52 protein-coding genes and 1 pseudogene are annotated in these 56,904 nt (G+C 56.5%); 30 read left to right on the forward strand and 23 right to left on the reverse strand.

All coding sequences use genetic code 11. The annotated features are described in order from the left end of the window. Positions 1-274 precede the first annotated feature (274 nt). The 7 genes from H6A25_RS03520 to eno all read left to right on the forward strand — a co-directional run bounded on the left by H6A25_RS03520 (position 275) and on the right by eno (position 7,213). Positions 275-634 (forward strand): CidA/LrgA family protein, encoded by a 360-nt coding sequence (locus H6A25_RS03520; RefSeq protein ID WP_204750630.1) that lies wholly within the window; start codon positions 275-277, stop codon positions 632-634. A 1-nt stretch (position 635) separates the two neighbouring features. Next, positions 636-1,313: an LrgB family protein gene (locus tag H6A25_RS03525; protein ID WP_204750631.1), complete on the forward strand. Its 678-nt coding sequence runs from the start codon at positions 636-638 to the stop codon at positions 1,311-1,313. A gap of 12 nt (positions 1,314-1,325) precedes the next feature. Continuing rightward, a complete protein-coding gene (yfbR, locus tag H6A25_RS03530) occupies positions 1,326-1,931 on the forward strand; it encodes a 5'-deoxynucleotidase (RefSeq protein ID WP_345941574.1) in 606 nt (201 codons plus the stop codon). A gap of 262 nt (positions 1,932-2,193) precedes the next feature. Next, on the forward strand, positions 2,194-3,390 hold the full coding sequence (locus H6A25_RS03535) for a phosphoglycerate kinase (protein ID WP_204750735.1): 1,197 nt from the start codon (positions 2,194-2,196) through the stop codon (positions 3,388-3,390). Between the two features lie 47 nt (positions 3,391-3,437). Beyond that, positions 3,438-4,208, forward strand: a complete 771-nt coding sequence (gene tpiA, locus H6A25_RS03540) for a triose-phosphate isomerase (RefSeq protein ID WP_204750632.1) — start codon at positions 3,438-3,440, stop codon at positions 4,206-4,208. A 25-nt stretch (positions 4,209-4,233) separates the two neighbouring features. After that, complete coding sequence (gpmI, locus tag H6A25_RS03545) at positions 4,234-5,754, forward strand: 2,3-bisphosphoglycerate-independent phosphoglycerate mutase (protein WP_204750736.1); 1,521 nt, start codon at positions 4,234-4,236, stop codon at positions 5,752-5,754. Positions 5,755-5,893: 139 nt separating this feature from the next. Then, positions 5,894-7,213, forward strand: a complete 1,320-nt coding sequence (gene eno / locus H6A25_RS03550; protein ID WP_204750633.1) for a phosphopyruvate hydratase — start codon at positions 5,894-5,896, stop codon at positions 7,211-7,213. A 57-nt stretch (positions 7,214-7,270) separates the two neighbouring features. On the opposite strand, the gene H6A25_RS03555 is transcribed toward eno, so the two are convergent. Beyond that, entirely contained in the window at positions 7,271-8,254 is a 984-nt protein-coding gene (locus tag H6A25_RS03555) for a pyridoxal-phosphate dependent enzyme (protein WP_204750634.1), read from the reverse strand. A gap of 187 nt (positions 8,255-8,441) precedes the next feature. Between H6A25_RS03555 and H6A25_RS03565 the strand changes: the two genes are divergently transcribed. Next, positions 8,442-10,547 carry a catalase gene (locus tag H6A25_RS03565; RefSeq protein ID WP_243423220.1) on the forward strand — a complete coding sequence of 702 codons (2,106 nt, stop codon included), beginning with the start codon at positions 8,442-8,444 and terminating at the stop codon, positions 10,545-10,547. Between the two features lie 40 nt (positions 10,548-10,587). Here the strand turns inward: H6A25_RS03565 and H6A25_RS03570 are convergent, their stop codons facing one another. Together H6A25_RS03570 and speB are read right to left on the reverse strand one after the other, a co-directional pair. Continuing rightward, positions 10,588-12,036, reverse strand: coding sequence for a YjiH family protein (locus tag H6A25_RS03570; protein ID WP_204750637.1), 1,449 nt, complete (start codon positions 12,034-12,036; stop codon positions 10,588-10,590). Between the two features lie 41 nt (positions 12,037-12,077). After that, positions 12,078-13,022, reverse strand: a complete 945-nt coding sequence (gene speB / locus H6A25_RS03575; RefSeq protein ID WP_204750638.1) for an agmatinase — start codon at positions 13,020-13,022, stop codon at positions 12,078-12,080. A gap of 214 nt (positions 13,023-13,236) precedes the next feature. On the opposite strand from speB, the gene H6A25_RS03580 reads away from it, so the two are divergent. Both H6A25_RS03580 and H6A25_RS03585 read left to right on the forward strand, forming a co-directional pair. Then, complete coding sequence (locus H6A25_RS03580) at positions 13,237-13,545, forward strand: LysR family transcriptional regulator (RefSeq protein WP_204750639.1); 309 nt, start codon at positions 13,237-13,239, stop codon at positions 13,543-13,545. Next, positions 13,482-14,150, forward strand: coding sequence for a hypothetical protein (locus tag H6A25_RS03585; RefSeq protein ID WP_204750640.1), 669 nt, complete (start codon positions 13,482-13,484; stop codon positions 14,148-14,150). The genes H6A25_RS03580 and H6A25_RS03585 overlap by 64 nt, the downstream gene beginning before the upstream one ends. Positions 14,151-14,219: 69 nt before the next feature. Here the strand turns inward: H6A25_RS03585 and H6A25_RS03590 are convergent, their stop codons facing one another. The 6 genes from H6A25_RS03590 to H6A25_RS03615 form a co-directional block, all read right to left on the reverse strand. Next, positions 14,220-15,470, reverse strand: coding sequence for a methylaspartate ammonia-lyase (locus H6A25_RS03590; protein WP_204750641.1), 1,251 nt, complete (start codon positions 15,468-15,470; stop codon positions 14,220-14,222). Positions 15,471-15,534: 64 nt separating this feature from the next. Further along, a complete protein-coding gene (locus H6A25_RS03595) occupies positions 15,535-16,992 on the reverse strand; it encodes a methylaspartate mutase subunit E (RefSeq protein ID WP_204750642.1) in 1,458 nt (485 codons plus the stop codon). 15 nt (positions 16,993-17,007) lie between these two features. Beyond that, positions 17,008-18,393: a methylaspartate mutase accessory protein GlmL gene (gene glmL, locus H6A25_RS03600; RefSeq protein ID WP_204750643.1), complete on the reverse strand. Its 1,386-nt coding sequence runs from the start codon at positions 18,391-18,393 to the stop codon at positions 17,008-17,010. A 16-nt stretch (positions 18,394-18,409) separates the two neighbouring features. Further along, the gene (gene glmS, locus H6A25_RS03605) at positions 18,410-18,814 is read right to left on the reverse strand and encodes a methylaspartate mutase subunit S (RefSeq protein WP_118426885.1); all 405 of its coding nucleotides are present in this window, start codon (positions 18,812-18,814) and stop codon (positions 18,410-18,412) included. A gap of 17 nt (positions 18,815-18,831) precedes the next feature. Beyond that, positions 18,832-19,752 (reverse strand): alanine-tRNA synthetase second additional domain-containing protein, encoded by a 921-nt coding sequence (locus tag H6A25_RS03610; protein ID WP_345941576.1) that lies wholly within the window; start codon positions 19,750-19,752, stop codon positions 18,832-18,834. A 338-nt stretch (positions 19,753-20,090) separates the two neighbouring features. Then, positions 20,091-21,080 carry an asparaginase gene (locus H6A25_RS03615; RefSeq protein ID WP_204750644.1) on the reverse strand — a complete coding sequence of 330 codons (990 nt, stop codon included), beginning with the start codon at positions 21,078-21,080 and terminating at the stop codon, positions 20,091-20,093. 397 nt (positions 21,081-21,477) lie between these two features. On the opposite strand from H6A25_RS03615, the gene H6A25_RS03620 reads away from it, so the two are divergent. The 4 genes from H6A25_RS03620 to H6A25_RS03635 all read left to right on the forward strand — a co-directional run bounded on the left by H6A25_RS03620 (position 21,478) and on the right by H6A25_RS03635 (position 25,806). After that, complete coding sequence (locus H6A25_RS03620; protein WP_204750645.1) at positions 21,478-23,088, forward strand: N-acyl-D-amino-acid deacylase family protein; 1,611 nt, start codon at positions 21,478-21,480, stop codon at positions 23,086-23,088. A 14-nt stretch (positions 23,089-23,102) separates the two neighbouring features. Next, positions 23,103-23,876 (forward strand): creatininase family protein, encoded by a 774-nt coding sequence (locus tag H6A25_RS03625; RefSeq protein WP_204750646.1) that lies wholly within the window; start codon positions 23,103-23,105, stop codon positions 23,874-23,876. Between the two features lie 75 nt (positions 23,877-23,951). After that, positions 23,952-25,223, forward strand: coding sequence for an MFS transporter (locus H6A25_RS03630; protein WP_204750647.1), 1,272 nt, complete (start codon positions 23,952-23,954; stop codon positions 25,221-25,223). Position 25,224: 1 nt separating this feature from the next. Beyond that, positions 25,225-25,806, forward strand: coding sequence for a nitroreductase family protein (locus tag H6A25_RS03635; protein ID WP_204750648.1), 582 nt, complete (start codon positions 25,225-25,227; stop codon positions 25,804-25,806). 38 nt (positions 25,807-25,844) lie between these two features. On the opposite strand, the gene H6A25_RS03640 is transcribed toward H6A25_RS03635, so the two are convergent. Beyond that, positions 25,845-26,261, reverse strand: coding sequence for a DUF3842 family protein (locus tag H6A25_RS03640; protein WP_118426852.1), 417 nt, complete (start codon positions 26,259-26,261; stop codon positions 25,845-25,847). Positions 26,262-26,413: 152 nt separating this feature from the next. Between H6A25_RS03640 and H6A25_RS12950 the strand changes: the two are divergent. The 9 genes and pseudogenes from H6A25_RS12950 to H6A25_RS03680 all read left to right on the forward strand — a co-directional run. Then, positions 26,414-26,518 (forward strand): annotated as a pseudogene (locus H6A25_RS12950) (DNA-binding response regulator); the annotation flags it as partial. A 26-nt stretch (positions 26,519-26,544) separates the two neighbouring features. Further along, a complete protein-coding gene (locus H6A25_RS03645; RefSeq protein WP_204750649.1) occupies positions 26,545-26,832 on the forward strand; it encodes a hypothetical protein in 288 nt (95 codons plus the stop codon). 44 nt (positions 26,833-26,876) lie between these two features. Further along, the gene (gene pstC, locus H6A25_RS03650; protein WP_204750738.1) at positions 26,877-27,788 is read left to right on the forward strand and encodes a phosphate ABC transporter permease subunit PstC; all 912 of its coding nucleotides are present in this window, start codon (positions 26,877-26,879) and stop codon (positions 27,786-27,788) included. Then, positions 27,785-28,636 carry a phosphate ABC transporter permease PstA gene (gene pstA / locus H6A25_RS03655; RefSeq protein ID WP_204750650.1) on the forward strand — a complete coding sequence of 284 codons (852 nt, stop codon included), beginning with the start codon at positions 27,785-27,787 and terminating at the stop codon, positions 28,634-28,636. Before pstC ends, pstA begins: the two co-directional genes overlap by 4 nt. A gap of 1 nt (position 28,637) precedes the next feature. After that, a complete protein-coding gene (gene pstB, locus H6A25_RS03660) occupies positions 28,638-29,387 on the forward strand; it encodes a phosphate ABC transporter ATP-binding protein PstB (RefSeq protein WP_118426842.1) in 750 nt (249 codons plus the stop codon). Positions 29,388-29,403: 16 nt separating this feature from the next. Then, positions 29,404-30,060: a phosphate signaling complex protein PhoU gene (gene phoU, locus H6A25_RS03665; protein ID WP_204750651.1), complete on the forward strand. Its 657-nt coding sequence runs from the start codon at positions 29,404-29,406 to the stop codon at positions 30,058-30,060. Between the two features lie 20 nt (positions 30,061-30,080). Beyond that, positions 30,081-30,767, forward strand: coding sequence for a response regulator transcription factor (locus H6A25_RS03670; RefSeq protein WP_243423221.1), 687 nt, complete (start codon positions 30,081-30,083; stop codon positions 30,765-30,767). 20 nt (positions 30,768-30,787) lie between these two features. After that, the gene (locus H6A25_RS03675; protein ID WP_204750652.1) at positions 30,788-32,500 is read left to right on the forward strand and encodes a sensor histidine kinase; all 1,713 of its coding nucleotides are present in this window, start codon (positions 30,788-30,790) and stop codon (positions 32,498-32,500) included. A gap of 134 nt (positions 32,501-32,634) precedes the next feature. Further along, positions 32,635-33,156 (forward strand): YcxB family protein, encoded by a 522-nt coding sequence (locus tag H6A25_RS03680; RefSeq protein ID WP_204750653.1) that lies wholly within the window; start codon positions 32,635-32,637, stop codon positions 33,154-33,156. A gap of 42 nt (positions 33,157-33,198) precedes the next feature. On the opposite strand, the gene H6A25_RS03685 is transcribed toward H6A25_RS03680, so the two are convergent. Genes H6A25_RS03685 through H6A25_RS03695 form a run of 3 tightly spaced genes read right to left on the reverse strand, consistent with a single transcriptional unit; the run spans position 33,199 to position 36,692 of the window. Further along, positions 33,199-34,509 (reverse strand): S1C family serine protease, encoded by a 1,311-nt coding sequence (locus H6A25_RS03685; protein WP_204750654.1) that lies wholly within the window; start codon positions 34,507-34,509, stop codon positions 33,199-33,201. A gap of 14 nt (positions 34,510-34,523) precedes the next feature. Further along, positions 34,524-35,981 (reverse strand): ATP-binding protein, encoded by a 1,458-nt coding sequence (locus tag H6A25_RS03690; RefSeq protein WP_204750655.1) that lies wholly within the window; start codon positions 35,979-35,981, stop codon positions 34,524-34,526. A gap of 30 nt (positions 35,982-36,011) precedes the next feature. Then, positions 36,012-36,692: a response regulator transcription factor gene (locus H6A25_RS03695; RefSeq protein WP_204750656.1), complete on the reverse strand. Its 681-nt coding sequence runs from the start codon at positions 36,690-36,692 to the stop codon at positions 36,012-36,014. Between the two features lie 264 nt (positions 36,693-36,956). Between H6A25_RS03695 and yfcE the strand changes: the two genes are divergently transcribed. Beyond that, positions 36,957-37,499: a phosphodiesterase gene (yfcE, locus tag H6A25_RS03700; RefSeq protein WP_204750657.1), complete on the forward strand. Its 543-nt coding sequence runs from the start codon at positions 36,957-36,959 to the stop codon at positions 37,497-37,499. Between the two features lie 53 nt (positions 37,500-37,552). Here the strand turns inward: yfcE and H6A25_RS03705 are convergent, their stop codons facing one another. After that, entirely contained in the window at positions 37,553-38,941 is a 1,389-nt protein-coding gene (locus tag H6A25_RS03705) for an MATE family efflux transporter (RefSeq protein WP_204750658.1), read from the reverse strand. Between the two features lie 250 nt (positions 38,942-39,191). Here H6A25_RS03705 and ychF point away from each other — a divergent pair, with 250 nt between their 5' ends. Genes ychF through H6A25_RS03720 form a run of 3 tightly spaced genes read left to right on the forward strand, consistent with a single transcriptional unit; the run spans position 39,192 to position 41,237 of the window. Further along, positions 39,192-40,286 (forward strand): redox-regulated ATPase YchF, encoded by a 1,095-nt coding sequence (gene ychF / locus H6A25_RS03710; protein WP_204750659.1) that lies wholly within the window; start codon positions 39,192-39,194, stop codon positions 40,284-40,286. Then, a complete protein-coding gene (locus tag H6A25_RS03715) occupies positions 40,279-40,995 on the forward strand; it encodes a heparan-alpha-glucosaminide N-acetyltransferase (protein ID WP_204750660.1) in 717 nt (238 codons plus the stop codon). The genes ychF and H6A25_RS03715 overlap by 8 nt, the downstream gene beginning before the upstream one ends. A gap of 41 nt (positions 40,996-41,036) precedes the next feature. Continuing rightward, complete coding sequence (locus H6A25_RS03720) at positions 41,037-41,237, forward strand: hypothetical protein (protein ID WP_204750661.1); 201 nt, start codon at positions 41,037-41,039, stop codon at positions 41,235-41,237. 55 nt (positions 41,238-41,292) lie between these two features. On the opposite strand, the gene H6A25_RS03725 is transcribed toward H6A25_RS03720, so the two are convergent. Together H6A25_RS03725 and spoIID are read right to left on the reverse strand one after the other, a co-directional pair. Continuing rightward, positions 41,293-42,054: a M23 family metallopeptidase gene (locus H6A25_RS03725; protein ID WP_204750662.1), complete on the reverse strand. Its 762-nt coding sequence runs from the start codon at positions 42,052-42,054 to the stop codon at positions 41,293-41,295. Between the two features lie 72 nt (positions 42,055-42,126). After that, positions 42,127-43,161 (reverse strand): stage II sporulation protein D, encoded by a 1,035-nt coding sequence (spoIID, locus tag H6A25_RS03730; protein WP_204750663.1) that lies wholly within the window; start codon positions 43,159-43,161, stop codon positions 42,127-42,129. A gap of 139 nt (positions 43,162-43,300) precedes the next feature. Here spoIID and H6A25_RS03735 point away from each other — a divergent pair, with 139 nt between their 5' ends. Further along, a complete protein-coding gene (locus H6A25_RS03735) occupies positions 43,301-44,089 on the forward strand; it encodes a hypothetical protein (RefSeq protein WP_204750664.1) in 789 nt (262 codons plus the stop codon). A 263-nt stretch (positions 44,090-44,352) separates the two neighbouring features. Here the strand turns inward: H6A25_RS03735 and H6A25_RS03740 are convergent, their stop codons facing one another. Continuing rightward, on the reverse strand, positions 44,353-45,804 hold the full coding sequence (locus H6A25_RS03740; RefSeq protein ID WP_204750665.1) for a M20 family metallopeptidase: 1,452 nt from the start codon (positions 45,802-45,804) through the stop codon (positions 44,353-44,355). Between the two features lie 286 nt (positions 45,805-46,090). Between H6A25_RS03740 and H6A25_RS03745 the strand changes: the two genes are divergently transcribed. Then, positions 46,091-47,275: a M20 metallopeptidase family protein gene (locus H6A25_RS03745; protein ID WP_204750666.1), complete on the forward strand. Its 1,185-nt coding sequence runs from the start codon at positions 46,091-46,093 to the stop codon at positions 47,273-47,275. Between the two features lie 52 nt (positions 47,276-47,327). On the opposite strand, the gene H6A25_RS03750 is transcribed toward H6A25_RS03745, so the two are convergent. Further along, positions 47,328-48,140 (reverse strand): mechanosensitive ion channel family protein, encoded by an 813-nt coding sequence (locus H6A25_RS03750; protein ID WP_204750667.1) that lies wholly within the window; start codon positions 48,138-48,140, stop codon positions 47,328-47,330. A gap of 221 nt (positions 48,141-48,361) precedes the next feature. On the opposite strand from H6A25_RS03750, the gene H6A25_RS12710 reads away from it, so the two are divergent. After that, positions 48,362-50,383: a S9 family peptidase gene (locus tag H6A25_RS12710; RefSeq protein ID WP_243423222.1), complete on the forward strand. Its 2,022-nt coding sequence runs from the start codon at positions 48,362-48,364 to the stop codon at positions 50,381-50,383. A 344-nt stretch (positions 50,384-50,727) separates the two neighbouring features. Here the strand turns inward: H6A25_RS12710 and H6A25_RS03760 are convergent, their stop codons facing one another. The 5 genes from H6A25_RS03760 to H6A25_RS03780 form a co-directional block, all read right to left on the reverse strand. Then, the gene (locus H6A25_RS03760) at positions 50,728-52,155 is read right to left on the reverse strand and encodes a 4Fe-4S dicluster domain-containing protein (RefSeq protein WP_204750668.1); all 1,428 of its coding nucleotides are present in this window, start codon (positions 52,153-52,155) and stop codon (positions 50,728-50,730) included. A gap of 37 nt (positions 52,156-52,192) precedes the next feature. Further along, positions 52,193-53,362 (reverse strand): SpoIIE family protein phosphatase, encoded by a 1,170-nt coding sequence (locus tag H6A25_RS03765; protein ID WP_204750669.1) that lies wholly within the window; start codon positions 53,360-53,362, stop codon positions 52,193-52,195. Next, positions 53,359-55,053 (reverse strand): [Fe-Fe] hydrogenase large subunit C-terminal domain-containing protein, encoded by a 1,695-nt coding sequence (locus H6A25_RS03770; RefSeq protein WP_204750670.1) that lies wholly within the window; start codon positions 55,051-55,053, stop codon positions 53,359-53,361. The genes H6A25_RS03765 and H6A25_RS03770 overlap by 4 nt, the downstream gene beginning before the upstream one ends. A 4-nt stretch (positions 55,054-55,057) precedes the next feature. Continuing rightward, positions 55,058-55,297, reverse strand: a complete 240-nt coding sequence (locus H6A25_RS03775) for an NAD(P)H-dependent oxidoreductase subunit E (protein WP_118426798.1) — start codon at positions 55,295-55,297, stop codon at positions 55,058-55,060. Between the two features lie 173 nt (positions 55,298-55,470). Next, the gene (locus H6A25_RS03780) at positions 55,471-56,664 is read right to left on the reverse strand and encodes an FprA family A-type flavoprotein (protein ID WP_204750671.1); all 1,194 of its coding nucleotides are present in this window, start codon (positions 56,662-56,664) and stop codon (positions 55,471-55,473) included. Positions 56,665-56,904 lie beyond the last annotated feature (240 nt).

Raw genomic sequence — 56,904 nt, forward strand, 5'->3', positions numbered from 1 at the left:
ACGCCAATGCGGCATGGTATATTGGCCATGTTTTCGGTTGTCCCGGAAGCGGGACGAGAAAACGGCCGCAAAAATCCGGTATAATAACCGCTTTGCGGTTATTATACCACGAAAAAAGAAGAAGGGGCAACTTTTCTGGAGGCCCCACGGGAAAGAAGAAGGAATTTGCCGGGAAAAGGCCGCTGTGGTCTTTTTTCTCGGCGTGGTTTGTGATATAGTACCCCCTGGCGGGAAAATTTCTTTTCTCACAAATTTATGTTTCGCGAGGTGTCCTATGGCAATTCTCACTCAGATCGGCGTGGTGCTGGGGGTGTGTCTTGCGGGAGAGCTGGTGGCCCAGATCCTGCCCTTTCCCTTTCCTTCCAGCGTCATTGCCATGGTTCTTTTGTTCGTCCTGTTGTGCACAAAAGTGATAAAACCCCATCACATCCGCCAGAAGGGGGATTTTCTGCTGAAAAATATGGCTTTCTTTTTCATTCCTGCCGGGGTGGGAATTTTGGAGCATTTTGATCAGCTGAAAGAGAATCTGCTGCCCTTTCTGGCCGTGTGTGTACTCACCACCTTCATCACTTTTTTTGTCTCGGTCATGACGGTGCGTCTGATGATGGCCTTGCAGAAGAAAGGAGGGAAATAGCATGAAAGAAGTGCTTGCCTCCCCGTTGTTCGGCATTGTTTTGTCGGTGTTTGCCTTTCAGATCGGACTGTTTGTCAACAAAAAAACCGGCTCGCCGCTGTGCAATCCATTGCTTATTGCAGTGGCGCTGATCATTGCTGTGATCAAAATTTTCCACATCCCCCTGGAATGGTATCAGGAGGGCAGTGATGTGATCGCCAGTTTCCTGGCTCCGGCCACGGCCTGCCTGGCCCTTTCGGTTTATGGACAGATCAGGCAGCTGAAGCGGCATTTGCTTCCGGTAGTGGCCGGCTGCTTCATGGGATCCTGCGCCTCGGTGATCAGTGTCATTTTGCTCTGCCGCCTGTTCGGCCTGGACGAGACCATGACTGCATCCCTCATTCCCAAATCGGTGACCACCCCCATCGCCATGGAGCTTTCGGCCCAGGGAGGGGGCGTGTCCGCCTTTACCGTGGCGGCGGTGATCTTTACCGGTATTTTAGGGGCCATTACAGCACCCTTGCTGGTAAAGCTGCTGCGGGTGCGGGAGCCGGTGGAAAAAGGAGTGGCTATCGGCACTTGCAGCCATGCCATCGGTACCACCAAGGCCCTGGAAATGGGCGAGCTGGAAGGCGCCATGAGCGGCATCAGCATCGGTGTGGCCGGCATTGCCACCGTGATCATCTGCCTGTTTGTGTAAGGGGGGAGTAAGGTGAAAGAATATAGCTTCTATGCCCTTTTGCTGCGGATGAAATACATCCGGCGCTGGGGCCTGATGCGCAGCAGCATCCCGGAAAACCTCAGTGAGCACGCTTTGGAGACGGCGGTGATCGCCCATGCCCTGGCGGTGATTCAGAACACCTACTTAGGGGGCGGCGCCCAGCCGGAACGGATAGCGGCCATGGCCTTGTTCCACGATGCTTCGGAGATCCTCACCGGGGATCTTCCCACACCGGTGAAGCACAACGACCCGGCGCTGCGCCAGGCCTACCGGGCCATTGAGGACCGGGCCAGAGAGAGTCTTCTGGGCTTTCTGCCCGACGCCCTGCGCCAGGCTTACCGACCCATTTTGTTCTGTGAGGAGCAGGATCCGGAGCTTTACCGCTATGTGAAGGCGGCCGATAAGATCTCGGCCTATCTCAAATGTGTCCAGGAGAAAAAGAGCGGCAACGATGAGTTTGAAAGTGCCGCCCGTCAGCTGCACCGGTCCATTCAGGCGCTGTCTCTTCCGGCTGCGGATTATTTCATGTCCCATTTCGCCCCGGCCTTTTCCCTCACATTGGACGAGCAGCAAAGTGCTTCCGGGAATCTGTACTAGAGTCAATGGGCTGAAAAGTTGCGGAATCCGGGGAAAATGGGGAGGGATACCGGGTTTTGTCCGGGAAAATGGTGCAAAACGCTTGCACTTCCGGAGAAAATACCGTACAATGGATAGGAAAACAGAACAGGGAAGAGCACACCGGCATTTTTTCACTCCGGGGGTTCTTCTCTTTTTGGCTGGGGCCTTCGCCGCATCCGGCAGCTGCGGCAGAAGAGAGACAAAATATGGTGAGAGTTGCCGGAGAAGAGGGATTATCGTGATGAACTTCAACAAAAAGACCGTGCGCGACATCGATGTGCGCGGCAAAAAAGTGTTGATCCGCTGCGATTTCAACACCCCCATTGACGAAAATGGGCATCTGACCGATGAAAGACGCATCCAGGGAGCTCTGCCTACCCTGCGCTATCTGATCACCAGCGGCGCCGCTGTCATCGTCGTATCCCATTTGGGGCGCCCCAAGGGACAGTATAACCCCAAGTACACCCTGAAGCCGGTGGCCAACCGCCTGTCCGAGCTGCTGAAAATGCCGGTGACTCTGGCCACCGATGTGATCGGGGAGGATGCCGACCGTTTGTGTGCCGCTATCCAGCCCGGTGAGATCGTCATGCTGGAAAATGTCCGCTTCCATAAGGAAGAGGAAAAGAACGATCCGGCATTCTCTCAGAAGCTGGCTTCCTATGCCGATGTGTATGTGAATGACGCCTTCGGCACTTCCCACAGAGCCCACAGCTCCACTGCCGGCGTGGCGGCCTACCTCCCCGCCGTCTGCGGCTTTTTGATCGAAAAGGAAATTTCGGTGATCGGCAAAGCCCTCACCAATCCGGCCCGTCCCTTTGTGGCCATCACCGGCGGCGCCAAGGTCTCCGACAAGATCGGCGTCATCAACGCCCTCATCGATCAGTGTGACACCGTTATCATCGGCGGTGCTATGAGCTACACCTTCCTGCGGGCCCTCAGCGGTCAGGTGGGCAACTCCCCCTGCGAACTGGACAAGCTGGATGTGGCTGCCGATATCATCACACGGGCGTTGGAAGGGGATGTGCGCCTGGTGCTGCCCGATGATGTGGTAGTGACCAAGGAATTTGCTCCCGATGCCGATGCCTATGTGGTGGATGCCCGTCATATGCCCGACGGCATGGGCGGCATGGACATGGGCCCCCGCACCATTGAAAAATTCAAGCGCTATCTGAAGGATGCAGGCACCGTGGTGTGGAATGGGCCTTTGGGCGTGTTCGAATTTGATAAATTTGCCGGCAGCACCCGGGAGATCGCCCGGGCCGTGGCCGAATCCGGGGCTGTGTCCATCATCGGCGGCGGCGACAGCGCTGCGGCCATCGAGCAGCTGGGCTTTTCTGACCGGGTCACCCATATTTCCACCGGCGGCGGCGCTTCTCTGGAGCTCATTGAGGGCAAGGTGCTGCCGGGCATTGCCTGCCTGATGGATTCCGACGAATAAAGCGCCCTGGGACAGAAACGGGAAGAGAAACAAAAAAGAGGAAGTCTATGAACAGAAGATACCGCAAAACCATTATTGCCGGAAACTGGAAGATGAACAAGACTCCGGCGGAAACCAAAGAATTTATCGCTCAGCTCAAGCCCCATGCGGCCCGGGCCAAATGGTGCGAAACGGTGCTGTGTGTGCCTTACATCGATTTGCCGGCGGCAGTGAAGGCTGCCAAAAATACCCGGGTCTTTATTGCGGCCCAGAATATGCACCATGCCGAAAGCGGCGCCTATACCGGCGAAGTGTCCGCCCCCATGCTGTGCTCTCTGGGGGTCAAGTATGTGGTTGTCGGCCACTCGGAACGCCGTCAGTACTTCGGCGAGACCGATGAGATCGTAGCCCAGAAGGTACAGGCTGCTCTCAAGTGCGGCCTGCGGCCCATTGTGTGCGTGGGCGAGTCTCTGGCCCAGCGGGAAAAGAACCTGACCCTGGATCATGTGAGGATGCAGATCAAAACCATTTTCTTCGGAGTGGATTCCAAGGATGTGAAGAAGATCGTGGTGGCCTATGAGCCCATCTGGGCCATCGGCACCGGCAAGACTGCCACGGCGGAACAGGCCGACGAAGTAGGCCGGGCCATCCGGGAATGCATCCGGGAAATCTATGGAGCCCGTCATGCCCGGTCGGTGACCATCCTTTATGGGGGCAGCATGAACCCCCAGAACGCCGGAGAATTGCTGGCCATGCCCGATGTGGACGGCGGTTTGATCGGCGGTGCATCCCTGGATTGGGAGAAATTTGTGGATGTGATGGAAAGCGCCAACCAGTAACGGCCTTTGGGAAGGAATCAGAATGATGAAAAAACCGATTGCATTGATTATTTTGGACGGCTATGGACTGGCCGCAAAGGGAAATTGCAATGCCGTCTGCCAGGCCAGCACCCCGGTGATGGACCGGCTGATGGCGGAATGTCCCTGGCAGCCCATTCGCTGCTCCGGTCTGGATGTGGGTCTGCCCGATGGCCAGATGGGCAACAGCGAAGTGGGACACACCAACATCGGCGCCGGGCGGGTGGTCTATCAGGAACTGACCCGGATCACAAAGGAGATTGAGGACGGCACCTTTTTTGAGAATCCGGAACTGGTGAGCGCTTGCCGGAAAGCCAAGGAACAGGGCGGCAGCGTGCACCTGATGGGACTTTTGTCCGACGGCGGTGTTCATAGCCACATCACCCACCTGTATGCCTTGCTGGAGCTGTGCAAGCGTCAGCAGGTGGAAAAGGTTTATGTCCACTGCTTCCTGGACGGGCGGGATGTGCCCCCCTCTTCCGGCCTTTCCTATGTGAAGGCCCTTCAGGAGGAGATGAACAAAATCGGCGCAGGACAGATCGCTACCATCAGCGGCCGGTACTATGTGATGGACAGAGACCGGCACTGGGATCGGGTGCAGCCGGCCTATGAGGCCATGGTGCTGGGGAAAGGCCCCTTCTTTGCCGATCCTGTCCAGGCGGTGGAAAAGAGCTATGAGCAGGGAGAAACCGACGAGTTCATGAAGCCGGTGGTCTGCTGCAAGGATGCCGGGATCTGCCACCGTGACAGCGTGATTTTCTACAACTTCCGCCCCGATCGGGCCAGAGAAATCACCCGCACCCTCACCGATCCGGAGTTTGACGGCTTTGTGCGGGAAGGCGGACTGGTGGCGCCTTATTATGTGTGCTTTACCCAGTATGATGCCGCTATGCCTGGAGTACAGGTGGCCTTCAAGCCCCAGGTGCTGGAGCACATCCTGGGCCAGGTGGTCAGTGAGGCGGGTATGACCCAGCTTCGCATTGCCGAAACTGAGAAATATGCCCATGTCACCTTCTTCTTCAATGGTGGGGAGGAACGGGTATTTCCCGGAGAAGACCGGGTGCTCATCGAGTCCCCCAAGGTGGCTACTTTCGATATGAAGCCGGAAATGAGCGCCTATGAGGTCACCGATGCGGTGTGCAGCCGTATCGAAAGCGGAAAATATGATCTGATCGTTTTGAACTTTGCCAACTGCGATATGGTGGGCCACACCGGCGTGCTTCCGGCGGCCATTCGTGCGGTGGAAGCGGTGGATACCTGCCTGGGGCGGGTGCTGGCCTCTTTGGAAAAGATGGGCGGTGAGGCCCTGGTCACAGCTGACCACGGCAACGCCGAGCAGATGGCCTGTCCCGATGGCACTCCTTTCACGGCCCACACCACAAACGAAGTGCCTTTGATTCTGGTGGGCAAGAAGGCCGGGCTGAAAGAAGGCGGCCGTCTGTGCGATATCGCCCCCACGCTGCTCTCCATGTTGGGGCTGGAAAAGCCCGAGGAAATGACCGGCCAGAGCCTGCTGACCGCAGAATAAAAAGCTGGCAAAGGTTTTTCCCGAATTTTACTCTGGGAAGCCCTCCTTTCTCCCCTCCGGCGATTGACGGGGAGGGAAAAAGAGGATACAATATCTTGGTGAACACAGAACGAATATCAAAGAAAAGAGGAAAACACCGATGAAAAAGTACATTGAGATCACCGATGTGGTGGGCCGCGAAGTGCTGGACAGCCGCGGCAACCCCACCGTGGAAGTAGAAGTATATGCCATGGACGCCGAGCAGAACAAGCTGTTCATGGGCCGGGCTGCTGTGCCTTCCGGCGCCTCCACCGGCATTTTTGAAGCCTGCGAGCTGCGGGATGAGGACAAGAGCCGCTATATGGGCAAAGGCGTCACCAAGGCTGTGGCCGCTGTCAACACTGAGATCGCTGAGTGCCTGATGGGCCAGAATGTGCTGGATCAGCCCCTCATCGACAAGATGCTCATCCAGCTGGATGGCACAGCCAACAAGTCCCGCCTGGGCGCCAACGCCATTCTGGGCGCTTCTCTGGCCTGCGCCAAGTGCGCCAGCGAAGCTCTGGGCATGGCTCTGTATAACTATGTGGGCGGCTGCAACGCCAAGACCCTGCCTGTGCCCATGATGAACATCCTCAACGGCGGCGCTCATGCCACCAACAATGTGGATATTCAGGAGTTTATGGTCATGCCTGTGGGCGCCGGTACCTTTGCTGAGGGCCTGCGTTGGTGCGCCGAAGTGTTCCACACCCTGAAGAAGGTGCTCCAGGGCATGGGCCTGGCCACCGCTGTGGGCGACGAAGGCGGCTTTGCTCCCAACCTGAAGAAGGACGAGGACGCGCTGAAGGTCATCGTGGAGGCCATCGAGAAGGCCGGTTTCGAGCCGGGCAAGGACTTCATGATCGCTATGGACCCCGCTGTGTCCGAGTGGTATAAGGAAGAGGACGGCGGTTATTACCTGCTGCCCAAAGCTGGCAAGAAGATGACCCGCCAGCAGATGGTGCGTATGTGGAAGAACTTCGTGGAGAAGTATCCCATCATCTCCATCGAGGACGGCATGGGCGAAGAGGACTGGGAAGGCTGGAAGATGCTGACCCAGGCTCTGGGCGACAAGATCCAGCTGGTGGGCGACGATCTGTTCGTCACCAATACCCAGCGCCTGGCCAAGGGCATCAAGATGGGTGTGGCCAATGCCATCCTCATCAAGGTCAACCAGATCGGCACCCTCACCGAGACCCTGGAAGCCATCCAGATGGCAAACCGGGCCGGTTACACTGCCGTCATCTCCCATCGCAGCGGCGAGACCGAGGACACCACCATTGCCGACCTGGCTGTGGCTCTCAACGCCGGCCAGATCAAGACCGGCGCTCCCAGCCGTACCGACCGGGTGGCCAAGTACAACCAGCTGCTGCGCATCGAAGAGGAGCTGGAGGATATCGCTTATTATCCCGGCCTGAATGCCTGGTTCAACCTGAACAAGTAAATCTACCCTATAACACAAAAGCGGACAGGATTTCCTGTCCGCTTTTTGTATTGTTCTTCATTCTTCCCCCATCAGCAAAGTGGGGACACCGCCGGTGTGGAAAATCACAGCAGCTTCATCGGTGGGCAGATGCCCTTTTTGACACAGATCGGTGAGCCCGGCGAACACTTTGGCATTATAGGTGGTGTCCAGGAAAATCCCCTCGGTGCGGGCCAGAAGCCGCAGAGCCAGCCAGGTTTCCGGGGAGTGTTTGGCATAGCCCGGCCCCAGATATTCCTCATAAAAATGGGTGTTGTACTGCAAAGACAGGGGAGGAGTCACATGGAGCTTTTCGCAAAGGCCCTGCCAGATCTCCTGGGCGATGGGCCAGAAAGTGTGGGCGGGATATTCCACCGAAACCAGATGGACATGAAGATCTGGCCCACCCATGAGACGAAGACCGAAGAGCAGTCCGATTTCCGTAGGCCCGGCGGAAGCACTGATGAACACATGACGCAAGTCGATGTGTTTCTGTTCGGCCTGGAAAAGCAGCTCCTGGGCGGCTGCAACATAGCCCAGCGCTCCCACTACCGGATCTCCCAGGATATAGGGATTGCGGCCTTGGTTCTTCAGTTCCTGGGCCCGTTCTTCTACAAAGGCCTTACGGGCCTGCTCGTCCACCGGACCGCAATAGATCTGGCGTACTCCCATCAGATCATAGAGAAAACGGCTGTCGCCCCGGCGGGGTTTGGTGTTGGATGGAGCGGCATTGTGGATGATTTCACAGTCCAGGTTCAGACGGCAGCAGGCGGCTGCGGTGAGACGGCACAGGTTGGAAGGGGGAAGCCCAGCGGCCAGAACGATATCACAGCCCTTTTCCAGGGCCTCGCCCAGCCAGAATTCCAGAGAGCGGACTTTGTTGCCCCCCATTCCCAGGCCCATTACATCCTCCCGTTTGATCCAAAGAGAGGAATGGCCGATGGTATCACCAAAATGGGCGGCTTTTTCCAAAAGTGTGGGCTCTGTTAAAAGAGAAATCCGGGGAATCTGAGAAAACAGCATAGAAAACCTCCAAAGAACAGGCGGCGGGAAAATCACAAGAAAACAGGATCTCCCATGGATGATGTGCTTGTTTTGTATTGTATCTTATCTTTTCCTGGGGCGCAAGTGGAAAGGCGGCGGCATAGACTGGAATGACCCCTGCCGGCAGAGTATCGGTGGGGAATCATCAAAAAAGCGAGGTATGATCATGCGACAGAAAATGCCCTATGACCGGATGTTTCCCAATCGCGGCCCTGCCCGGGGACAGTGCCCCCAGGGTACATGGCGGGGAACTGAGCCGGTCTGCCCACGGCCGGGGCATAGCTATTATCCGCCGGTCAGAGTGGGAAGACCTTTCCAGGACAATCAGGGGCGGCAGCAGCAGGCCTGGCATACCGGGGCCTGGCAGCAGCCCATGCTCCGGAGAGAAGAGTGGCAGGAAGAAACCGGTCCCTCCGATCCCATGGCTCCTCAGGAACCCACCGTTCCGGAAGCGCCGGAATATCCTGTGCTTCCAGAAGAGCCGGAGGCGCCCCAGGAGCCGGTAGTGCCGGAGGAGCCAGAGGTACCGGAAGTTCCTCAGGAACCGGAAGAGCCAGAAATGCCGGAATGCCCGGAATGCCCGGAATGCCCGGAGTGTCCTTCGGAGCCGGAAGAGCCAGAAATGCCGGAGCATCCGGAGTGCCCGGAGTGTCCTTCGGAACCGGAAGAGCCAGAAATACCAGAGTGCCCGGAGCATCCATGTCCGCCCTGCCGTCCCAATCCCTGCCCGCCTTGCGGCCATCCAATGACCCCGGAAGAGTGCCAGAAGATGCAGCATTATACCCCATTGCCCCAGCGGCCCATTCCCCAGGCCTGCCGTCAGAATGGCTGCATTACCGACAACCAGGGAGCTATGGCCCAGAATGACAACCATTCCCTCACCGTGGGATGCAATGGCCCCATGCTGATGAAGGATGCCTATTATCTGGAAAAGATGGCCCACTTTGACCGGGAACGCATTCCCGAGCGGGTGGTCCATGCCAATGGCACCGGAGCTTTTGGCTATTTTCAGACCACTTGCTCCATGGCCCGATACACCAAAGCCGGACTCTTTTCCCAGGCCGGTAAGGTGACGCCGGTATTTGTCCGGTTTTCCACTGTGGCAGGCCACAAAGGCAGTGCAGATACCTTGCGGGATCCTCGGGGATTTGCAGTGAAATTTTACACAGAGGAAGGCAATCTGGATATTGTGGGTCTGAATTTCCCCGTATTCTTTATCCGCGATGCCATGAAATTCCCTGATTTGCTCCATTCTCTCAAGCCTGCACCCGATACCGGTGTAAAAGACAACGCCCGTTTCTGGGATTTTTACAGCCAGATGCCGGAATGCACCAATATGATCACATATCTGTACTCCGATGAAGGAACCATTCCTTCCTATCGGAAGATGGATGGATTCGGCGTCAATACTTATGTGTGGGTCAATAGCCAGGGTGAACGGTTTTATGTGAAATACCACTTCCGCTCCCACCAGGGGAAAGAGACGGTGGATCGCCATGAAGCGGCCCGCCTGGCCGGGGTGGAGCCGGATGTGGCAAAAACCGATCTGTACCGCACTTTGGAAAGCGGGCAAACGGCAGCCTGGGATCTGGCGGTACAGCTGATGCCCATCTGTCAGGCGTCCATGCAGAAATTTGATCCTCTGGACGATACCAAACTGTGGCCGGAAGAGCAATTCCCCCTGCATAAAGTGGGGCAGCTGGTGCTCAACCGGAATTTTGAAAACGAATTTGTCCAGGTGGAGCAGTCGGCCTTCTGCCCGGCCAATCTGGTGCCCGGCATCGAGTTTTCCGATGACAAGATGCTGGCCGGGCGGGTGTTTTCCTATGGGGATGCCCAGCGTTATCGGGTGGGGCCCAATTACACAGAACTTCCCATCAACCGCCCCCGTACACCGGCCAACAATTACCAGCAGGACGGCATGATGCGCACTTCCTTCCGGAAAGGAACGGTGAATTATTATCCCCACAGTGGTGCTTTGGGCTGCGGGCCCCAGCAGAAAACGGCCTGCCCTCCCTATACCGCTCCGTATTCCCGGGGAAATCAGATCCGCTCTCCTTTGTACCAGGCCGATGACTTTACCCAGGCCGGAGAGCGCTTCCGGGGAATGAGCCGGTTGGAGCAGGAGCATCTGGCGGATAACATTGCCGTAGAGCTGGCGCAGACGCCTGCTGTGATCTCGGGCCAGTGCCTGGAATATTTCAGAAAAGCCTGTCCCCAGTGGGCTGATATGGTGGAAAAAGCCATGAAAGGCTATGAAAACCGGCATTGAGTGCAAAAAAACGGACGGCATTGCCGTCCGTTTTTTGTTATCAGAAGAACAGATGCATGGCCAGTGCCGCCAGAGGAATGGCGATGATGGTCCGCTCGATAAAGCAGATGATCAGCTCATGGAGCTTCACTGGGAGCTTTGTGGCCAGCATCACAGTGCCGGTCTCCGAGAAGAAGATGATCTGCACCATGGAAACGATGCACAAAAAGAACCGGGCCGATTCCGAGAGGGCGGTCACATTTTCCGAGATCAGCAGCACCGGCAGGAACATTTCGGCGATACCCACTGGAATGGAGGGGGCAATGGCCGCAGCGTCGGGCACTTGCAGAAGCTGAAGCAGAGGCTGGAACACCAGACCGATCCACTGGAAAAGCGGGGTGTATTCCGCCAGAATCATGGCCGAAACACCGATGGCGGCCAGCATAGTCAGAACCTGGGGCATCACCTGCAGCCCTTCTTTCAGGCTGATGACGATGTCTTTGGGCACAGGGTTTGCAACGAAAGCCCGTTTGACAGCCCGGCTTCCGCCGCGGCGCAGGATGTCCTTGTCAAAATGGGCGTCGGCTTTCCGCTCTTCTTCGGTTTGGGGCGTCTCATCGTAATATACATCAGGCTTGCGGCTGATGGGAGGAATGCGCACCACAATGGCCGAGATGATAAAAGCGGTGATAAAGCTGATCAGGTAAATGGCGGTGAAATGCTGAGCCACGCCAGCTGTGCTGATGACCAGATAGGCAAAGCCGATGCTCACAGCGCTGAAGCAGGTAGCCACTGCCACAGCTTCCCGCTTGGTATAGACCTTTTGCCGGTAAAGACGGCTGGTGATGATGACCGCCAGGGAAGAAGAGCTGACAAAGGAGGCGGTGGCATCCAATGCGGCTTTGCCGGGGATCTTGAACAGCGGGCGCATCAGCGGCTCCAGCAAAGCGCCGACAAACTCAATGGCTCCATAGTTCAGCAGGAAGGGCATAAAGAAGGCGCCCACCAAAATGATGAACAGCACGCCCAGCACAATGGGCGGGAAGACGCTTTCGCCGGTAGCGGCGCCAACGATAATCTCCGGGCCCACAAAAGAAGTGGTGGTGTGCAGGGTATAGATCACAGTGTACACCGTGCCCAGACCAAAGAGGAAAGTTTGGGCAATGCCTTCTTTCCGGTAGTGCTCATAGAGCTTTTTCTGTCGTTTTCCCTTATCGATATAGCGGGAATACACATGAAGCAGGAAATTTCCGCCAATGATAATGGTCAGGACCCAGTAGCCTGCATTGCCCAGCAGATCCACAAAGAAATTGTAGATCCATCCGAAGACGATCTGGGATTCACCGCCAATGGTCAGGTTGGTGAAAAAGACAAAAATTGCAACGGCAGTACACAGGATAAAGCGGATCAATCCTTTGGTGAACTGGGATTTGCTTAAAGTGATCTGATCCAGCTCCTGGGACGAGAGGTCAGGACTCAGCTTGATGGTTTCGGGAGCTGTTTTGGCCATAGAAGAGACCTCCTTATGGGGTAGTTTCTGTGGACAGGCGGCTATTTTTTCTTTGCGGCCAGAATGGACAGGAACTCAAAGACAATGTTGGCCGCCATGTAGGAAGTGATCTCCCCGTGGTCATAAGCCGGGAGCACTTCCACCACATCAAAGCCGATGTAGTTCAGATCTTTCAGCTTGCGGAGCATATCCAGGGTTTCGAAAGAGGTAAAGCCGCCCACTTCGGGGGTACCGGTGCCGGGGGCATAGGCCGGATCCACAAAGTCGATGTCAAAGGTGAGGAAGCAAGGCTTGTCGCCCACCCGCTCCAGAGCGGTGCGGATCAGCTCATCGGTGCCCATCTCCCGCACCTTGTGAGCGGGGATCAGCAGCATTCCCAGTTCGGCAGCCATTTTGTGCTCATTGGGGTCATACAAGGAGCCGCGCATGCCGATCTGAATGGAATGGGAGGGGTCAATGAGCCCTTCCTCAATGGCCCGGCGGAAGGGAGTGCCGTGGTTGTATTTTTCGCCGAAGACTTCGTCGCACAGGTCGGAGTGGGAGTCAAAGTGCACCAGAGCCACCGGACCGTGCTTTTTGGCAACCGCCCGCAGCTCAGCCAGGGTGATGGAGTGGTCGCCGCCCAGAACGATGGGAATGGCGTTTTCCTGCAAAATGCCGGCGACGCCTTCCTCGATGGCCTTATAGGAAGGATGGATATAGCCAGGGGTGATATTGAAATCACCGATATCGCCGCCCTTGAGGGATTCCATGATGTTCACCTGCAAGATCACATTGTTGGGCTTCATCATGGCGGAAATGGCCCGGATGGCCTGGGGGCCGAAGCGGGAACCGGAGCGGAAAGAGCTGGCGGTGTCAAAAGGAGCACCGGCGATGACAAAATCCAATCCTTGGGCGGAATCCACTTTGCTCATGCGCATGAAGGTTCCGGTGTTGCAGAAGCGGGGAGAAGAAAGAGCGCTGGCGGGTTGTTTCACAGTAGACATATCCATACCTCCTGAAAGTGCAGTATCAATAAATCTTTTATGCAGCATCGACGCTTTCTATGGGTAAATTGTAGCACGGTGAAAACACCATGGTTATAGGAAAAGACGATAACATATCGGAAATATAGAAAAAACAACCAAAATAGATAAAAAAGCAACTGAAAAATTATGCTATATGTGATATAATATGATGCAAGCAGAGGAGGTGAAGAACATGAACATCAAGCATCTCAGCTATGTGGTGGAGATCTGCCGCTGCGGGTCCATCAACAAGGCGGCCCAGAATCTGTATATTTCCCAGTCCAGCCTCAGCGGCTCGGTAAAAAGTCTGGAAGAAGAACTGCATTATCAGCTATTCCGGCGAAAAAATTCCGGCATTGAACTGACAGAAGAGGGGAAACTGTTTTTGGAATCGGCCAAAAAAAAAAAATATTGGCGGAGGCGGAGAAGATCTATCGGGTGCCTGAGCAGTTTTCCAGTCAGCGGAATCTGTCGGTGTGCTGCACCTATTCCACTTTGCTGATGCAGAGCTTCATCCTCTTCAAAAAATCCCACCCGGCCCCGGGAGTCCAGGACGCTTTCAAGGAGACCGGTCTGATCCAGACCATCCGGGATGCCATTGCGCAGCAGTACCGGCTGTGCATGTTTTACTGTTTCCAAAGCAGGCGGGAGCATCACGCCCGCTATGCCGCCCGATACAATATGGTAGTGGAACCTTTGTGCGAAGGCATTCCAGCGGTGGCGCTGCTCTCCCGGCAGAATCCTCTCTCCTCCCGACGGGACATCCGGCTGGAAGATCTGCCTACCCGCAGGCTTGTTACTTATGAGAACTTCGAATACGAAGATTGGCTGGGGATGCTGGGCATCCCGCCCAGTGCCAATGTGCTTTATATCTTTGACCGGGGCGGCCTGTTGGATGCGGTGCGCAAGGACAACTATATGGCGGTGGTTATGCATGATCCCCAGCAGCAGCGGGAACTGGCCGACTGCGTCACTTTGCCCATCACCGGATTTTCCGATACCCTGGATGTGTGTCTCATGCGTTCCAAGTCCTATACCCTGAATGCCAGAGAGAAAAAATTCGTCCAGTTCTGCAAAAAGCGGCTTCAGGCCGCCCATGAGATCTGATTGTAAAAATATCAAAAGCCCCGCAGAACCATTGGGTTCTGCGGGGCTTTTTGAAAGGAAGGATCTTGCTTATTTCTTCATAGCCTCTTCATAGGCCAGAACGCGCTGCATCTCGTTGTAAACGATCATGTAGCCTTCGTCCACACCCATGCCGGGCTTTGCCAGGATCTGGTCAGGCTGAGTAGCCATAGCCACCTGGACGCACACCTGAGCGCTCCGGTCGGTCTCATTGCAGGTACCGCCCTGATAAGCGCCGATGCCCTTCTTCTTGCAGTAGAGCACAGCTTCGGCGATGTCGTTCATGCCGCCCAGGTCGGGGGTCTTGATCTGGATCATATGGCCGGCCTTGTTGTCGGCGAAGTAGATGATGTCCTCCAGAGTGTTGCACCACTCGTCGGCCACGATCTCCACGGGGATGTTCTTCTTGTCGCAGATGGCGGTGAGATCCCGCAGAGCTTCCATCTGCTTTGTGCGGTCGCCCACATCCACGGGGCCTTCGATGCGCAGGTGGAAGGGAGCGGCAGCGTCGCACAGGGTCTTCATGTAATCGGCGATCTTCTCCAGATCGTTGTCAAAAGCAATGCCCATGGTGCCGTACACATCGATGTGCAGCACAGGCTGATAGCTCTCGTCCTTGCGCAGGGCGATGATCCGGTCATGGAGCCACTTCACATACTCCAGCAGCTTCTCGCCGTTCTTGCCCAGCTTGGTCTCCACATGGTTGATCAGAGCATGGGGCAGAACCTGAGCGCCCTTCAGGATCATCTTGTCGGCGTTCTCATAGCGGTTGTCGCCGGACTGGGTGAAGATGGGCAGCTCCTTATCGGAAACCTTGCAGCCATATTCCTCAGCGATGACTTCGGCCATGATGGTGTGCTTGGATTTGGCCACAGCATCCAGGATGGCCTGGGTGACGCCATAGCGGATGGCGGTGTGGATGCGCTTGCCGGTTTTGGGATCGGTCATGCTGTTGATTTCGCCGGCCAGCTCCTTGAAGCTGGTGAGCTCGCGGCCGATCAGGTGGGGAGCCACCACTTCCTGGATATAGGGGATAAAGTCCTCGGCCAGGAACAGGGGATCCCGTCCGCCGGCGCCGGAATACTGCACCGCAGCGCAGTCGCCCAGGGCGATCTGGCCGTCGGAGAGAACCAGCTGCACGCTGATGGCTTCGCCAGCCATACGGATGGAGGTGAAGCCGGGGGTCATAGGCTCGCCAATGTAGGCAGCGCCGTCGTTCTTTGCGCCGGCTTTGATGGCCTTCTGGTCGTCAAAATAGAAGCCGGTGCGGCCTTTGGAACAGATTACTTTTTCGATTTTCATGGGAATCCCATCCTTTCGAAACGGTTGAGTGTTATATGTTCACAAAATAGAGCAGCAAACAGAGTTATTTATTCTTGGGGCGGCCAACCAGCTTGCCTTCGGAGATGGCGTACACATCATCGATGACCATCTGGAAGTTGGCAGGACGCTTTTCGAACTTGGCCCGCTCTTCCAGCTTGGCGATATGAGTGCCCTTGATGTCGTCGTCGAAGGGCAGGTTGCCGAAGCTGAGGAAGCGGACGGCGCCTTCGTTGTCACGGGCGGGCAGAGCGGCGCCCCGGTTGTACTTGCTGGGGGAGAAGGGCACATCGATGACACCGGCGGCGAAAGCGGCCACAGTGGACTTTTCAAAGTCGTTGCCGCCCAGCTCCAGGGTCTTGTTCAGGATGGCCCGGGTTTCGTTCATGATCATGTGCTTTTCAGCCATGGCCCGAGGACCGTTCTTCATGGTCTGGCAGGAGAGCATGTTAGCCAGCTGCTTTGTGGCCCGCAGACCAGCGGCGTTGGCTTCCTTGGTGGGGATGCCGAAAGCCTCATGAGGAGACTTGACGATCACCTTGGTAGCACCGGCCAGAACAGCGGTGGCAGCGCCCCAGGAGATAACAGCGAAGGCCTGGGCCTCGTCCTGGGGGAATCCGCCCATCCACTGGTGGAACACAGTGGAGATGCTCACATCGGTGAAGCCGAAGCGGTCCAGATATTCCCGGGTCACTTCTTCCAGAGCGTAGATGGCGCCGATATCCTGGTACAGGTTGCCGCACTGGCCGTAGCCCACGGAGATGTGCTTGACGCCCTGCTCAGCAGCCAGCAGCGCTTCCAGAACGGCTACGGCATGGGAGATGCAGGGGGGCACCAGGGTGCCGGTGAGGGGGCCATAGGGCTCACGGTCGATCTGCACGCCGGCTTCTTCATACAGGCCGGTGAGGCGGTCGGTGTACTTCCAGAAGCGGATGGTCTCCTCCAGGGTGCGGTCCTTGGCGTAAGGCACATTGTAGGAGATGCCGCCGCCTTCGTAGGAGGTAAAGCCGCCGGCATAGGCAATCTCGGTGAGCAGACGGGCGTCGGGAGTGCCGTGGCGGATCTGCATGGGCACGCCCACAGACTCGGTGACCTTGCGGCAGTTCATTACGCCGTGGTTGACAGCCGGGAAGCCGTTGAGCATGGCCTTGCCATGGGCGATGGATTCCTCGATGCCCTTCTGGCAGTCGTTATACAGGTTGTGACGGGTGTAGCTGTCGATGGTGGTGGGCAGCAGGTCGGCATGGCCTTCCTTCTCCAGGAATTGCATCAGCTCGATGTGCTTGTCGATCAGAGGCACGCCGGCACGGGGCTGGATCAGGGTTACCTTGTCCTTGCGGGCCTGCTCCAGCTTCTTGGAAAAGATTTTGGAATCAGGCAGAGACTTGTGGTAATCCACCGCTTCCTGGAAGTTTACATCCTTGCCGGTGGGCCAGGAAGCCAGAACTTCCTTCTGCTGGCGGCGGAACTCGTCCATTGACATCTTGTGCAATGTATCGCTCATCTTCTCATCCTCGCTTTATATTTCGGTCAATTCGTTTTTCATGATTTTCAGTGCTACATCGGGCAGCTTCTGGGACAAAAGCCCCATGGCCGACAGGATGTATTTGGCGTCCAGCAGGCAGCTTGCCCTCCGGGGACGCAGGGACAGAGGCTCCTGCTCGCTGAAGCTGGCCTCTGACAGAATGGCAGCCGGGTCCTTGGAGGTGATCACAGGTCCGCCGGTGCCGATCAGCCACTTCACATCGGTCAGGTCCTTGCCGGTCTGCATATACCGTTCGCCCAGAGGGGTAAACACCACTTCCAGGTGACCGGCATGACGCTCGCAGGCGTTTTTGGCAGCCGATTTGGCCAGGGCGATATCGATCTTTTCCATGGCTTCGTTCTGGGGCAGGATATCCGGGGTCTTGTCGAATACATCCAGGGTCTGCCGCACTTCTTCCACCGTTACACCGGCATCCTGGGCAAACAGTTCTTCGCCCTGAAGGGCCACGATGGTCCGCGCGTTCCAGCGCATACCCAGATCCCCTTCCACCGAACGCTTTGCGGCCGGATGGGGCAGACCCTTCAGCATGGCGCCGGGATAGACCGGACAGCCGTTGGTTACAGAATACACATCGGTGGTGGCGCCGCCGATGTCAAAGGCCATCAGACTGCCGATGCCCTCTTCGTCCCGGGTGCCCCGGGAGAGAAGGGTGATGGCGTCCAGAACGGCAGCCGGTGTGGGGATGATATCCCCATCCATCTTTTCAGCCAGCTCACGCAGACCTTTGGCGTCCACGATGCGCTCCAGGAAAACCTTGCGCACCGCTTCCCGGGCGGGCTCGATGTTCAGCTTGCCGAACTCAGGCATTACATTGGGGCAGATCACCGCTTCCTTGCCTGCTTCTTCAATGAGGCGGGCCGCTTCCCCGGCGGCGCTTTTGTTTCCGGCGATGATCACGGGGAAAGAAAGGGGACAATCGGCCAGTACCTTGGCATTGTGCAGCATCACTTCGCTGTTGCCGCCGTCGGTGCCGCCGGAGAGCATGACGATATCGGGCTGCAGCTCTGTGAGCTCCTGGGCTTCGGTATCGGTCATTTTGTAAGCATAGGCCTTGAGTACCTTGGCGCCGGCGCTGAGGGAAGCCAGACGGGCCGCTTCACTGGTCAGATCGGGCACCAGACCGCAGGCCACCATTTTCAGGCCGCCGGCGGCAGAGGAACAGGCCAGACGGAAATCAAATTCCATGGGGTGGCCCACCTGCTCTGTGAGAAGGGCCAGGGCTTTTTGGAAGCCGATGTTCACATCGTCAAAAATAGTTGTGGGGGACATGGCCCGCCCTACGATGCGGCACGCTTCCAGGTCGGCGGCAGTCACCTTGGTGAAGGTGCTGCCAATGTCAGTAAACAGAGCGTAACTCAAAGGAAAGACCCCTCTCTTATTCGCCCAGTTCCCGGCGCAGGTCAGCGATGGTCACATCGGGCATGGTGCCGGGGGCATAGACATAGTTGAAGCCCATGTCTTTGAAGATTTTTTCCGTTTCCTTGAAGTCCCGCTTGCCAACCACAAGGTTGCCGCCGCAGAAGAGGGGGATGTTGCCGATGCCGGCTTCCACGCACTTTTCCCGCATGCCCTGGCAGTCCAGCTCGCCCTGGCCATAGAGGGAGGAGACCATGATGGCGTCGGCATTGGTTTCGATGGCGGCCTTGATAAATTCATCCTGGGAAACCATCACGCCCAGGTTGACCACTTTGTAGCCGGCCTCGGTGAAGGCATGATCCAGGATCTTGTTGCCCACAGCGTGGACATCGGCGCCGATAACGCCCAGTACAAGAGTTTTCATATTACACCTCATATTATTTAAAATTTGTTGATGTCGGAAAGATCGTCCAGCCGTTCGGGCTTGGACACAACGCCCACCAGCAGATAGCTGCGGCGCACCGGATCATAGACGAAATCGGGCGCCATGGCAAAAAACTGAATGTCGCCGGTGTTGCGCAGATGGATGCGTGGACCGGTGCAGTGGATGCGGGCATCACCCATGCGGATATGGTGTTCATCCAGATAGCACACATCCAGCTTGGCATCGATAAATTCCTGTGCCCGCTGCTGCAGCTCTGCAACAGAGAAGGAGGGCTTTTCCTTAAATTCCAGCAGGAAGCCCCGCTTCACATCGCCGTGAACCAGGGTGCTGGTGGGAATACCGTAGTCGATGTCCAGAATGTGGCACACAATGTCTTCGGCGGTATGGATCATCCGCCGGTAGTGGATGGAGCGCAGCACCTTCTGGGCGATATCGGTGGGTTTGGGGCCGAAGATGTTGGGACGGGCCACAATGACCTCTTCCCCGATGCCCACCAGCAGCTCGGCATTGTGGCCCAGGGCGGGATACAGCAGGTCAAAGTGTTCGATGACCACCCGCCGGCCGGCATTCACTGCCGCCCGCACAGCCTCGGCCAGGCGGTAAGGCTGGGTGAAGGCCGATTCAAAGCGCACATCCATATGATAGGTGTGATCCCGGAAGCGACCCGATTCAAAGTGATCCATCAAAGGCAGAGGACGGGTGTATACATCCTCATCGTCGTTGGTCAGCTGCAATCCGGGAAACATTCCCCGCACGATGAGGGACTTGCCGCTGCCCGCCTCTCCCAGAATACCGATGCACCGGTCCTCCGGGGAAAGATACTGGCTGGTGATGGTGTTGCCCAGCTCCAGCAGGCGTTTGCGGCCCCGGGGGGCGTAGTATTCCGTATACATAAAGGGATCGCTGGCAAATTTCAATGGCGTCATCTCCTTTCGGGTTCCGCCAAAGGCCCACACCTAACATTGTATGCGAAAGCCCCGGGCGTTGCAATGTAAAAAGTTGCGGAAAACCATGCAAAGTTGATAAAAATAGCGGTTTTTACCCCTTAAAATACCGGGATACCTGTATACAAGTATCCTGGGGCACCGATATTCCAACCGGAAAAAACAAGGCAAAACCAGCTTAAAACAAAAAAATAGTTGAAATGATCGGAAAATATCGAAAAAATAATGGGTAAATTAGAAAAATAAAACAAAATTTATTGACAGAAAAATAACAAAATCTGCCGCAAGATTGTGCATCCCATCTGGGGAGATCAAAGGGCGATTTCTCCGGCCAGATTGGTGTGGAACATGGCCCGGATCTCTCCCAGATCACGGGTGTGGCCCAAGGCCCACATCAGCTTGGTGACGGCGGCCTCTCTCGTCATGTCAAAGCCCTGAATGGCGCCTTTGGCCAGGGCTTTCTGGCCCACCTGATACACAGAAAAGTCCGAGCGCTCATAGAGACACTGGCTGCACACCACCACCGGAATACCGGCGTCGATGGCCTTTTCGATCTTGGAGACGAAGTCACGGCGGACAAACTGAAGTCCACCGATGCCGAAGGCTTCGATGACGATGCCATGGCAGCCGGCTTCGATCATCAGATCCACCAGTTTGGGATTGGTGCCCGGCGTGAGTTTCAGCAGATACACATCGGAGTCCACGGTATCTTCCAGCACGCATTCTCCCCGCTGGGGCGGGATCACCGACCGGTCCAGATTCAGACCCGAGGAATCCACCACTCCGGCATAGGGATAATTGACGCTTTCAAAGGCGTCAAAGGCGGTGGTGCGCACCTTCACCGACCGGCAGCCCAGCATGATTTTCCGGTCAAAAGCCACAAAGATGCCGGGGGTGGCGCTGGCTGCCATGGCAAAGGCACAGGTCAGGTTCAGGGGCGCGTCGCTGAGGGGGCTGGCGATGGGCACCTGGGAGCCGGTGAACACCACCGGGATGGGGACATTCCGCAGCATGAAGCTCATCATGGAAGCGGTATAGGCCATGGTGTCGGTGCCGTGGGTGACCACGATACCGTCATACAGACGGACATTTTTATAAATGGCTCCGGCAATGATCTTCCATTCCTCCGGCTGGATGTTGGTGCTGTCCAGGGTGAGGATCTCCTGGGTGGTGATGTCGTAATTGGCGGCCGAGGGGCCCATATGGGACAGAATGGTGTTAGCGCCGGTGGGGGCCAGGCCCTCTTCCGAAGGAAGGGAGGCAATGGTGCCGCCGGTGGTGAGCATCAGAATCTTCTTCATGGGACTTTCTCCGCAAAAAAGCGGAGCCTCCTTTCATTATTCCTAATCATATCAATCAAGGGGAGCAAAACCGGCAAAACAAAAGAAAACGGTGCAGCTCCCATGGGTATATGGCAGGGTTTTTTTCTATTTTACCACGGAGAAGGCTTTTTGGAAAGGAGAAATGGCAGGAGAATGGGAAAATCATCCACTTTTTTTCTGGAAAGGGGAGAGGGAAAAGGCGGGCGCTCCATGTGCGCTGCAAGATCCCTTTCTTTTGGGGATGTGTGCTGAAATTCGGGACAAAAAATAGGGCAATCTGCCATGCGGCCTTTGATTGCGCCCCACTTTCCCCGGCGGTATAATAAAAGGAGCGGCGAAAGCCGGAAATGAAAAGGCAAGGAGGATATTTTTTATCATGTATGATCTGATCATAAGAGGGGGCACGGTGGTGGACGGCACCGGCGCACCTCGTTATCAGGCCGATGTGGCCATAAAGGGGGACAAGATCGCCTGTATCGCCCCTCATATTGAAGAAAAGGGCGCCAGAGAGATCGACGCCAAAGGCCAGGTGGTCTCTCCCGGCTTTATCGATTATCACAGCCATTCGGACAACAGCATCCTTCTGGGACCGGACGGCTACAACTACCTGGAGCAGGGTGTCACTACCGAGATTACCGGCCAGTGCGGTTCGGCTCCCGCTCCCAGCTATCCCGGTTCTTTGCAGGAGGAAAAGGAGATACTGCCGCCGGAAAAATTTGCCGAAGTGGAAAAGGCCTGCGATTCCTTTGCTTCCTTTATTGATTATGTTTCCCATATGGAACTGGGCAACAATATGGCTTTTTACATCGGGCAGGGCAATGTGCGGGGAAGAGTGATGGGCTTTGACGATTCTCTCCCCACCAAGGAGCAGCTGGAAGAGATGAAAGCCTGGGTGCGCCAGGCCATGGAGTGCGGCTATCTGGGCATGACCACCGGATTGGTATATGCCCCCTCGGTGTACGCCGGGGAAGAGGAGCTGGTGGAGCTGGCCAAGGTGGTGGGCGAGTATGGCGGCAGCTATGCTTCCCATATCCGGGGCGAGGCGGACAATGTGGTGGAATCGGTGGAAGAAGCCATCCGGGTGGGGGAAAAGGCCGGTATTCCGGTGATCATCTCCCATCTGAAGGTCATCGGCAAGCAGAATGAGGGCCTTTCCAAAAAGGTGCTCCAGGTGATCGAGGATGCCAATGCCCGGGGCGTCAAGGTGAGGGCCGACCAGTATCCCTATCTGGCAGGCAGCGCCCCCTTCATCAGCTGCATCCCGCCCAAATTCCATGTGGGCGGCGTGGAAAAGCTGGTGGAAAACCTGAAAGATCCGGAGTTCCGCAAGAAGGTCACCGATTCCATTGAAAATGAATACCAGGAGTTTGCCAGCAATCTGGTGGACGCCGGGTTTGAGGGCACACTCATGGCGGGCTGCGCCAAAACACCTCAGTATGTGGGCAAGACCATCGCCCAGATCGCAGAGGAAGAGGGCAAAGATCCCTGGGATGTGTGCTATGACCTGCTGATCGCCAACGACGGCATGGCCCAGGGCATCTATTTCAACCAGAATGAAAGCGATATGATGCGTATCATCGCCCACCCCTATGTGATGGGCGGCAGCGACTGGTCCAATTACCAGACCCATCTGGATCGGGACAAGGTGGGCGGCGGCCATCCCCGGGGCACTTCCACCTTTATCACCCGTCTGGCTCTGCTGCGGGACCATGGCCTTCAGACCCTGGAGCAGGCGGTGCACAGCGTCACCGGCCTGCCCGCCGAGATGAGCGGTATTGAGGGTATCGGCTGTCTGAAAGAAGGGGCCCATGCAGATATCTGCGTCTTTGACTATGCCGCTTTGGGAGCCGACAGCGATTATCTCCATCCCTTCCGGAAAAACCGGGGCCTTTCCTATGTGGTGGTCAACGGCAAGGTGGCCGTGGAGAACGGAGAATACAACGGCGTGAAAAATGGCCGGGTGCTGAAAAAGGCCCCGAAAGCATAAAAAGGAGAGGGAAGATGAAAAATCCGTATCGTTGGGACAATCTTACAAGTCCTCAGATCAAAAAACTGTCGGAGGAAGGGGCGATTGTGCTGGTGCCGGTGGGTTCCACCGAGCAGCACGGCCCCCATCTGCCGGTGGGCACCGATGCACTGATGGCAACTGCCATGAGTGAAAAGCTGGCCGCTGCTTTGGGCGAAAAAGGGGTGCCCTGTGTGGTGGCGCCCACCATCGCCGTGGCCAATTCCACCCATCATATGAGCTTTGCCGGCTCCCTCACTCTGCGGCCCGAGACCTATCTGGCCCTGCTGCGGGATTACTGCCGCAGCATCGCTTCCCATGGTTTCCGCAAGATTCTGCTGGTCAACGGTCACGGGGGAAACATCGCTCCCACCAACACAGCCCTGATCTCCATCAATGAAGAACTGGGATTCCCGGTGTATTTCACCGGTTATTGGCAGGCCAGCGCTCAGGCAGAACAGGAGATCCTGGAGACCCAGAAGGGCATGATCCACGCCTGTGAGGAAGAAACCTCCCTGGTGCTGGCGCTGGATGACAGCCTGGTGGACCCCATCTACAAAGAGACAAAGGGAAAACCGGGCCACGGCTCCCCCATGCTGGATGAGGGGATTTGGGAGACCTTCCACCGGATGGAGGCCCACACGGAAAACGGCGTCATGGGCAACTCCTATGCGGCCACAAAGGAAAAAGGGGAAGCGCTCACAAAAAGAATGGTGGAGGATCTGGCGGAAAAACTGGCCGATCCTTCCATTTGGGAACAGAAGGTGTGATAGACCATCACAGCTCCGCCCCGCCCAGGGGAAGGCCGATGGCCGGGCGGGGGGAGCGCAGGGAGTGAAAAGGGAATGAAAGAGAAAAAGTGCCCGTTGTTTTATGGCTGGCTGGTGGTCATCGCCTGTTTTCTGGTAATGGGTGTGTCGGTGGGCGTGGTCAACAACAGCAGCGGGGTCTATGTCAAGCCGGTGTGCGCCGATATGGGCTTTTCACGGGGGGCCATGGCCATGAACAACACCATCATCGCTGCGTGTCAGATGGCGGTGGCTTTCCTGGCCGGGCGGATCTATGCCCGCTTTGAGCTGAAAGCCGTCATGCGCGTCAGCGGTCTTGTGATGGGGCTGGGATATATGGCCTATTCCCAGGCCCGGAATCTGTGGATGTTTTATGGGATTTCTTTGGTGGTGGGATTGTCCCAGGGGCTTTTGGTGGCCGTTTCGGTGTCCATGCTCATCACCAACTGGTTTCATGCCCGCCGGGGCACCGCCATGGGCATTGCCTCCATGGGAAGCGGTGTGGGCGGCATGATCTGCAATCCCTTGGCCGCACAGCTCATCGGCACGGCAGGCTGGCGGCAGACCTATCTGATCCTGGGAGCGGGGATGCTTCTTTTCGTGGTGCCCGCCTGCTTTTTTATCATCCGCACCCGTCCTGCGGATGTGGGGCTCAGCCCTTATGGGGAGAGCCCGGAGGAAAGCCACCCGGCAGAGGAAGAAGGGATGACCGCCCGCAGTGCCCGGAAAACGGCTCAGTATTGGGCATTGAGCATTTTCGGCCTGATCAACGGCATGAGCGCCGTGGCGCTGGTGCACAATGTGACACCCCATCTCAGCGATGTGGGCTTTTCGCCCATCACCGCTTCGGCGGTGGCCTCGGTGAGCATGGGCTTTCTGGCCTTCGGCAAGGCGCTGGTAGGGTATCTTTATGACAAACTGGGGCCCCGGCGGGCTTCCTTCCTCTCCAATGGCTCCATGGTGCTGGGATTTGTGGGGATGCTCCTGGTGCCCTTCCGCCCGGCCATCGGCCTGATCGTGCTGGGATGCGGCGTAGGCGGAGCCTTTGGCGCCGTGGCCACCCCCATCCTCACCGAGATCATGTTCGGCCGGAAGGAATTTGGCGCTATTGTGGGGGCCATTACCGCCTTTGGCAATATCGGGGCTATGGTGGGGCCGGTGGCTGTGAGCAGTGTGTATGACATGACGGGCAGTTATAAGCCCGCTTTGTTCGGGGTGATGGTGCTGATGTTGGGGGCACTGGTGGGATATCAGTGGATCCTCCGCCGGCCGGCGCCCCGGGAGAAGATTCCTGCCTTGGCAGGGGAAAGAAAAGAAGGAGGAATGTAAAGTGATCCGGGATCTGGCGAGAAAAAGCCGCAGCTGGCGAGGTTACGACGAAAGCCGCAAAGTCAGCCGGGAGGAACTGGTGGAGATGGTGGAATGTGCCCGGCTGTGTCCTTCCAGCGTGAATATGCAGCCGCTGAAATACTACCTGGCCTGGGAAGAAGAGCAGGTACGGAAGATCCAGCCTCTGACCAAATGGGCCCGGGCTTTGCAGCCCATGGAGCTGCCCCACAAGGGCCACTGTCCCACCGCCTTTATCGTGATTTGCCAGGATACTGCCCTGCAGCCTTCCATTCCCCGGTTCCAGAAGGACATCGGCATCGTGGCCCAGACCATGCTGCTGGCCGCCACCGAAATGGGCCTGGGCGGCTGCATGATCGGCAACTATGACGCAGGCCAGGTGCGGGAAGCTCTGGAAATGCCGGAACACCTGATGCCGGTGCTGATCGTTGCCATCGGCAAGCCCGATGAGACCATCGTCCTCACCGATGTGAAGGAGGATGGGGACATCAATTACTATCGGGATGAAAACGATGTGCACTATGTACCCAAGCGTTCTCTGGAAGATCTGATCATCAACAAATAACGCAAAAGGCCGCCGGGAATCTCCCGGCGGCCTTTTGTTTACTCTTCTTCTATCAGTTTTTTGATATAGAGGGCGGCTTCTTCGATGTACTGGCTCAAAGGAGCATCGTTCACGCCGCACACATGGATGCCCGATTTGTGGTTGGGAATGAGAACCCGCTGCCCCGGACTTTGTCCCACGGCGGCGGCCATGGGAGCAGAGACCTCCCCCAGCATGGCCCCGGCCATCAGAATGCCGATGGGGCCAGCCACCACATGGGCCCGGCCGCAGCACTGGACGATGGCATTTTCCCCGGTGGCCCCGTCGTCGGCCCCGGCCCGGAGCATGGCCGATGTGGCCAGAGCATTGGTGCCCAGGGCCAGCACATGGGCCTGGGGTACTTCCTTTTTCAGCCGGCCGATGAGGGCGCTGCCCACGCCGCCCCCTTTGCCGTCGATCACTGCGATGGTCTTCATATGGTTTCTCCTTTGGTATTTTGTTTCAGTATACCGCAAGGGAGGGAAAATGGCAAAGGGGACATCATAAGAAAAGATTAAGCAAATACCCCCTCCCCAAAAAAGACGGGAGGGGGTATCATAGAACAGAGAGGAAAAAGGAGGGGATTTTTGTGCAGGCCAATATTCTGGTGGTGGATGATGAAAAGGAGATCGCCGATCTGGTGCAGGTCTACCTGGAAAACGAGGGCTTTAGCTTGCCTGAGTATAGCAGCGGAGACCAGAGCGAAACAAATGAAAAACCGTGAAAAAAGAGAGCGGACCGCAGGGACCGCTCTCTTTTTCTTTGCCGGGAGCGGAAGGGAGTAACTTCGCTTCTTTTGGGGATTGTAAAAAAGAAACCACATGGATTTTACAAAAAGTGCTGCTATGTCAGGGCTTTTGGCAGAAGGAAAAAGAGAAAACTCCTATTTTACGGACTTTTTACAAGGGAGGATTTGGGATTTTACAAAGGGATCCTAAAATGAAGCCGGTAAAAAGGAAAAAAAGGGCGCATGGCGCCCATCCACGGAAAGTGGGAGGAATGACATGAACAAAGTGATGAGCAAAAGCAAAGGAGGAAAAGAGATGGAAAAGATGAGACGGGGCATCAAAGATCTGCCCGCTCTTTTCCGTTCGCCGGCCTTCCGGAAAAATTTCAAGGAAAAGCTGATGGAAGTGGTGTTTTTCATCGCGGCCTGTGCCAGCATCCTGTCGGTCACCCTGATCTGTATTTTTATTTTCCAGGGCGGCTGGAATGCGGTAAAGGAGGTCGGCCTTGCAGAATTTTTGGGAGGCACTAAGTGGAAACCTACCGCAGACAATCCCTCTTTCGGCATTTTCCCCATGATTATGGGCAGTATTTATGTCACCGGCGGCGCTTTGATCATCGGCGTGCCCATCGGCATTCTCACTGCCGTGTTTATGGCCCGGTTCTGCCCCAAATGGCTTCACCGCTGGCTGAAACCGGCCTTTGAATTGCTGGCCGGTATCCCCTCCATCGTCTATGGCTTCTTTGGCCTGATGGTGCTGGTGCCTCTGGTGCGTCAGTTTTTCCCCGGCGATGGCAACAGCATGTTCACCGCCTGGATCCTTCTGGGCATCATGGTGCTGCCCACCATCATCAGCATCAGCGAAGCGGCTCTGCGGGCGGTGCCCGAAAGTTATTATGAAGGCGCTCTGGCCCTGGGGGCCAGCCACGAGCGGGCGGTGTTCAAGACCATTGTCCCCGCAGCCAAATCCGGCATTCTGGCCGGTGTGGTGCTGGGCATCGGCCGTGTCATCGGTGAAACCATGGCGCTGATCTGGGTCTGCGGCAACCAGCCCCGCCTGCCCGACAGCATCTTTGACGGCGTGCGTACCATGACCACAAACATCGTTCTGGAAATGGGCTATGCCACCGGCCTGCACCGGCAGACTCTGATCGCCACCGGCGCTGTGCTCTTCGCCTTTATTCTGCTGATCAACGCACTCTTCGCAGTGCTCAAGCGCAAGGAGCTGAAACAATGAACGGAAATACACAGAAAAAATCCCTGCGGGCCGACCCTTTTTCCCTGGTGATGCGGGGCCTGGTGTGGGGAGCGGCCCTGCTGACAGCCGGGGTTCTGCTGGCCCTGATCGCCTATATCCTCATCCGGGGCGTGCCCAATCTGAAGCTCTCCCTGTTTGAACTGGAATACAACAGCGAAAATGTGTCCATGTTCCCTTCCATTGTCATGACCATCTATATGACGGTGCTCACTTTGATCATCACTACGCCTCTGGGCATTGGCTGCGCCATTTACCTCACCGAGTATGCCAAGCGGGGGAACAAAGTGGTGGAAATCATCCGCCTGGCAGCCGAGACCTTGTCGGGCATTCCCTCCATCGTCTATGGCCTGTTCGGCATGCTCTTTTTCGTCACCGCCCTTCAGTGGAAAAACTCCATTCTGGCCGGTTCCTGCACATTGGCCATCATGGTGCTGCCCCTGATCATCCGTTCTACCGAGGAAGCCCTCAAATCGGTGCCCGATTCCTACCGGGAAGCCAGCTTCGGGCTGGGAGCCGGTAAACTGCGCACCGTGATGCGGGTGGTGCTGCCTCCGGCCATGCCGGGCATCGTGGCCGGTGTGATACTGGCTGTGGGCCGTATCGTGGGCGAGACGGCGGCGCTGATCTACACTGCGGGAACGGTAGCCAAGATCACGGCCAATCCTATGGAGTCGGCCCGGACGCTGGCGGTGCATATGTATGCTCTGTCCAGCGAAGGCCTGCACACCAGCGAAGCCTTCGCCACCGGTGTGGTGCTGCTTTTGGTGGTGCTTATGCTCAACGCCACATCCAATGCCATTGCCAAACGGATCACAAAGGGGAAATAACATGAAAAAGTTTGAGATTTCTGGTCTTGACCTGTATTATGGCGATTTTCACGCCTTGAAAAATATCAATCTGGATCTGGAAGAAAAACAGATCACCGCATTCATCGGCCCTTCGGGCTGCGGCAAATCCACCCTGCTCAAAAGCCTGAACCGGATGAACGATCTGGTGGAAGGCTGCAAAATCACCGGAAAGGTCTTGTTGGATGGGCAGGATATCTATTATAATTATGATACCAACCTGCTGCGGAAGAATGTGGGCATGGTATTCCAAAAGCCCAATCCCTTCCCTATGAGCGTCTATGACAACATCGCTTTCGGTCCCCGCACCCACGGCATCAAGAAAAAGTCTCAGCTGGATGAGATCGTGGAAAAGAGCCTGCGCAACGCCGCCATCTGGGACGAACTGAAGGACCGGCTGAAAAAAAGCGCTCTGGGCCTTTCCGGCGGTCAGCAGCAGCGGCTGTGCATCGCCCGTGCTCTGGCGGTGGAACCGGAAGTGCTGCTGATGGACGAACCCACTTCGGCCCTGGACCCCATCTCCACCATGAAGATCGAGGACCTGGCACTGGAGCTGAAAAAGGATTACACCATCGTCATGGTCACCCATAATATGCAGCAGGCGGCCCGTATCTCTGACCAGACGGCCTTCTTCCTGTTGGGCGAAGTGGTGGAATGCAGTCCCACCCAGGAGCTGTTCTCCATGCCCAAAGACAAGCGCACTGAAGATTACATCACCGGCCGTTTCGGCTAAGAGAGGAAAGGGAAACATGAGAAATCGATTTGACAAAGAACTGGCGTCTCTTCACGACCTGCTGATCGAGATGGGCACCCTGTCCCAGCAGGCCATCGAAAGCGCCAAGGATGCACTGCTGGAGCAGGATGTGGAAAAAGCTGCCCGCACCCATGAATTTGAGCGGGAAGTGGATGAGCGGGAAAAAGAGGTGGAGCGCCGGTGCCTCAAGCTGCTGTTGCAGCAGCAGCCGGTGGCCAGCGATCTGCGGATCATCTCCACTGCTTTGAAGATCATCACCGATCTGGAGCGCATCGCCGATCAGGCCTGTGACATTGCCGAACTGGCCACCTACATGGCCGGACAGAAATATATCAAAAAGCTGGTGGATATTCCCCTCATGGCCGATGCCGCCATCAAGATGGTGAAAGAGAGCATCGACGCCTTTGTGGCCCGGGATATCGATCTGGCCCAGCGGGTCATCGCCTGCGACGACACCGTGGATTCCCTGTTTGATCAGGTGAAAAATGATCTGATCGCCCTGATCCGGGAAGACGCGGCCAATGGGGAGCAGGCCATGGATCTGCTGATGGTGAGCAAATATCTGGAGCGTATCGGCGACCATGCCACCAATGTGGCGGAATGGGTGGTTTTCTCCATTACCGGCCAGCATAAGAATGAGAGGGTTCTGTAAGCCCTGGGAGGAAAGAAAAAATGAGTGGATCTCCGTTGATCTATTGCGTGGAAGATGACGACAGCATTCGGGAGCTGATTTGCTACGCCCTGAAAAGCGGCGGCTATCAGGCGGAAGGCTTTGCCGAAAGCGGTGATTTTTGGCGTCGGATGGAGGAAAGTACCCCCCGGCTGGTGCTGCTGGACATCATGCTGCCCGGGGAGGATGGGATGCAGCTGCTCCACAAGATGAAAAACGACGCTGCCCAGCGCAATATACCGGTGATCATGCTGACGGCCAAGACCACCGAGCTGGACAAAGTGGCCGGTCTGGATGCCGGGGCGGACGATTATATCACAAAGCCCTTCAGCGTGCTGGAGCTTTTGTCCCGGGTACGGGCCGTGCTGCGCCGCAGCCAGCCCACCGGCGCTGAGACACTGTCCTGCGGCGAAGTGACCATGGATCCTCTGCGGCGGACGGTCATTTCCGGCTCTCATCCGGTGGAGCTGACATACAAGGAATTTGAACTGCTCTGCTACATGATGCGCAACTGCGACATTGTGCTGTCCCGCACCCGGCTGATGGAGAATGTATGGGGCTTCGATTTTGAAGGGGAGAGCCGCACAGTGGATATGCACATCAAGACCCTGCGGCAGAAACTGGGAGCCGGCGGCTCCATCATCAAAACGGTACGGGGCGTGGGATACAAAGTGTCCCAACGGGAATGACCGGCCCTGGGAGGGGTAATATGAAAAAGAATATCGTCCAATGTCTCATCCTGATCAGCGCTCTGGCGGTGCTTCTGACGGCCGTGCTGTCGGCGGTGGGGTTTTACAATGTGTATGAAGAGCAGGTGCAGAAGCAGCTGCGCACCCAGGCCCAGGTGGTGCGGGACAGTCTGGAATTTACCGAGGATCCCCTGGGATATCTGGAAGCCACCAAAAAAGCGGCAGGGGATACCCGATTTACCTTGATCGATCAAGACGGTACAGTGCTCTTTGATTCCAGCGCCGATGTGGCCGGAATGGAAAATCACGAGAACCGGGCCGAAGTGATAAGAGCCCGGGAAAGCGGCTTTGGAGAAGCCACCCGTCAGTCCGAGACCCTGGGGCAAAAGACCTATTATGCTGCCGTGCGGTGTGAGGATGGCAGTGTGCTCCGGGCGGCGGTGGCGCTGCAAAGTGTCTCGGCGGTGTTTGTCAACAATCTGCCCATGACTCTGGGCGTCGTCCTTCTGATGGTGCTGGTGTCCGTCCCGGTCTCCCGGCTGATGACCCGGCGGCTGCTGGCTCCCATCATGGATGCAGCCCAGCAGATTTCTTTGGAAGGAGAAGAAAATATCCCCACCCGGCCGATTTATGAAGAGATGGAACCCTTCCTCAACAAAATCCGGGCACAGAAGGCCCAGATCGCTGCTGATTTCCATCGGATTCAGCAGGAACAGGGGACAGTGGCCATGATCATTTCCGGGATGCGGGAGGGCCTGATCCTCATCGATGGGGATAAAAATGTCCTTTCCTGCAACGAAGGGGCCATCCATTTGCTTCAGGCCCACATCACCACCAACTACATCGGCCACAGCGTCATGGGCCTGTGCCGGGATCCGGAGTTTATGGGAGCGGTCAACCAGGCCGTTCATGACCAGAAGGCCAGTGAGATTGTGCTGGAAGTGGGCGGGCTTTTTCTGCGGGTTTATGTGAGCCCTGCGGAAGGTGTACCGGGGGCCATGATCCTCATTGTGGATGCCAGCGCCCATATCCGGGCCGAGCAGCAGCGGAAGGACTTTTCCGCCAATGTGTCCCATGAGCTGAAAACTCCTCTTACCTCCATCAGCGGATTCGCTGAAATGATCGAAAGCGGTATGGCCCAGCAGCAGGATGTGGCCGGTTTTGCCGGAAGGATCCGCCTGGAAGCCAGCCGCCTGCAGTACCTCATCGACGATATCATGCGCCTGTCGGAGATCGAGGACGGCTCCAACCCGGGAGAATGGGAAAAGGTTCCCTTGATGGATGTGGCCAAGGAGACAGTGGAAACCTTGTCCATCGAGGCCCAGGAAAATGGGGTTGCCATCAGCTGCGGCGGGGAACCGCTGACTGTGGATGCCAACCGGCACATGATGGAAGAGCTGATGACCAATCTGCTGTCCAATGCGGTGAAATACAACCGCCCGGGCGGCACGGCCCACATCAATGTGGAAAAACGGGGAGAAATGGCGGCCATCATGGTCAGCGATACCGGTATCGGCATCCCACCGGAGCATCAGAGCCGGGTTTTCGAACGGTTCTATCGGGTGGATAAGAGCCGCTCCAAGCAGACCGGCGGCACCGGCCTGGGGCTGTCCATTGTGCGCCATATCGCCGAGTATCACAACGGCTCGGTCAACTTGCAGAGCCAGGAGGATGTGGGTACCGAGATCACCGTGCTTCTGCCCATCCGTCAAAAGACCGTTGCGGATCAGTAAAAGAAACAACAAAGGCCCTGGAATCTTCCAGGGCCTTTTTCATTTGGGAATTTTACAAAAAATCTCTTTTTCCGTCAACCAATCGGGGGTCAATACCGTCTAAACAATACATCCACTGTTTAGGAGGAAAGAAAATGGAATTTACCATGGAGAGCCGGTATGGCAAAAAAACTCTGGCGGATATGTCCCGGGCGCTGCGGAAAACCACCCGGAAGAAGAGCGACCGGCGCAGCATGATCTGGGCCTGGATCGTGCTTCTGCTCAATCTGCTGTTTTTCCTGGTGCCCGGGGAAAATGGATTCGTATGGGATTGGAAGCGAGTTCTCAATGGTGGCGCTGCTTTGATGATGATTGTGATCATCCTGCGCCAGGACGCCATCAACGGCTTTTTTGCCCGGAAGCGCATGCTCAAAGGGAATGGTTACAGCCGCCTCACATTGGGAGAAGAGGGCTACACCACTTCCACTGAAAATGCCACGACCCAGTGGAACTATCAGGCGCTGGCCGCCATCGGTGAGACGGAGCAAAATCTGGTTTTCATTCTGGACAAGCGCTATGCCCAGGCATGGGAAAAAGATTCTCTGGAAGGGGGAACCATGGAACAGCTGCGCCAGTTTCTCACGGAGAAAACCGGTTTGCCCATCACACGGATATAAAAAAGGACGGCAAAGCCGTCCTTTTTGCGCTGCTGACAATGTTTAAAAATCGTAATTTGATTGCTGGTTGGTCTCTTCCATCAGCTGAATGTTGATCTCATGGGTGATGCCCTGGCGATAGAAGGTCAGCTTCATGGTATCGCCTGCCTTGTGTTCGTCCCGCAGGGTGCAGGCGTCGGAGATGTTTTCCACCCGGATATCATCCACGCCGATGATCACATCCCCGGCAGCCAGGCCCTTGGCAGCGGCATCGCTTTCCGGCGCCACCTGATCCACCAGGATTCCCTGGGGAATGTTATAAAAGGCGGCAGCCAGGGAACTGATATTGCGCCCGCTGATGCCGGTGAGGGGGCGGCCGGACACATAACCCTTGTCGATCAGCTCTTCCACAATGGGCCCCACGGTGTTGCTGGGAATGGCAAAGCCCAGGCCCTCGGAATCTTCGCTGCTGATTTTGGCGCTGTTGACGCCGATGACCTGACCGTATTCATTGAGCAGGGCGCCGCCGCTGTTGCCTGGGTTGATGGAAGCGTCGGTTTGCAGCAAAACCATATTGCTGCTGCCCACCTGGATCTCCCGGTCCACAGCGGAGATAATGCCGGCGGTCACCGTGCCATTGAGCCCCAGAGGATTGCCGATGGCAATGGCGGCTTCTCCCACTTCCACCTGGCTGGAATCTCCAAACTCAGCAACCGGCAGATTTTTGGCCTCGATTTTCAGCACGGCAATGTCACTTTTGGCATCGGTGCCGATGAGTTCGGCCGCATAAGTTTCTCCATCGTCCAGGGTGACGGCGATGCTGTCGCCTCCTTCCACCACATGGTTATTGGTGACAATATAGCCGTCCTCCGACAAAATGATCCCCGATCCGGTGCTGCTGGTGGAGTAGGTCTGGAAACTTTCGGTGATAACACCCACCACGGAGGGCCGCACCTTCTGCACCACATCGCTCACATCTTTTACCACAAATCCGCCATCGCTGCTTTCGGGCTTTTCCTGGATTTCCATGGAGAAGGCAGAGTCCTCTGTGCTTTTCTGCGCCTCTTCTTCTTCTTCTTTCTGGGAGCCGACGCCATTGATAACGGCAGAAAGGCCGCCTCCGGAAGAGAGATCGGTCTCGGCCGATTTGGAAGGGACCTGGTTTGCATCGTTGCGCAGCAGCAGATACCCTCCGGCGCCGCCCACCGCCACCAAAATGGCGCAGACGGCACAGCCCCGGCGCAGACGGGCCCGTCGGCGCTTTTGGGCCAACACCTCTTCATAGCTGCGGTAAGAAGCAGCGTTGCGATAATAGTGAGGGGTGTGTTCCTGGAACTGGTCTTGGGAATCCTGGGGATCGTGGCGATGGAACATAGGCAATCTTCACCTCATAGGGATGTGGGGATGGTAAAACAAAATTCGGTCTGGCCGTCGCCGCTTTTGGCGTAGATATCGCCGCCATGACGGCCTACCAGGGTCTTGACGATATAAAGGCCCAGGCCGGAGCTGGTGACTTTACTTCCACGGGACCGGTCGCCTTTGTAAAAGCGTTCGAAAATATGGTCGATGGCCTCCGGGCCGATGCCGGGGCCGGTGTTGACGATGTTCATCTGCATCTTGCCGCCTTTGGCCGACAGATAGATGATGATTTTTCCCGCCTGATCGGTGAATTTCACTGCGTTGTCCGTCAGGTTGTAGACCACCTGGAAGATGGCATCATGATCGGCGGAGATCTCCAGCTTGTCCGGGATGTCCAGCGTCAGGTCGATTTCTTTATCGGTGAGCTGCTTTTCAAAGCCAAGCACAATGCGGCGCACCATTTCGCTGATGTCAAAGGTGGTTTTGTTCAGGGCCCGCTCTCCCGATTCCAGCCGGGAAACCTCCACCATGCTGTTGGCCAGACGGGAAAGACGGCGGATTTCCTCCGAAATGATCTTCAGGTAGTATTCCTGTTTTTCCGGCTTGATGGTGCCGTCCAGGATGCCGTCGATAAAGCCGCCGATGGTGGTCATGGGCGTGCGCAGATCGTGGGACACATTGGCGATGAGGTCCCGCCGTTGGGTCTCCATATTCTCGATGGCATCGGCCATGTGGTTGAAGCTGATGGTCAATGCATACAGTTCATCCCGCCGCTTGGGCACGGCCACCCGGCAGCTGAAATCGCCGTGGGCAAAATTCCGGGCGGCAGCGGCAATGTTTTTCAATGGCCGGACGGTGCTGTCCACCATCACATAGGTGACCACCAGCACCACCAGAAAGACGATGAAGATCATCAGGATAAAGGTGCTGGAAATGTTGATGAACAGCTTGAGGGAAGAGTCAGCGGAAAGGGAGGCAAAGACCATGCCCAGCATTTGTCCATCCTCTCCGGAGGCGGGGATGCCCAAAGTGTAGTGGGGAGAGGTAAGGAGACCGGAAAAATTGCCCATTTCCGAAAAACGCCCCTCGTCCTGTACGGCTTTCACAGCGTTCTGAGAGACCTGGGTCACATCTTCATGGGTATAGCAGCCCTCGCCGGTGGCAAAGAACAGAAGTTTTCCCTGGCTGTCACAGACAAAGAGGATGCCCCCCAGGTTTTCGGCCAGATTCACAATGCTGGCCCGGTACATATCATTGTAGGTTTGCAGACTGAAGCTGGAGCCGATCATATTGGGAGCGGTCTGCATATAGGTGGTGGTGATGGAAGAGGCCCGCCGGGCCGCGGTATTCAGGGTTGCGTCCCGTTCTTCGGCGGCATAGCGGCTGATCTGATAGATAAAGGCTCCGCCCAACGCGGTGAAGCTGAGCATGACCACCAGGGAGTAAATGATAAAGTTTTTCAGAAAAATACTTTTCAGGCCCTTCACATGCTCACCGCCCTTCCATCCTGGGTATGATTAGTTTTTGGTTTCGAATTTATAGCCCACGCCCCATACCGTTTTCAGCTCCCATTTGTCGCTGACGCCCGACAGTTTTTCCCTCAGGCGCTTGATGTGTACATCCACTGTGCGGGTGTCGCCGAAGTAATCAAAGCCCCACACATCGTCCAGCAGTTGGGAACGGGTGAATACCCGATTGGGGGAGGAGGCCAGGAAATAAAGCAGCTCGATCTCCTTGGGAGGAATTTCCATTTTTTGGCCTTTGACCACAATGTTGTAGCTTTCCTTGTCGATGATCAGGTTGTCGTATTCCAGCTTGGCCGGGGCGTCATCGTCGTCGAAGCGGCGCATGACCGCATGAATACGGGCGATGACTTCCCGCATTTCAAAGGGTTTGGTGATATAGTCGTCGGCTCCCAGCTCCAGGCCGGAGACCTTGTCGAAGGTTTCTCCTTTGGCGGTGAGCATGATCACCGGGGTTTTGGAAACAGCCCGGATCTCCTTGATCACCTGCCAGCCGTCCATCTGGGGCATCATCACATCCAAAAGCACCAGATCCGGATGAATGCGCTTGAAGGCCCGCAGGCCCTCAGCCCCGTCGGAGGCGCTTTCCACTGTGTAGCCCTCCTGTTCCAGATACAGGCGGAGAAGTTCTCTGATATTTCCATCGTCTTCGATGATCAGCAGTGTTTTTGCCATAAAAAAGGCTCCTTTCCCGCCGCTGGATGTTCCAGCGGGGATGAATTGGGCGAAAGGATAAAAAGAACCTCCCGAAAAAGTGGAAGGGTGGCATTTTCGCTTGATTTTATTATAATGTGTATCCCATTTGATTGCATTAACAAAATGTAAACTAATCTTTGGGAAATTGAGGCCGCAGAGGGCTTTTTCCCGGTGATAGACTTGCAGGGGAGGGGGAGAGCGGGTATAATCGGGGAGACAGAACCACAAAAAGGAGGGTTTGAGATGAAATGGATGATCGCATCCGATCTCCATGGGGCGGCAGGGTATGTGCGCCGCTTGCTGGAGCGTTTTGAACAGGAGGAAGCAGACAGGCTGCTTTTGCTGGGGGATATCCTCTACCACGGCCCCCGCAATGATCTGCCCCCGGAATATGCCCCCAAGGAGGTCATCGCCCTTTTGACCCCTTATAAAGACCGGATCTTCTGCGTGCGGGGAAACTGCGACACCGAAGTGGATCAGATGGTGCTGCCCTTTCCCATCCTGGCCGACTATGCCGTTCTGAGCCAGGGAAACCGGCTGATCTACGCCACCCACGGCCATGTATACAATCCCCAGAACCTGCCGCCGCTGCAGCCGGGAGATGTGCTGCTGATGGGGCATACCCATGTGCCCATGGCCAAGGAGGAAAACGGGCTGCTCTTTTTGAATCCCGGCTCGGTGTCCATTCCCAAGGAACAAAGCCCTCACAGCTATATGATCCTGGAAGAGGGAACATTGAGCTGGAAAGACCTGGACGGGAAAACCTATCAGAGCCGCAGCCTCTAAACAAAAAAATCCCCCGGATGGGGGATTTTTTTGTTATGGTATGATCTGAGAAATCAGTGAATGGAAGCCACCGGTTCCGGTTCGGGAAGAGGTGCATCCTCCCGGGGCATTTTCCGGCGCACCCAGAAATAGCAGCCCAGATGGGCCAGGGCGGTGATGAACCAGGACACCGGGTAGGAAACATAGAGCATGGACAAGGTGCGGTTTGCAGCAAAAAGGGTGAAGATCCACAAAATACGCAGGCCGCAGGCGCCGGTGAGGGAGACGATCATGGGCAGAATGGAATAGCCCATACCCCGCATGACGCCGGCCATCACATCCATGATGCCGCAGAGGAAATAGAGGGTAGCCACAAAGCGCATCCGCATGGTGCCATAGGCGATCACCTGGGGATCGCTGGAATAGATGCCCAGAAGCTGGGTGTGCAGCAGCACGGCGGTGAGGCCCAGGCCCAGGCCCACAGCGGTGACCAGGGCCAGGCACAGACGCATCACCCGGCTGATCCGGTGATACTGACGGGCGCCGTAGTTCTGGCTGGTAAAGCTGAGGGCGGTCTGATAAATGGCGTTCATGCCGTTATAGACAAAGCCTTCGATGTTGCTGGCAGCGGTGTTGCCCGCCATGGCCACCGAGCCGAAGGAGTTGACCGAAGACTGGATGAGCACATTGGAGATGGAGAAGATACATCCTTGCAGTCCGGCCGGCAGGCCCACCCGGACGATCTGCCACATTTTGTCCTTGTAGATGTGCAGCTTGTGCAGATCCAGATGACAGGGACCTTCCATTCGCATCAGGCACAGAAGGATCAGACCGGCGGAAACCACCTGAGAAATGACGGTGGCCAGCGCCACGCCATCCACATCCATGCCGCAGACGATGACGAAAAACAGGTTGAGCACCACATTGATCAGTCCGGCCACAATGAGGAAATAAAGGGGACGCTTGGTGTCGCCCACCGAACGGAGGATGGCGGCGCCAAAGTTATAGAGCATGACTACCGGCATACCGCAGAAATAGATGCGCATATAGGTGGCGGACATATCGATCACATCGTCGGGGGTGCCCATCAGCTCCAGCAGAGGCCGGGCCAACAGCACGCCCACGGCGATGAGAACCACGCCGCACAGCAGACTGAGGAGCACCGAGGTGTGTACCGCCTGGCTCACCTGTTCTTTTTCACCGGCACCGTAGTAGCGGGCCACCAGTACATTGGCGCCCACCGAAAGGCCGATGAACACATTGATGATCAGGTTGATCAAAGCGCCGGTGGAACCCACGGCGGCCAGGGCCTGGCTGCTGGCGAAGCGGCCCACCACCACAATGTCTGCTGCATTGAAGAGAAGCTGCAGGATGCCGGAGAGCATCAGTGGGAAGGCGAAGATCAGGATTTTGCCCAGGAGCGGGCCGCGGCACATATCCACTTCATAGCTGCGTTTTGCCATAATCGATCCCCTTTCTTTGGGGCGTCCCGGGGCAAAAGCAGCGGGGCGCGAACCGTAAAAATTTTATGATGAAAACATTATAGCACGGTAAAGCCAAGGGGGCAACCGGCAGAAACAGGATGAAAGGGCGAGAAAATCCCCCGTCCCCCTTTACGAAAAGGGGGCAAATCGGTATAATATTCCTTACGAAGTCCCCTCCGCCCCCGGGAGGAAACGGACATGATCCATGGGGAGAAATGGCGGTTTTATTATGAAACTCGGAATCGTGGGCCTGCCCAATGTGGGCAAGAGCACCCTTTTTAACGCACTGACCAACCTGAAGGCCCAGTCGGCCAACTATCCTTTCTGCACCATCGATCCCAATGTGGGCATCGTCAATGTGCCCGACAAACGGCTGGATGCGCTGGCAGAAATTTACCATCCCAAAAAAATCACTCCGGCCATCCTGGAATTTGTGGATATTGCCGGTTTGGTCAAGGGCGCTTCCAAAGGAGAGGGGCTGGGAAACAAATTCCTCTCCCACATCCGTCAGGTGGATGTGATCGTTCATGTGGTACGCTGCTTTGAGGACAGCAACATCATCCATGTGGACGGCAGCGTGGACCCGGTGCGGGACATCGGCACCATCAATCTGGAGCTGGTGCTCTCCGACATCGAGGTGCTGGACCGGCGGATCGACAAGGCCCAGAAAGCCCTGAAGGGGGACAAGAAGTTTGCTCATGAGGTGGAAGTGCTCACCCGGCTGCGTCAGCACCTGGAAGAGGGCAACACCGCCCGTACCTTTGCATGCGATGACGAGGAGAGGGAGATCATCGAAGGCAGCGATCTTCTGTCCTATAAGCCGGTGATTTACGCCGCCAATATGGATGAAAGCGATATCGCTGGAGATTACCGGAGTAACCCTCTGTTCCAGGCGGTGGAGGAGTATGCCGCCACCGAAAACAGCAAGGTGCTGCCGGTGTGCGCCCGGCTGGAAAGCGAGATCTCCGAAATGTCTGCGGAGGATAAAGCCATGTTCCTCACCGAGTTGGGCTTTGAGGAATCCGGTCTGGACCGCCTGATCCGTGAATGCTACGATCAGCTGGGGCTGATCTCCTACCTGACAGCGGGTGAGCCGGAGGTGCGGGCCTGGACCATCACCAAGGGAACCAAGGCGCCCCAGGCTGCCGGCAAGATCCACACCGATTTCGAGCGTGGATTCATCCGGGCCGAAGTGGTATCCTATGAAAAACTGATGGAATGCGGTTCCTTTGCCGCCGCCAAGGAAAAAGGCCTGGTGCGTTCGGAAGGCAAGGATTATGTGATGCAGGATGGGGATGTGGTCCTCTTCCGGTTCAATGTGTAATCCAAAAGGGGAGAAGGGAAGACGGTATTATGCCCTGGATGTGCTGCGGGGGCTTTCCATCCTTCTGATGGTGTTTTACCACTGGGGCTACGACCTGGTGCTTTATGGCCTGATCCCCGCCTGGGTGCTGTACAATCCCTTGCTGGATGCCTTGCAGCTTTTGTTTGCTTCGGTGTTTGTGGCCATATCCGGGGCCTCCAGCACCTTTTCCCACAGCAATGTGCGCCGGGGCCTGCGGATTCTGGCCTGTGCGTTGGCGGTAAGCGCCGTCACATTCTGGTTTGATCCTCAGGAGGCCATCCGGTTTGGCATTCTCCATTTCCTGGGGACGGCAGCGCTGCTCTATGCTCTGCTGGCTCCGGTGCTGCGCCGGTTTCCACCCAATCCGGTGCTGTGCCTTGTGCTGTTCTTCCTGACCCGGGCACTGACACAGCCCTATTATGGGGCGTATGGCCTTTGGTGGCTGGGTTTCCGCCGGCCGGAGTTTTCTTCGGCGGATTATTACCCTTTGCTGCCCTGGTTTTTTATGTACCTTTTCGGCGTGTGGCTGGGGGGATTTGTGAAAAGGGGAAAGATGCCCTCTTGGTTTTACCGTGTGCGCCTGCCTTTTCTGGAAAAGGTGGGAAGCCATACCTTGATCGTCTATCTGCTCCACCAGCCGGTGTGCATGGGGCTGACCCTGCTGCTGGTGAAGCTTTGCGGGAAGTAGCATTTTCTGTGTGAAAAGCTGAAACAGAGGAGGGGTGAGCGATGAATGTTTCCATCCATATTTCCGGTTTGATTTTGTTTCTGGCCGGGGTGTTGTTTCTGGTGTCTGCCCTCATCTCCCGGCAGGTTTATCTCTATGCCGCCGGAGCGGTGTGCCTGATCTGCGGCCTGATCTGGATGCGGCCCCGGAGAAAAAAGAAAAGAGAACCAAAAGAAAGCGGCGCCGGCCGGTATCTTTCCTGAAAATGCAATGGAAAACGGGAGAGGATCCTATGGTCCTCTCCCGTTTTGTTATGCCCTATTCTCCCTGGATCAAAGTCATGGGGTCGATGAAGGCTCCGTCCTGGGTCACTTCCAGGTGGATGTGGGGAGCCATGGCGCTTTCGGTGGTCATGGTGCTGCCGCCTCCGCCCACCAGATCGCCCATCTTCACCGTATCGCCCTCTTCCACTGTGGCGTTTTTCATCAGCCCCCGCAAAGTGCTGACAATGCCATTGCCGTGGTCGATGGTCACGCAGTAGCCGGTAAGGTCATCGTGGAAAACAGCGGTGACAGTGCCGTCGCCCATGGCGGTGACCTGTCCGCCATCCTCACAGGCAATATCCACACCGCTGTGGACACGCCAGTCACCCATGGTCTCATCCTGAATCAGGGTGTCGCCGGAAAAGCCCCGCAGCACCTGGCCGCCCTGTACCGGATTGATGAATTTTTCCGCCACAGGCGCTTCCGTCTGGGCGGCGGGCACATCCTCTTCCGGCAGGGAGGAAGGAGCGGCCTCTTCCTCCTGGGGCAGGGGCACAGGTGCCTCAGCGGTGCTTTCTTCCGGCTGGAGGGTTTCCTCTTCCTCCGGCTGGGAGATCTCCGGTGTTTTGGGAAGGGTGTCCACCTGGCTGCTGATCTGCAAAAGCTGGCTTTCTTCTTCCTGATTTCCTCCGGTGAAGAACAATACATAACCCGATACCCCGATGGCCGCGGCACACAGGGCAAGGATTATGTAAAATCCTTTGCCGGAGACGAAGTCCGATGCCTTTTCCATGAATCCCGAATGTTTTTGCTGCATATTGTAGCACCTCCGCCTGTAGTATTGCCTTCCCTGGGAGGGAGTATACCCAATGGGGCGGAGAGAAATGTTTTAATTTTGCAGCAAAATTTCCGTGCCTTTATAGTACCATTTGAGGATCTCATCAAAGGTCTTGCCTTCCAGAGCCAGCTCCCGGGCGCCGTATTGGCTCAGGCCTACGCCGTGGCCATAGCCCACAGTGGAAAACACCAGGGCGCTGTCGCTGGCCTGGAGGGTGAAGTTTGTGGAGTTGAGTCCCAACAGAGTGCGGATCTCAGAGCCGCTCACCCGCACGCCTCCCACCAGCACATGGATGATCCCGCCGGTCTGGCTGCGCTGGGAAGCCCGGAACCAGCCTTGAGGAGGATCGTTGAAGTTGGCTTCCGGATGCTTTTCCCAGAACTTTTCGGCAAACTCCTGGGGGGTGATGGAAACGGTGCCGTAGTAGTTGGGACAGGCTTCTTCCCCGGGGCTGTCCACGCTCACCAGATAGGGGTGGCTTTGGCCCCATACATCCAACGCATCTTCGGTCTTGCCGCTGGAGGCGGCGTGGAATACAGCAGCAATGGCCTGGCCTTCATAGGTGACCACCATGCCGTCGGTGCTTTCCACCGCTTCCCGGATGATCTCCCGGTATTCCTGGGCCTCATCCCCCCACAGGGTCTGTTGGTTTTCTTCCAGATCCACATAGGCCTTGCAGTGGGTGAAATCATCACAGAGCTGAGCGCCCTGGTGAGTATCGGGGATGGCTACCCCTTGTTCATAGGCGTTGAGTTTGTAGAGAGTGTAGGTCCGGGCGGCCACCGCCTGGGCTTTCAGCGCCTCCAGGGGAAAGCTGGCGGGCATCTCGGCAGCCAGCACACCTTCCAGATAATCTCCCAGGGCCAGTTCTTCCACCTGTCCGTCCCGCAAAAGGGTGATGTGGATGCGTTCATCGTAGCTTTCTCCCGTTTCTTCCGGGGCGGGAGCAGGCTGGGCCACCGTCTCTGTGGGGAAAGAAGCGGGGGGCGTTTCTTCTTTTTCGCCGTCCTCCAGCCCCAGGGTGCACAGGGGAAGGGCATAAACCAGCGCCAATGCAGCACAGGCTGTGAGAAGGGATCGTTTCATGGGAAGTTCCTCCTTTCCAGGTCCTTTTCCCATATTTATTCCGGTGGGAAGGCAGATATCCCTGTTCTTTTTGCAGCCTTTGTGCTATGATGGTACTGCTCACAGTATTGGAAAGACCCAGAAGAAGGAGTATTTCACCATGAAAATAAAGAAATTGTTTTTGTTTTTGCCCCCCTTGGCGGCAGGACTCATCACCGCTTTTTTCCGGTATCAGATGGTGGAAAAAACAGTGGACCCCCAGACCGGCATCGCCTCTTCCCACAGTTGGCTCTACGGGATTTATATTTTTGCAGCCCTGGTGGAGATTTTGTTTGTGGCGGCCGGCGTGTTCTTGGGGAAAGAGGGCAAAGTGGGAATCAAAGGCCCCAGGGCCATGGGCTACCGGCTGTTGGGAGTGGGGGCGGCGCTGCTCTTTGCGCTGTCCGGCGGTGCTTATTTTTTCTCCCTGGCCGGGGAAAATGCCGAAGCCCTCACACTGGTGAAAGCTCTGGCGGCGCTGCTGTGCGGCGGCGGTCTTCTGGCCGGGCTGCTGGCCAAAAACAAAGAGGGAGAAGGGGCCAAAGTGTGTCTGCTTCTTCCTGTGTTTTACAGCGCCTTTTCCCTTTTGGTGTTTTATCGGGACAACAATGCAAACCCCTTGGTGTATAGTTTTGCCACCGAGCTCTTTGCTTATATCGCCGTGATGTTCACTTTGTATGGCGCAGTGGCCTTTTTCTTTGGAAAGAATCGGCCCCGGCTGGTGCTGTTTGCCTCTTTGAGCAGCATCTATTTGCTGGTCACCGTGCTGTGCAGCGACAATTTGCTGCCGGCCTTCACCCAGGGGCATATTCATTTTACCGTGGGAGATCTTTTGTCTCTGGGAGCCTTTCTGCTTCTCACCAGTGCCTGGCTCCTGGCCCTGCGCCTGCCCCAGCTGGGAGAAAAATAAAAATATGTCAAAATAGATTTTCCTGGAAAAGCGATTATTTTAGATTGTCCAAAAGCTGCATCGTCATAGGAAATTGTGTACTACCCTTAATCAATTCGCAAAAACCGGCGACCTGTGCGTCGGTTTTTGCACTTCTCAAGGGACAAGTGTGCGCCAAAGGCGTGCACGCAGCCCCTTGCAAAAATTCGAAAAAGTGGTGAAAGTCACTTTTTCGACATGAAAAAACGGCTTCCCGAGGGAAGCCGTTTTTTGATGTACTCTGTTTATTTTTTGGGGTTGATGGCCTGGGGCTTGATGCCTGCGGGGATGGGGCACTTGTAGGTTTCCCCTTCCAGACGCTCCAGGAACTCTTCGTTTGCTTTCTTGATGATCTCCGGGTTTTCGATCAGGTCGATGACAGTGGCGCCCATGACCTTACCGGCACAATTGACGCCCTTGTGAGCGATGGAAGTGCGGTTGCAGGAGGTGAACTGCCAGGAATGACCCGGGGTCTTGGCGGCGGTGGTCACCACATGGATCTGCGCGGTGGGGCAGTTCCAGCTCACATCGCCCACATCGGTGGAACCGGCGCTGGCCTTGTCATAGGACTGGAGGGACAGCAGGAAGTCGTTGAGGGAGACGCCGTGCTCGGCCTGGTACTCGGCCAGCTCCTTGCCCCAGGCCTTGGTGGTGCCGGCAGCACCGTCCATGGCGTTGGGACCGGCTTCGTAATGGGCGATAATCTGGCGGGCAAATTCATGCTCTTCCGGGGTGTACTTGGGCACGCCGATCTCCTTGAAGTTTTCATACAGCTGAGCTTCCAGCACATTGTTGGGAATGGTGTTGGAGCAACCCTTGATAAATTCCATTTCCATGCGGGTTTCGGTCATCAGAGCGGCGCCCTGGGCGATCTTGTTGACCCGCTGATACAGCTCTTCCACCTGGGAGTTTTTGGGAGAGCGGATCAGGTAGAGCACTTCGGCATAGGGCTGCACCACATTGGGGGAATATCCGCCGGCGTCCAGAATGGCATAGTGAACCCGGGCTTCATCGATCATATGCTCCCGCAAAAACTGCACGCCCACATTCATCAGCTCCACAGCGTCCAGAGCGGAGCGGCCCAGATGGGGATCGCCTGCGGCGTGGGCCGAGGTGCCGTAGAAGCGGTATTTCACCTGGTAGTTGGCCAGGGAGGAGCCGCTGGTCACATTGTTGGTGCTGGCGGGATGCCAGGTGATGGCGGCGTCCAGATCCTTAAAGACGCCTTCCCGGGCCATGAAAGCCTTGCCCGAGCCGCCTTCTTCACCGGGGCAGCCGAAATAAATCACAGTACCGGAAACCTGGGGATTGTGCTCCAGATAGTTTTTCACAGCGATGGCCGCCGCCAGAGAAGCGGTGCCCAGGCAGTTGTGGCCGCAGCCGTGACCGGCAGCGCCGGGAACCAGGGCTTTCTTTTCCGGGCAGCCGCCCACCTGGCTCAGACCGGACAGAGCGTCAAACTCGCCCAGAAGGCCGATGACCGGTTTGCCATGGCCATAGGTGCCGGTGAATGCGGTGGGAATGTCCCCCACGCCCTTTTCCACTTTGAAACCCTCCTGCTCCAGCGCTTCACAGAGCTTATCCATGGACTTGAATTCCTGGAAAGCGGTTTCGGCATATTCCCAGATGCTGTCGTTCACATCGTCCAAAAGGGCCTGCTTTTCGTCGATGATGCGGATCGCTTCCGCCTTATTCATGGGGCATTACCACCTTTATATAAAATTTTTGGGACACAAAACCAACGAGTACAGTATAAACGCCGTTTCCGGGGATTTCAATAACCCTCCGGACTTTTTGACAAATCGGTGAAGAGAAGGGGCCTTTTTCCGGCGATTTGCACAGGGGACCCTGGAACAGGGGATGGGGCAAAATGTACGAAAACAGGCCGGATTTTTTGGCACCGCCTGAAGGGACAGATTTGGTATAATAATGTTTGGTGAATATGGCCCTTCAGGGCCTTTTCAGAAAGGGAGGAATTGACCAATGAACAAATATCTGGAACGGGCCAATCAGCTGGTCCCTGAGCTGGTGGAAAACCGGCGGCATTTTCATCGCCATCCGGAAGTGCGCAACGAGCTGTTTGAGACCGTGAAATATGTGAAAGCCCAGCTGGAAGACATGGGCTATCAGGTGCAGGAGATCTGCCAGTGCGGCCTTGTGGTGCTGGCCGGAGGCAAAAAGCCCGGCAAGTGCATCCTGATCCGGGGCGATATGGACGCGCTGCCCATGCCCGAGGATACCGGACTGGAATTTTCTTCGCAGAACCCCGGCGCCATGCACGCCTGCGGCCATGACCTGCATATGGCCATGCTGCTGGGCGCAGCCAAACTGCTGAAAGAGCACGAGGACGAAATCGAAGGCACTGTGAAGATCTGCTTCCAGCCCAACGAAGAGACCTTCGGCGGCGCAAAAGCCATGATCGAAGCCGGCGTGCTGGAAAATCCCCATGTGGACGCCGCTTTTGCCATTCATGTAGGCTCCATGGCCGATGTGGGTACTCTGGACTACGGCAAGGGACTGACCATGGGTTCTGCCGATGGTTTCAGCATCCATGTGAAGGGCAAGGGGTGCCATGGCGCCGCGCCCAACAGCGGCATCTCCCCCATCAACATCGGGGTACATATCTATCTGGCTCTTCAGGAGCTGCTGGCTCGGGAGGTCAACCCGGCCGAGCAGTGCACCCTCACTGTGGGCTCCATGCTCTTCGGCGACGGGGCCACCAATGTGATCCCCTCGGAAGGTGTGCTCAACGGCACCATGCGGGGCTTTAACGCAGAGCTGATCAATCATCTCCGTCAGCGTGTGGAGGAAATCAGCGTGGGTACCGCCCGGGTCTTTGGCGGCGACGCCGAAGTGGAGTGGCTCTTCTCTTCTCCGGCCATGTACTGCGATCCCGACTTCACCGACGAAGTGGTGCGCTATGCTGCCGATGTGGTGGGCGAGGATCGGATGATCCCCAAAAAGAGCCGGGCTACCGGTTCCGAGGACTTTGCCTATTTCGGCGAAAAAGTCCCCAGCCAGATCTTCTGGTTGGGCGCCGGCGTGGACGACAAAACCAAGCGGATCTCCAATCACAATCCCAAAGTCCTCTTCAGCGAGGATGCCCTGCCCTATGGTGCGGCTGTGTACACCCAGTGCGCCATTCAGTGGCTGAAAGAGCACAAATAACTTTGAAATGAAAAAAGGAGACAGGCTGCGGCCTGTCTCCTTTTTGCTGCTTTTACAGTGCTTTTTCGGGAAAATGGAGCTGTCGCTGGGGATAGGGGATGTGGAAGCCGTTTTGCTGCAAAGCGTCCTTGACGGCTTCGTACAGATCGCAGCGGGCAGCTATCATATCCCCGGCCGCTACCCAGGCCCGGATGCGCAGAATGACGGCGTTGTCCCCCAGCTCCCATACTTTCACAAACACCGGCTCGCTTTGTTCAACCCGGGGATCGGCGGTGACCACTTGCTCGATCAGTTTTCGGGCGGCGGCGGAGTCGTCCTCATAGCCGATGCCCACCGTCATTTCCAGCTGGCGGCGGCCTTCGGCGGAATAGTTGATGATCTTGTCCTTGCTCAGCTGGCCGTTGGGCACATAGATCAGCTTGTTGTCGATGGTGGTGAGGGTGGTGTGGATGAAGCCGATGAGCTGCACCGTGCCTTCCACGCCCCAGAGCTCCACATAATCTCCTACCTTAAAAGGCTTGGTGTAAAGAATAAACAGTCCGCCGGCGATGTTGGAAAGGGTGTCCTGGAGGGCCAGGGACAAAGCCAGGCCGAATACGCCCAGCAAAGTGACAAGGGATGTGGAGGAAATGCCCAGCTGTCCCATGACCATGGTGATCAGAATGAAATAGAGCACCAGGCGGCAGGCGGTGATCAGGGTGTGGGCGATATGGGTGTCCAGGCTGGTGCGGTTCAGGGCCCGGCGCAGGAATTTCAGGATCAGACGGATGAGCACATAGCCCACCAGAATGAAAATGGCTCCCCGCAGAAGGGTATCTATACTCAGGCGGGAGAGGGTATCAAAAAGGGGTTCCAAACTGGTCAATGGTTTTTCTCCTTTCGATTCAACCAAAAATTGCGGTGGATTCTTTCATAATATACACTAAAATTCAGTCTTTTGGCAAGATTTCGTGGACAAGTTCCACAGACTGCGGTATGATAGAAGCAGCGGGAAAAGGGAAGATGCTCTGCCATGGGGCGGAGACCTTGCCTGCATGGCGTAAGGCCATTGACTTTTTTCAAAACAGGAAAAGGAGACTGAGCAGTATGAAACCGATCAAAGTTCCTGACTTTGCCAATTACAAAATGCTCTCCAACATGGAATTTTCTCCTGATGGAAAGTATGGCGTGCTCTGCGTTTCTCAGGCCGATGTGGAAAGCAACAGCTACCACTCAAACCTGTGGGCTTTCAACACCAAAAAGGGCGCTTTCAGACAGCTGACTTCCGGCAACAGCGAGCGTTCCTTTGATTTCAACAGCCCCAAATCGGTGATTTTCCCCGGTGTGCGGGCCGAAAGCGACAAGAAAAAGGTGCAGAAGGGCGAAATGCTCACCGTCTTTTACGAAATCAGCCTGGAGGGCGGCGAAGCCAAGGAGCTGTTCCGGGTGCCTCTCAACGGCGCCACAGCCAAAAAAGTGGGCAAGGATCTGTACCTGATCGCTGCCCTGTTTGACAATGCCCGTCCGGATTTTGCCGCCCTCAAGGGGGATAAGCTGGCGGCAGCCAAGAAGGCCTGGGAAGAGGAAAAGGACTATGAAGTGGTGGATGAGCTGCCCTTCTGGTTCAACGGCCGGGGCTTTATCAACAAAAAGCGCAACCGTCTCTATCTGTATAATGCCAAGAAAAAGAAGCTGCAGGCCCTCACCGAGCCCCTGTTTGATGTGGGCGGCGTAAAGTTCTGCTCCAAGTGCGGCAAGGTGGCTTACACCGGCCACACCTTCAACGCCCGTCGGGCCCAGAGCAGCGCCCTCTATCTCTATGATGTGGAGACCGGAGAGACCAGCTGCCTGGTGGAAGACGGCACTTACAGCATCGGCAATTTCTGCTTTGATAACGCCCATGGGGAAATCGTTTTCAGCGCCAACCCCATCAAGGACGGCTATCCGGCCCCGGGCAACAACCTGTATGCCGTGTCCCTCAAGGGCGGTAAGGTGGAAGCTGTTTACGAAGGCATCCCCGAGGAACTGGGCTGCACCACCGGCTGCGATGTGCGCTATGGCGGCGGCAACTCCATGAAGGCGGTGGACGGCGTTCTGTATCTGGTCACCTCCTATGACAATACCAGCGGCCTGTGCTCCCTGAAGCGGGGCGAAAAGCAGCTGCATCATATCACCGCTCCTGCCTTTGGCGTGGACTTCTTTGGCGCCAGCGAAGGACGGTTCTTCACCGTGGGCCTCAACGGCACAAAGCTTCAGGAAGTCTATGAAGTCAATGTGGAGAATGGCGAATACAAGCAGCTGAGCCAGTTCAACACCGCTTTCTTCAAAGACAAGTATGTGGCCGAGCCTCAGCCCCTGTCCTTCGTGAACAAGGACGGCGTGCGCATCGATGGCTTCGTGCTGCTGCCCATGGATTATGACGACAAGAAAAAGTATCCCGGCATCCTGGAAATCCACGGCGGTCCCCGCACCAACTACTGCGGCGGCTTTATGCATGAGATGCAGGTCATGGCCAGCGCCGGCAGCTTTGTATTCTTCTGCAACCCCAGAGGCTCTTCCGCCCGGGGCGAGGAATTTGCCGACATCCGGGGCAAATACGGCACCATCGACTATGATGACCTGATGGCCTTCACCGATGAAGTGCTGAAGAAATATCCCCAGATCGACGAGAAGCGGCTGGGTGTCACCGGCGGTTCCTACGGCGGCTTTATGACCAACTGGATCATCGGCCACACCAACCGGTTCAAGGCGGCGGCCTCCCAGCGTTCCATCTCCAACTGGGTCAGCTTCTATGGCGTGTGCGACATCGGTCCCTGGTTTGGCCAGCGTGAAATGGGCGGCGCCACCCCCTGGAACAACCTGGAAGGCCTGTGGAGAGCTTCTCCCCTGCAGTATGCCATGAACGCCGAGACTCCCACCCTGTTCATCCATTCCGATGAGGACTACCGTTGCTGGCTGCCCGAAGGCATCCAGATGTATTCGGCTCTGCAGCTGAAGGGGGTTCCCACCAGAATGTGCATCTTCCACGGGGAAAACCATGAGCTGTCCCGTTCCGGCAAACCCAAGCATCGTATCCGCCGGATGAACGAGATCAACGACTGGCTCTTCGGCTACATCATGGAAAAATAAGCGAGGTATTTTCGGGCATTGTGTTTTAGCCCCGGATGCAGCGCACAAAATCAACATGAAAAAAGTCCCTCCTGATCAGGAGGGACTTTTTGTATGCCGGATTGTAGCTAATTAAGCTTTATTCTATTGCTCAGCGCGGCAGCGCAGTATGGCTGCGGCGCCACGCCACCCCGCTGTCGTTCCGCTCTTTGCCATTGCCGGTTGTATTTGCCTGGGCAAAGAAAGTTTTGGCTGCGGCGGCGGGGTAGCCCCGCTGCTGTTCCTCTCTTTGCTGGATTGCAGTCAATCGGCCTTGGTTCTGTTGCCCAGCGCGGCAGCGCAGTATGGGTGCAGCGTCACGCTGCCTAGAAGTTCAGGATTTCGATGGCGTCCTTGATGGTCTTTTCCATGGCCTCGTGGCCGTATTTGTCCACATCGGCCTTGCTCTTGGGCCCGTGGGTGATGCAGCCTGCGCCGCCGATGCAGCCGCTTTCGCAGGCCATACCCTCGATGAAGTTGTTGGGCAGCACATTCTTGCTGGCTCGGAGCAGGGCGGCTTTGCATTCGGTGATGCCGTTGCAGGAAATGGCGTTGAGGGTGAACTCGTCCGGGGAGATGCCACATTCCTTCAGGGCCTCTTCCACTGCCACGGCCAGACCGCCGCTGCGGGCAAAGACCCGGCCAAAATAGGAGGCGTTGTCCAGGGCCTCACCGGGAAGGGAAGCAAGGTCGATCTCCTTGCTGTCGAAGAGGGCCTGCAATTCCTCAAAGGTGAGGACGCAGTCCACCAGATCCTTCACCCGCTCCTGTTTCCGCTCGGCTTTTTTGGCGGTGCAGGGGCCGATGAACACCACTTTGCAGCCGGGATGGATGCGCTTGATGTACTTGGCGATCTCGCCCATGGGGGACAGGTTGTGGGAGATATGCTGGGCCATGTCGGGGAAACTTTTGCGGATGTAATCCACGAAAGCCGGGCAGCAGGAACTGGTGAGGAATTTCTTTTCGGCCAGCTCCTGGGCCTCCCGCCAGGCCACCATATCGGCACCCAGGGCCACTTCCACCACATTGAAGAAGCCCAGGGCCTTCAGGCCGGAAACCACCTGCTCCACCGTGGCATGATGGAACTGGCTGGAAATGGAAGGAGCCACAATGGCAAAGACCTGGTATTTCTGGTTGTTTTCCGATTTCTGGATCAGGTCGATGCAGTCCAGGATGAAGGATTTGTCGGAAATGGCGCCGAAAGGACACTGGTAGACACAGGCGCCGCAAGCGATACACTTTTGGTTGTCAATGGAGGCCTTTTTGTTTTCGTCCATGTGGATAGCGCCCACCTTGCAGGCGTTTTCACAGGGACGGGAGGATTTGACGATGGCGCTGTAGGGGCAGGCGCTGACACAGCGTCCGCACTCGATGCACTTTTCCTGATCGATGACGGCCCGGTGATTCACAATGGAGATGGCTCCCTTAGGACAGGCGTTCATACACCGGTGGGCGATGCAGCCACGGCAGGATTCGGTGACCCGGATGCCGGCCACGGGACATTCGTCACAGGCGATGTCGATGACCTCGATCACATTGTCGTTTTCCGGATCGCCGCCCATAGCCATGCGCAGGCGCTCTTCCATGATGGCCCGTTCTTTGTAGATGCAGCAGCGCATGGTGGGCTGAGGGCCGGGAATCAGCCGGGCGGCGCTGCCCAGAAGCCCCCGGGCCAGATTGTCTTGCCAGGCCAAAGTGGCCACTTCCTTGAGGGCCTGGTATTTCAGTTCCTGTACTTGTGTATCAAAAACCATAATATTCGTTCCTTTCCTGTTTTCTTTTCGGGAAAGATCAGCAGTATTCCACTGTGACCCGTTTGCCCATTTCACGCAGGATTTTTTCCAATTTTTCAATGATGCTCATTTTGAGAGAAAAATCGATGTGCAGGGAGGGGGATTGGTGGGAGGGGTTTACCGCCCTGCCCACAAAAAAGTGGATATCGGTGGCGTCTTCCAGCAGCACCCGGGCGATCTGGGTAGCGGCGTCGCTGCGGGTGTCCCAGTGAGAGGGAATGGATTGGGAGGAAGCATAGCGGCTGGATATTTCCAGCACCCGGCTGAGGGTGACGATGCCCTCGGTGACCAGGTCGATGCCCCGGATCTTGGCTACCGGCGGAATGTCCGGGTCCACATAATCCTCGCTGATGATCAACTGACGCCCCAGATAGCGGCTGACCATCTGGGCGGTGCTGCCGCCGCAGACGATATGGGTTCCCTCGCTGGCAAAGAAACGATGCATAAAGGCTTCGTCATCCTCGTGCTGACGGGGCGGCCCCACCAGAAGATTGACCGCCTGCCGGGTACGCATTTTGAATACGGCCACCGTCACATCGTCGTCGATGCGCTCCAGATACAGATCCCGGCAGGCATCGGCCACCCGGGCGGCCAGGTTCTTGGCCGAAATCTCCGGAGTGTAAATCTCTTCCACATACTGAAGTACCCCTTCCCGCTGCCAGCCATCAGGGATCAGGTTCCCCAGTCCGGCATGGGTGACTCCATCGGTCATCAGCAGGAACACATCGCCGCTTTGCAGAGTCAGGCGGCTTTCCAGTATCCGCTTGTCGCCCACCATCAGTTCCTGGGTGGGATACTCTACGCTTTTGCCGTCCCGCAGCAAAATGGCCTGGGGATTGTCAAACTGGGCCAGGTAGACCTGCCAGTCGGGAAGTACCTGCATCAGCGTGAAGGTGGAATAGGCCAGCTTGCGCACGCTGCACACCGGCAGAGTCTGGGCCAGGGTGGTAACGCTGTCCCGGATGGACAGATGGTTGGCCGTCATGGTGGCTAAAATCTTGGCGGTGAGGGTGGCTAAGATGTTGGCCTTGACCCCGCTGCCCATGCCGTCGGAGAGCACAAAGGTGGTGGCGTCATCGTCGGAGACCGTGGTGAAAAAATCGCCGCACAGATCTTCTCCTTGCTTGTTCAGGCTGACAAAGCCGCTTTCCATACATAATGTGTTCATGGCAGTTTTTCCTCTTCCATGGCCACGGTGTTTTTCAGCTGGGTGAGGGCCACCTTGGTTTCGGCTGCCGTCTCGCCCAGGAGAGAAGCGATCTCATGGACGATGCGCATTTGTTTTGCAATGATCTGGTCGGTGATTTCCACGGCCTCGCTTTTGGTTTTTTGCAGGGACAGACGGGTTTTTTCCGCCTGGGTGATGTCCTTCATCAGGCAGATCACCAGGTTGTTGCTTTCATCGGAGATAAAGACCTGCTCCACATATTTGTCGTAAGCTTCCAGATAGGTTTTGCGGGCCTTGGTGTGCTCCCCGGAAGAAAAGGCGGTAATGAATTCGAAGTCATCCATCAGGTCAGAGACCTGACGGCCGGTGAACACCGTGTCCCCGGGCAGACCGAGAATGTCAGCCAGGGCCCGGTTGGCCAGTTTGATGCGCAGGGCGCTGTCCACGGCCAGAATGGCGTTGGGGGAGTTGCTGATGATTTTGTCGGACAGGGATTCCGCCCGTTTTTTCATATAGGGCAGGCACATGGTGATATCGGCCTTGCCCTGGAAGATGGCAATGGCTTTTTCCCGGCAGGTGGAGTAGCCGCAGGTACCGCAGTTCAGCTCATCCGCCGGGCTGTTTTTGCCCAGTTTCCGCAAAATATCCTGGATCTCTTCTTCGGTGGGCATTTTGGCCTGAGAATAGCGGGGATGGAAGGTGCGTTCCAGGGGCAAAGTGGGCTGGGGAGGAAAGTCTTCCAGAGTGTCGGCAGTATGGGCAATGCGGATGCGCCCTTCCAGCCGGTTGCGGGCGTCGGCACTCATTTTGGGGCCGCCGGCACAGGAACCGGTGCAGGCACGCAGTTCGATGAAGCAACGGTGCAGCCGGCCGGCCTTGATCTCATTCAGGGCGGCGATGCAGTTTTCCAGACCGTCCACCGACAGATAGGAATAATCCTCCTGTTTGTTCATGCAGCCGATGACCCCTCCCGGCAGGGGGAAGGAGCGGCTGCGCCGCCGGGGCTCCGGGCTGCACTGGGCGCCGTGAAGATCCACCGGCAATTTATTGCTGACAAAAAGGGCGTTGAGCTCATCATAAGTCAGAGCGTAATCGGTGAGACCCGGGTTCTCATCGCATTCGTTTTTGGCGGCGATGCAGGAGCCGATGTAGACGATGGCGGCATCGGGGCCAAAGCGGCGGCGCAGCAGCTTGGCCTCGGCCTGCATGGGGGAGAGCACCGGGGCCAGCAGGGGCGTAAGAGAGGGGAAATGCCGCTCGATGAGCAGCACCACCGAGGGGCAGCAGGAAGAAAGGATCACATCCCGGTCCCCTTGGGCCACCAGGTTTTCATACTGGGTTTTCACCAGGCAGGCGCCCTCTGCCGATTCAAAGGCGTCGGCAAAGCCCAGGGTCATCAGCTGACGGCGCAGCGGCCCGAATTCATCGGGGCCGTATTGGAAGGAAAAGGATGGCGCCACCATGGCGTATACCGGCTTTCCCGACTGGAGCAGCTGGCGCACCGGCTGGATATCCCACCGGGCCTGGTTGGCATATTGGGGGCAGGCCAGCACACACCGGCCGCAGAGGACGCAGTCCTCATCGATGACCTCGGTGTGATGATCCCGCATGGCGATGGCTTTCACCGCACACCGGCGGATGCATTTATAGCAGTCCTTACAGTTGGCTTTCTGAAAGCGCAGAACATCCATGGCCTTATCCTTTCAGCACATACTGGCGGAAGATGTCGGCGGCATTTTCGGTGGTGACGCCGCTGATGGGCTCCCCATCGATTTTGACGCTCACCCCTTCGCCGCAGTTGCCCAGGCAGAAAGCGGGGCGCAGGGTGATCTGCTCTTCCAGCTGGTTTTCACGGATCAGGTTTTCGAAGATGGTTTTGACTTCGTAAGAACCCTTTACATGGCAGGAACTGCCGATGCAAACTTGTATCATCATAGCAGGTGGCCTCCTTGGAATAAGAATGGGGAGAAACGGGGGAAAGCTCCCCCTTTTTCAGTTCGGAAGTATTATATCAGATACGCTCAGGATTGAACAGAGCAAAAGGGAGAAAGAGGAAGAAAAGACAGAAAAAAGCCCCCACCGGAACAGATGGGGGCGAAAAATTTTTTTTACTTTTTCAGAGCCTGAGCAAATTCTTTTCCCATTTCACGGGCATTTGCCAGATCCTCTTCGGTGGGCTTCAGCTTGACCCGCAGGCCGGGCAGGGGGAGCTTGAAGCGCAGGGACTTGAGCCGTTCCATCAGGTTGGGCACGGCCTCGCCGCTCCAGGCAAAGGAGCCGAAGGCGCCGGCCACCTTGCCCCGGTGAATCACCGGGTTGAGCCCCAGCAGCATTTCATACACAGGGGGCAGCGCATCGCCGATGAGGGTGGGGGAGCCCAGCAGGAAACCGTCGGACTGGACGATGGCCTGGAAGGCCTCCTGCTTGTCGTCGGTGACCAGGTCGAACATACGCACATCGGAAACGCCGCCTTCCCGGATGCCCTGGGCGATGTTTTCGGCCAGCTGACGGGTGTAGCCATAGGCAGACACATAGCAGATGGCAGCCATGGGCTCTTTTTTGGCTTCCGGCTGGGACCAGGTGCGGTACATCTCCAGATATTTGGGGATATCCCGGCGCAGCACAGGACCGTGGCCATTGCCGATAAACTGGATGTCCAGGTTTTCGATCTTCTTCAGAGCTCCCAGCATATGGGGGTTCTTATAAGGCCCGATGATATTGTCGAAGTAGTATTTATAAGCTTCGGTGAAATCCCCGTCGATCCGATCGTTGAACACCCGCTCATCGCTGTAATGGCAGCCGAAGCTGTCGCAGGAGAAGAGGGCCTTTTCTTCGGGGCAATAGGTGTACATGGAGTCGGGCCAGTGGAGCATGGGCACCTGGAGGAAGCGGAGGGTCAGGCCGCCCAGGTCGATCTCGTCTTTTTCGGTGACAGCCTGGCAGGGGAAGGGCTTATTGACGATCTCCTGCAAAAAGGACAGGGCGGTCTGGGTGCCCAGCACGGTGGCGTTGGGGGCGATCTCCAGCATCCGGGCCACCGAGCCGGAGTGATCGGGTTCGGTGTGGTCCACAACGATGTAGTCGATCTCCGAGGGATCCATCACCTGGCGGATCTTTTCCAGATGTTCATCGAAAAATTTATCTTTTACTGTTTCAAACAGGGCGGTCTTTTTGCTGCCCCGCAGCAGATAGGAGTTGTAGCTGGTGCCATGATCGGAGTGCATGACAATGTCAAAGACCCGCAGATCCGGGTCCAGAGCTCCCACCCACCAGATATGTTCTGTGGCTTGCAATGCTTTCATGAAATCTCCGTCCTTTCTATAATCAATGAAAAAATCATTGTTTACCGAAACAGTATACTATATCCTGTCAAATTTTCAAGGGTTTTCTCACAGATTTCACATGATTTTTTTTGCATTTTTCCAGCGGGTGTTGTATAGTAGAGTCTATCCAATAAGCTAGCCGCCCTTTTCAGAAGGAGAATGGGAGGCAGTTTGTTGTGAGTGAGGGAAAATTTGCGCATCGCGCGGAGGGAAGAAAAA

Origin of the sequence: Intestinimonas butyriciproducens (assembly GCF_016901775.1) — a bacterium.
GTDB lineage: Bacteria > Bacillota > Clostridia > Oscillospirales > Butyricicoccaceae > Pseudobutyricicoccus.

What these genes read in the sequence shown, in the direction of transcription:
- H6A25_RS03675 (WP_204750652.1), top strand. Translation starts at nt 30,788, where the DNA reads ATGAAAAAGAATATCGTCCAATGTCTCATCCTGATCAGCGCTCTGGCG.
- H6A25_RS03535 (WP_204750735.1), top strand. Translation starts at nt 2,194, where the DNA reads ATGAACTTCAACAAAAAGACCGTGCGCGACATCGATGTGCGCGGCAAA.
- H6A25_RS03760 (WP_204750668.1), bottom strand. Translation starts at nt 52,155, where the DNA reads ATGGTTTTTGATACACAAGTACAGGAACTGAAATACCAGGCCCTCAAG.
- H6A25_RS03620 (WP_204750645.1), top strand. Translation starts at nt 21,478, where the DNA reads ATGTATGATCTGATCATAAGAGGGGGCACGGTGGTGGACGGCACCGGC.
- speB (WP_204750638.1), bottom strand. Translation starts at nt 13,022, where the DNA reads ATGTCTACTGTGAAACAACCCGCCAGCGCTCTTTCTTCTCCCCGCTTC.
- H6A25_RS03735 (WP_204750664.1), top strand. Translation starts at nt 43,301, where the DNA reads ATGAAAATAAAGAAATTGTTTTTGTTTTTGCCCCCCTTGGCGGCAGGA.
- H6A25_RS03685 (WP_204750654.1), bottom strand. Translation starts at nt 34,509, where the DNA reads ATGTTCCATCGCCACGATCCCCAGGATTCCCAAGACCAGTTCCAGGAA.
- H6A25_RS03615 (WP_204750644.1), bottom strand. Translation starts at nt 21,080, where the DNA reads ATGAAGAAGATTCTGATGCTCACCACCGGCGGCACCATTGCCTCCCTT.
- H6A25_RS03715 (WP_204750660.1), top strand. Translation starts at nt 40,279, where the DNA reads ATGTGTAATCCAAAAGGGGAGAAGGGAAGACGGTATTATGCCCTGGAT.
- pstA (WP_204750650.1), top strand. Translation starts at nt 27,785, where the DNA reads ATGAACGGAAATACACAGAAAAAATCCCTGCGGGCCGACCCTTTTTCC.
- H6A25_RS03520 (WP_204750630.1), top strand. Translation starts at nt 275, where the DNA reads ATGGCAATTCTCACTCAGATCGGCGTGGTGCTGGGGGTGTGTCTTGCG.
- H6A25_RS03570 (WP_204750637.1), bottom strand. Translation starts at nt 12,036, where the DNA reads ATGGCCAAAACAGCTCCCGAAACCATCAAGCTGAGTCCTGACCTCTCG.
- H6A25_RS03625 (WP_204750646.1), top strand. Translation starts at nt 23,103, where the DNA reads ATGAAAAATCCGTATCGTTGGGACAATCTTACAAGTCCTCAGATCAAA.
- H6A25_RS03695 (WP_204750656.1), bottom strand. Translation starts at nt 36,692, where the DNA reads ATGGCAAAAACACTGCTGATCATCGAAGACGATGGAAATATCAGAGAA.
- H6A25_RS03640 (WP_118426852.1), bottom strand. Translation starts at nt 26,261, where the DNA reads ATGAAGACCATCGCAGTGATCGACGGCAAAGGGGGCGGCGTGGGCAGC.
- H6A25_RS03745 (WP_204750666.1), top strand. Translation starts at nt 46,091, where the DNA reads ATGAACAAATATCTGGAACGGGCCAATCAGCTGGTCCCTGAGCTGGTG.
- H6A25_RS03670 (WP_243423221.1), top strand. Translation starts at nt 30,081, where the DNA reads ATGAGTGGATCTCCGTTGATCTATTGCGTGGAAGATGACGACAGCATT.
- pstC (WP_204750738.1), top strand. Translation starts at nt 26,877, where the DNA reads ATGAGACGGGGCATCAAAGATCTGCCCGCTCTTTTCCGTTCGCCGGCC.
- spoIID (WP_204750663.1), bottom strand. Translation starts at nt 43,161, where the DNA reads ATGAAACGATCCCTTCTCACAGCCTGTGCTGCATTGGCGCTGGTTTAT.
- H6A25_RS03680 (WP_204750653.1), top strand. Translation starts at nt 32,635, where the DNA reads ATGGAATTTACCATGGAGAGCCGGTATGGCAAAAAAACTCTGGCGGAT.
- H6A25_RS03565 (WP_243423220.1), top strand. Translation starts at nt 8,442, where the DNA reads ATGCGACAGAAAATGCCCTATGACCGGATGTTTCCCAATCGCGGCCCT.
- glmS (WP_118426885.1), bottom strand. Translation starts at nt 18,814, where the DNA reads ATGAAAACTCTTGTACTGGGCGTTATCGGCGCCGATGTCCACGCTGTG.
- gpmI (WP_204750736.1), top strand. Translation starts at nt 4,234, where the DNA reads ATGAAAAAACCGATTGCATTGATTATTTTGGACGGCTATGGACTGGCC.
- H6A25_RS03555 (WP_204750634.1), bottom strand. Translation starts at nt 8,254, where the DNA reads ATGCTGTTTTCTCAGATTCCCCGGATTTCTCTTTTAACAGAGCCCACA.
- H6A25_RS03705 (WP_204750658.1), bottom strand. Translation starts at nt 38,941, where the DNA reads ATGGCAAAACGCAGCTATGAAGTGGATATGTGCCGCGGCCCGCTCCTG.
- H6A25_RS03770 (WP_204750670.1), bottom strand. Translation starts at nt 55,053, where the DNA reads ATGGATGTTCTGCGCTTTCAGAAAGCCAACTGTAAGGACTGCTATAAA.
- tpiA (WP_204750632.1), top strand. Translation starts at nt 3,438, where the DNA reads ATGAACAGAAGATACCGCAAAACCATTATTGCCGGAAACTGGAAGATG.
- H6A25_RS03725 (WP_204750662.1), bottom strand. Translation starts at nt 42,054, where the DNA reads ATGCAGCAAAAACATTCGGGATTCATGGAAAAGGCATCGGACTTCGTC.
- H6A25_RS03780 (WP_204750671.1), bottom strand. Translation starts at nt 56,664, where the DNA reads ATGAAAGCATTGCAAGCCACAGAACATATCTGGTGGGTGGGAGCTCTG.
- eno (WP_204750633.1), top strand. Translation starts at nt 5,894, where the DNA reads ATGAAAAAGTACATTGAGATCACCGATGTGGTGGGCCGCGAAGTGCTG.
- H6A25_RS03525 (WP_204750631.1), top strand. Translation starts at nt 636, where the DNA reads ATGAAAGAAGTGCTTGCCTCCCCGTTGTTCGGCATTGTTTTGTCGGTG.
- H6A25_RS03595 (WP_204750642.1), bottom strand. Translation starts at nt 16,992, where the DNA reads ATGAGCGATACATTGCACAAGATGTCAATGGACGAGTTCCGCCGCCAG.
- H6A25_RS03580 (WP_204750639.1), top strand. Translation starts at nt 13,237, where the DNA reads ATGAACATCAAGCATCTCAGCTATGTGGTGGAGATCTGCCGCTGCGGG.
- H6A25_RS12710 (WP_243423222.1), top strand. Translation starts at nt 48,362, where the DNA reads ATGAAACCGATCAAAGTTCCTGACTTTGCCAATTACAAAATGCTCTCC.
- H6A25_RS03765 (WP_204750669.1), bottom strand. Translation starts at nt 53,362, where the DNA reads ATGAACACATTATGTATGGAAAGCGGCTTTGTCAGCCTGAACAAGCAA.
- H6A25_RS03590 (WP_204750641.1), bottom strand. Translation starts at nt 15,470, where the DNA reads ATGAAAATCGAAAAAGTAATCTGTTCCAAAGGCCGCACCGGCTTCTAT.
- H6A25_RS03630 (WP_204750647.1), top strand. Translation starts at nt 23,952, where the DNA reads ATGAAAGAGAAAAAGTGCCCGTTGTTTTATGGCTGGCTGGTGGTCATC.
- ychF (WP_204750659.1), top strand. Translation starts at nt 39,192, where the DNA reads ATGAAACTCGGAATCGTGGGCCTGCCCAATGTGGGCAAGAGCACCCTT.
- yfcE (WP_204750657.1), top strand. Translation starts at nt 36,957, where the DNA reads ATGAAATGGATGATCGCATCCGATCTCCATGGGGCGGCAGGGTATGTG.
- phoU (WP_204750651.1), top strand. Translation starts at nt 29,404, where the DNA reads ATGAGAAATCGATTTGACAAAGAACTGGCGTCTCTTCACGACCTGCTG.
- H6A25_RS03775 (WP_118426798.1), bottom strand. Translation starts at nt 55,297, where the DNA reads ATGATGATACAAGTTTGCATCGGCAGTTCCTGCCATGTAAAGGGTTCT.
- H6A25_RS03720 (WP_204750661.1), top strand. Translation starts at nt 41,037, where the DNA reads ATGAATGTTTCCATCCATATTTCCGGTTTGATTTTGTTTCTGGCCGGG.
- H6A25_RS03740 (WP_204750665.1), bottom strand. Translation starts at nt 45,804, where the DNA reads ATGAATAAGGCGGAAGCGATCCGCATCATCGACGAAAAGCAGGCCCTT.
- pstB (WP_118426842.1), top strand. Translation starts at nt 28,638, where the DNA reads ATGAAAAAGTTTGAGATTTCTGGTCTTGACCTGTATTATGGCGATTTT.